The 57671-nt window shown below is 42.9% G+C and carries 49 protein-coding genes and 1 tRNA gene (2 of these 50 cut by a window edge); 38 read left to right on the top strand and 12 right to left on the bottom strand.

Features of this window, described 5'->3' with window-relative positions:
- A protein-coding gene (locus FQ608_RS14945) for a ligand-binding sensor domain-containing protein (RefSeq protein WP_158859035.1) crosses the window boundary here: on the bottom strand, positions 1-866 show its start. It extends 1285 nt beyond the left edge of the window; only the first 866 of its 2151 coding nucleotides appear in the window; its start codon is at positions 864-866; its stop codon lies beyond the left edge, outside the window.
- A 343-nt stretch (positions 867-1209) separates the two neighbouring features.
- Between FQ608_RS14945 and rimO the strand changes: the two genes are divergently transcribed.
- Together rimO and FQ608_RS14935 are read left to right on the top strand one after the other, a co-directional pair.
- Complete coding sequence (rimO, locus tag FQ608_RS14940) at positions 1210-2520, top strand: 30S ribosomal protein S12 methylthiotransferase RimO (RefSeq protein ID WP_158859034.1); 1311 nt, start codon at positions 1210-1212, stop codon at positions 2518-2520.
- Between the two features lie 209 nt (positions 2521-2729).
- Positions 2730-3893 (top strand): hypothetical protein, encoded by a 1164-nt coding sequence (locus tag FQ608_RS14935; protein ID WP_158859033.1) that lies wholly within the window; start codon positions 2730-2732, stop codon positions 3891-3893.
- A gap of 91 nt (positions 3894-3984) precedes the next feature.
- Here the strand turns inward: FQ608_RS14935 and FQ608_RS14930 are convergent, their stop codons facing one another.
- Both FQ608_RS14930 and galE read right to left on the bottom strand, forming a co-directional pair.
- Positions 3985-6279 carry a GH92 family glycosyl hydrolase gene (locus FQ608_RS14930; protein WP_158859032.1) on the bottom strand — a complete coding sequence of 765 codons (2295 nt, stop codon included), beginning with the start codon at positions 6277-6279 and terminating at the stop codon, positions 3985-3987.
- 36 nt (positions 6280-6315) lie between these two features.
- Positions 6316-7332 (bottom strand): UDP-glucose 4-epimerase GalE, encoded by a 1017-nt coding sequence (gene galE, locus FQ608_RS14925; RefSeq protein WP_158859031.1) that lies wholly within the window; start codon positions 7330-7332, stop codon positions 6316-6318.
- A gap of 178 nt (positions 7333-7510) precedes the next feature.
- Between galE and rpsU the strand changes: the two genes are divergently transcribed.
- Genes rpsU through hpf form a run of 3 tightly spaced genes read left to right on the top strand, consistent with a single transcriptional unit; the run spans position 7511 to position 8984 of the window.
- On the top strand, positions 7511-7705 hold the full coding sequence (rpsU, locus tag FQ608_RS14920; RefSeq protein ID WP_158859030.1) for a 30S ribosomal protein S21: 195 nt from the start codon (positions 7511-7513) through the stop codon (positions 7703-7705).
- Positions 7706-7762: 57 nt separating this feature from the next.
- Complete coding sequence (locus tag FQ608_RS14915) at positions 7763-8647, top strand: tyrosine-type recombinase/integrase (RefSeq protein WP_158859100.1); 885 nt, start codon at positions 7763-7765, stop codon at positions 8645-8647.
- A 31-nt stretch (positions 8648-8678) separates the two neighbouring features.
- Complete coding sequence (hpf, locus tag FQ608_RS14910; protein ID WP_158859029.1) at positions 8679-8984, top strand: ribosome hibernation-promoting factor, HPF/YfiA family; 306 nt, start codon at positions 8679-8681, stop codon at positions 8982-8984.
- Between the two features lie 41 nt (positions 8985-9025).
- On the opposite strand, the gene FQ608_RS14905 is transcribed toward hpf, so the two are convergent.
- Positions 9026-10699, bottom strand: coding sequence for an ArnT family glycosyltransferase (locus tag FQ608_RS14905; RefSeq protein WP_158859028.1), 1674 nt, complete (start codon positions 10697-10699; stop codon positions 9026-9028).
- Positions 10700-10896: 197 nt separating this feature from the next.
- On the opposite strand from FQ608_RS14905, the gene FQ608_RS14900 reads away from it, so the two are divergent.
- From FQ608_RS14900 to FQ608_RS14805, 20 genes are all read left to right on the top strand, one after another.
- On the top strand, positions 10897-12411 hold the full coding sequence (locus tag FQ608_RS14900; protein WP_158859027.1) for an ArnT family glycosyltransferase: 1515 nt from the start codon (positions 10897-10899) through the stop codon (positions 12409-12411).
- Between the two features lie 125 nt (positions 12412-12536).
- Positions 12537-12962 carry a type II 3-dehydroquinate dehydratase gene (gene aroQ / locus FQ608_RS14895; protein WP_158859026.1) on the top strand — a complete coding sequence of 142 codons (426 nt, stop codon included), beginning with the start codon at positions 12537-12539 and terminating at the stop codon, positions 12960-12962.
- A gap of 8 nt (positions 12963-12970) precedes the next feature.
- Positions 12971-14032, top strand: a complete 1062-nt coding sequence (locus FQ608_RS14890) for an aminotransferase class V-fold PLP-dependent enzyme (protein ID WP_158859025.1) — start codon at positions 12971-12973, stop codon at positions 14030-14032.
- An 89-nt stretch (positions 14033-14121) separates the two neighbouring features.
- Positions 14122-14697 (top strand): MarC family protein, encoded by a 576-nt coding sequence (locus FQ608_RS14885; protein WP_158859099.1) that lies wholly within the window; start codon positions 14122-14124, stop codon positions 14695-14697.
- Between the two features lie 64 nt (positions 14698-14761).
- Positions 14762-15232, top strand: a complete 471-nt coding sequence (gene rnhA, locus FQ608_RS14880) for a ribonuclease HI (protein WP_158859024.1) — start codon at positions 14762-14764, stop codon at positions 15230-15232.
- Between the two features lie 2 nt (positions 15233-15234).
- Positions 15235-15954 (top strand): tRNA1(Val) (adenine(37)-N6)-methyltransferase, encoded by a 720-nt coding sequence (locus tag FQ608_RS14875; RefSeq protein ID WP_158859023.1) that lies wholly within the window; start codon positions 15235-15237, stop codon positions 15952-15954.
- 126 nt (positions 15955-16080) lie between these two features.
- A complete protein-coding gene (locus FQ608_RS14870) occupies positions 16081-17022 on the top strand; it encodes a bestrophin family protein (protein ID WP_234364219.1) in 942 nt (313 codons plus the stop codon).
- Positions 17023-17183: 161 nt separating this feature from the next.
- Positions 17184-18056, top strand: a complete 873-nt coding sequence (locus FQ608_RS14865) for a geranylgeranylglycerol-phosphate geranylgeranyltransferase (protein ID WP_158859021.1) — start codon at positions 17184-17186, stop codon at positions 18054-18056.
- 110 nt (positions 18057-18166) lie between these two features.
- Positions 18167-18724: a phosphoribosylglycinamide formyltransferase gene (purN, locus tag FQ608_RS14860; protein ID WP_158859020.1), complete on the top strand. Its 558-nt coding sequence runs from the start codon at positions 18167-18169 to the stop codon at positions 18722-18724.
- A gap of 67 nt (positions 18725-18791) precedes the next feature.
- Positions 18792-20318, top strand: a complete 1527-nt coding sequence (gene purH / locus FQ608_RS14855) for a bifunctional phosphoribosylaminoimidazolecarboxamide formyltransferase/IMP cyclohydrolase (RefSeq protein ID WP_158859019.1) — start codon at positions 18792-18794, stop codon at positions 20316-20318.
- A 220-nt stretch (positions 20319-20538) separates the two neighbouring features.
- The gene (locus FQ608_RS14850; RefSeq protein WP_158859018.1) at positions 20539-21567 is read left to right on the top strand and encodes a rod shape-determining protein; all 1029 of its coding nucleotides are present in this window, start codon (positions 20539-20541) and stop codon (positions 21565-21567) included.
- A 7-nt stretch (positions 21568-21574) separates the two neighbouring features.
- Entirely contained in the window at positions 21575-22417 is an 843-nt protein-coding gene (gene mreC / locus FQ608_RS14845; RefSeq protein WP_158859017.1) for a rod shape-determining protein MreC, read from the top strand.
- A complete protein-coding gene (locus tag FQ608_RS14840) occupies positions 22404-22925 on the top strand; it encodes a rod shape-determining protein MreD (protein WP_158859016.1) in 522 nt (173 codons plus the stop codon). The genes mreC and FQ608_RS14840 overlap by 14 nt, the downstream gene beginning before the upstream one ends.
- Positions 22925-24727, top strand: a complete 1803-nt coding sequence (gene mrdA / locus FQ608_RS14835) for a penicillin-binding protein 2 (protein ID WP_158859015.1) — start codon at positions 22925-22927, stop codon at positions 24725-24727. Before FQ608_RS14840 ends, mrdA begins: the two co-directional genes overlap by 1 nt.
- A 1-nt stretch (position 24728) precedes the next feature.
- Positions 24729-26003 (top strand): rod shape-determining protein RodA, encoded by a 1275-nt coding sequence (gene rodA / locus FQ608_RS14830; RefSeq protein WP_158859014.1) that lies wholly within the window; start codon positions 24729-24731, stop codon positions 26001-26003.
- A gap of 82 nt (positions 26004-26085) precedes the next feature.
- Positions 26086-26886, top strand: coding sequence for a copper resistance protein NlpE N-terminal domain-containing protein (locus FQ608_RS14825; RefSeq protein WP_158859013.1), 801 nt, complete (start codon positions 26086-26088; stop codon positions 26884-26886).
- A 1166-nt stretch (positions 26887-28052) separates the two neighbouring features.
- The gene (locus FQ608_RS14820; protein WP_158859012.1) at positions 28053-29201 is read left to right on the top strand and encodes a DUF4221 family protein; all 1149 of its coding nucleotides are present in this window, start codon (positions 28053-28055) and stop codon (positions 29199-29201) included.
- 54 nt (positions 29202-29255) lie between these two features.
- The gene (locus FQ608_RS14815) at positions 29256-30413 is read left to right on the top strand and encodes a DUF4221 family protein (protein WP_158859011.1); all 1158 of its coding nucleotides are present in this window, start codon (positions 29256-29258) and stop codon (positions 30411-30413) included.
- Between the two features lie 52 nt (positions 30414-30465).
- Positions 30466-30747 (top strand): DUF4221 family protein, encoded by a 282-nt coding sequence (locus tag FQ608_RS14810; RefSeq protein ID WP_158859010.1) that lies wholly within the window; start codon positions 30466-30468, stop codon positions 30745-30747.
- Positions 30748-30996: 249 nt separating this feature from the next.
- Entirely contained in the window at positions 30997-31602 is a 606-nt protein-coding gene (locus tag FQ608_RS14805) for a hypothetical protein (protein WP_158859009.1), read from the top strand.
- A gap of 16 nt (positions 31603-31618) precedes the next feature.
- Here the strand turns inward: FQ608_RS14805 and FQ608_RS14800 are convergent, their stop codons facing one another.
- On the bottom strand, positions 31619-32845 hold the full coding sequence (locus FQ608_RS14800; RefSeq protein WP_158859008.1) for a 6-bladed beta-propeller: 1227 nt from the start codon (positions 32843-32845) through the stop codon (positions 31619-31621).
- Positions 32846-33258: 413 nt separating this feature from the next.
- On the opposite strand from FQ608_RS14800, the gene FQ608_RS14795 reads away from it, so the two are divergent.
- The 4 genes from FQ608_RS14795 (at position 33259) to FQ608_RS14780 (ending at position 35677) form a co-directional block, all read left to right on the top strand.
- Entirely contained in the window at positions 33259-33465 is a 207-nt protein-coding gene (locus tag FQ608_RS14795; protein WP_234364218.1) for a hypothetical protein, read from the top strand.
- Between the two features lie 271 nt (positions 33466-33736).
- Entirely contained in the window at positions 33737-33919 is a 183-nt protein-coding gene (locus tag FQ608_RS27250; protein WP_199856387.1) for a hypothetical protein, read from the top strand.
- A gap of 37 nt (positions 33920-33956) precedes the next feature.
- Complete coding sequence (gene rhuM / locus FQ608_RS28060; RefSeq protein WP_158859007.1) at positions 33957-34181, top strand: RhuM family protein; 225 nt, start codon at positions 33957-33959, stop codon at positions 34179-34181.
- Between the two features lie 302 nt (positions 34182-34483).
- Positions 34484-35677 carry a DUF4221 family protein gene (locus tag FQ608_RS14780; protein WP_158859006.1) on the top strand — a complete coding sequence of 398 codons (1194 nt, stop codon included), beginning with the start codon at positions 34484-34486 and terminating at the stop codon, positions 35675-35677.
- 95 nt (positions 35678-35772) lie between these two features.
- Here the strand turns inward: FQ608_RS14780 and FQ608_RS14775 are convergent, their stop codons facing one another.
- The gene (locus FQ608_RS14775; RefSeq protein ID WP_158859005.1) at positions 35773-38217 is read right to left on the bottom strand and encodes a carboxylesterase family protein; all 2445 of its coding nucleotides are present in this window, start codon (positions 38215-38217) and stop codon (positions 35773-35775) included.
- A gap of 304 nt (positions 38218-38521) precedes the next feature.
- Here FQ608_RS14775 and FQ608_RS14770 point away from each other — a divergent pair, with 304 nt between their 5' ends.
- Both FQ608_RS14770 and rhuM (FQ608_RS27510) read left to right on the top strand, forming a co-directional pair.
- The gene (locus tag FQ608_RS14770; protein ID WP_158859004.1) at positions 38522-40945 is read left to right on the top strand and encodes a beta-N-acetylhexosaminidase family protein; all 2424 of its coding nucleotides are present in this window, start codon (positions 38522-38524) and stop codon (positions 40943-40945) included.
- A 63-nt stretch (positions 40946-41008) separates the two neighbouring features.
- Positions 41009-41398: a RhuM family protein gene (gene rhuM, locus FQ608_RS27510; protein WP_158859097.1), complete on the top strand. Its 390-nt coding sequence runs from the start codon at positions 41009-41011 to the stop codon at positions 41396-41398.
- Between the two features lie 109 nt (positions 41399-41507).
- Here the strand turns inward: rhuM (FQ608_RS27510) and FQ608_RS14760 are convergent.
- The 3 genes from FQ608_RS14760 to FQ608_RS14750 all read right to left on the bottom strand — a co-directional run bounded on the left by FQ608_RS14760 (position 41508) and on the right by FQ608_RS14750 (position 46389).
- Positions 41508-41582: transfer RNA gene (locus tag FQ608_RS14760), tRNA-Pro, on the bottom strand.
- Between the two features lie 86 nt (positions 41583-41668).
- Positions 41669-43168, bottom strand: a complete 1500-nt coding sequence (locus tag FQ608_RS14755; RefSeq protein WP_158859003.1) for a DUF1501 domain-containing protein — start codon at positions 43166-43168, stop codon at positions 41669-41671.
- 5 nt (positions 43169-43173) lie between these two features.
- A complete protein-coding gene (locus FQ608_RS14750; RefSeq protein WP_158859002.1) occupies positions 43174-46389 on the bottom strand; it encodes a DUF1553 domain-containing protein in 3216 nt (1071 codons plus the stop codon).
- Positions 46390-46575: 186 nt separating this feature from the next.
- Here FQ608_RS14750 and FQ608_RS14745 point away from each other — a divergent pair, with 186 nt between their 5' ends.
- The 4 genes from FQ608_RS14745 to panB all read left to right on the top strand — a co-directional run bounded on the left by FQ608_RS14745 (position 46576) and on the right by panB (position 50157).
- A complete protein-coding gene (locus FQ608_RS14745; RefSeq protein ID WP_158859001.1) occupies positions 46576-47829 on the top strand; it encodes a 3-deoxy-D-manno-octulosonic acid transferase in 1254 nt (417 codons plus the stop codon).
- Positions 47826-48749: a ribosome small subunit-dependent GTPase A gene (gene rsgA, locus FQ608_RS14740; RefSeq protein WP_158859000.1), complete on the top strand. Its 924-nt coding sequence runs from the start codon at positions 47826-47828 to the stop codon at positions 48747-48749. The genes FQ608_RS14745 and rsgA overlap by 4 nt, the downstream gene beginning before the upstream one ends.
- Before the next feature lie 78 nt (positions 48750-48827).
- Complete coding sequence (locus FQ608_RS14735; RefSeq protein ID WP_158858999.1) at positions 48828-49331, top strand: phosphoribosyltransferase family protein; 504 nt, start codon at positions 48828-48830, stop codon at positions 49329-49331.
- Between the two features lie 4 nt (positions 49332-49335).
- Positions 49336-50157: a 3-methyl-2-oxobutanoate hydroxymethyltransferase gene (gene panB / locus FQ608_RS14730; protein WP_158858998.1), complete on the top strand. Its 822-nt coding sequence runs from the start codon at positions 49336-49338 to the stop codon at positions 50155-50157.
- Here the strand turns inward: panB and FQ608_RS14725 are convergent, their stop codons facing one another.
- Positions 50158-52809: a PVC-type heme-binding CxxCH protein gene (locus tag FQ608_RS14725; protein ID WP_234364216.1), complete on the bottom strand. Its 2652-nt coding sequence runs from the start codon at positions 52807-52809 to the stop codon at positions 50158-50160.
- 47 nt (positions 52810-52856) lie between these two features.
- Positions 52857-53774, bottom strand: coding sequence for a sugar phosphate isomerase/epimerase family protein (locus FQ608_RS14720; RefSeq protein WP_158858997.1), 918 nt, complete (start codon positions 53772-53774; stop codon positions 52857-52859).
- A gap of 79 nt (positions 53775-53853) precedes the next feature.
- On the opposite strand from FQ608_RS14720, the gene FQ608_RS14715 reads away from it, so the two are divergent.
- Positions 53854-54072 (top strand): hypothetical protein, encoded by a 219-nt coding sequence (locus FQ608_RS14715; protein WP_158858996.1) that lies wholly within the window; start codon positions 53854-53856, stop codon positions 54070-54072.
- Positions 54073-54217: 145 nt separating this feature from the next.
- Here FQ608_RS14715 and FQ608_RS14710 read toward each other — a convergent pair whose 3' ends face one another.
- A complete protein-coding gene (locus tag FQ608_RS14710; protein WP_158858995.1) occupies positions 54218-54760 on the bottom strand; it encodes a CAP domain-containing protein in 543 nt (180 codons plus the stop codon).
- 174 nt (positions 54761-54934) lie between these two features.
- Between FQ608_RS14710 and FQ608_RS14705 the strand changes: the two genes are divergently transcribed.
- Positions 54935-57169 (top strand): NADP-dependent isocitrate dehydrogenase, encoded by a 2235-nt coding sequence (locus tag FQ608_RS14705; protein ID WP_158858994.1) that lies wholly within the window; start codon positions 54935-54937, stop codon positions 57167-57169.
- Positions 57170-57556: 387 nt separating this feature from the next.
- On the top strand, positions 57557-57671 hold the 5' end (the start) of the coding sequence (locus tag FQ608_RS14700; protein WP_234364215.1) for a CIA30 family protein. 389 nt of this gene lie beyond the right edge of the window; only the first 115 of its 504 coding nucleotides appear in the window; the start codon lies at positions 57557-57559; its stop codon lies off the right edge, out of view.

Below are 57671 nucleotides of genomic sequence, written 5' to 3'. Positions count from 1 at the left end.
AATGGCAACAGGGCAGTTACTTTGTCGTCTGGCAGCCACCTTTTCCCAGCAAAGTAGTGCCATTTATTACTGTCAAAAAAGAGAACCCCTTTGTCCGTGCCCATCCACTTATTCGTTCCATTTATTTGGATTTCTGTCACCGGCCCAAACGGTAGTCCATCATTTCCCCTAGAAACCCAATGATCTCCGTTGTCAGCAATCCGGCCAACTGCCCATTGCGAGCTAAAATAAATGTCTTTTGCGTTATTCACGCTTTTTAAGGAATAATACTTTCCTTCATGGCCAACAGCCATTAGTTGGTCATCCAAACCAATCCACTGATCTCCCTCTTTAATCCAAAGCCCAGAGAGGGTAGCGAGCCAAAGTTTACCTTTGGCATCTAGAGCGATATCGTTGATTATTGCTTGGGACAGGATTTTTTCTTTTAACCACGTTCCTGTCCACGTATATAGTCCTTCGCTAGTTCCAATATGGAGGGTGTTTGCATCCTCCCAAAGCATGCATCGTACATAATCGTCATTGGATAGAGGAGGATTTGGAATTTTAATTCCCTTAGAGCTTTCTATCCCGGTGGCAGAAGCGATCCATATTTTATCATTCAAGTCCAAAGTACTACTGGTAATACCGGTTTTTAAAAGCTTTGTGCTCCATTGGTCTTTGTCATATCTAAAAACACCATTGGAAGTAATCACATCAATGGCATCACCGCTTGCCACTAGGTCAATAATATGATTTTCTGCCTGAGTTGGCAGCGTTATATCAATTTTAAGGGTCTGCAAAAATGCAGTCGGGGATGATTTGACTTGGCTTTTGGCGTTTTCAACTAATAGGAGAAGTGCCAATAGAATAATTAATTGGGATCGCATCTAGGCCGCTTTGTTTTGGAAGTTTTAACTTAATGAGTATACTTTTTTACTTCCATTAAGGCTAGTTAGATGCAAAATGAATTTTCTTTGGAATAAAAAAAGCGCCGATTCCCATCGGCGCTGCTTTAAAAATGATGCAAGGAGTATAAAAATGGTTGCTGTATTACTCCCTCAAAAGTACAATGATTTTTCACCATGAATATTCACTTTGCCATTAAGCTTAGTTTATTTAAAATGACCGTTTGAGGCCGATAGATAATATTCCAATAACATAGAGGAACTATTTCTGGCATCGATGCCTCTTCGCTTATTTTTTCGTACTTTTGCACCAAATTAGAAACTATTGAAAGCGAGAACGTTAAAAAAAGATAAAGTCAATATCATTACCATGGGGTGTTCCAAAAACCTTGTTGACTCCGAGGTGCTCCTGAGCCAACTTCGGGGAAACGGTATTGATGCCCAGCATGAGTCCAAAGGTAAAGACAACAATATCGTCATTATCAATACCTGCGGCTTTATTGACAATGCCAAGCAGGAATCGATCAATACAATCCTTGAATATGCCGACGCCAAGGACCGTGGACTGGTGGATAAGGTTTATGTGACCGGTTGCCTTTCCCAGCGCTACAAGGATGACCTCGAATCAGAGATCCCCCAAGTAGATGCCTTTTTCGGAACCCGGGAATTACCAGCTCTGCTCAAGAAATTCAAGGCAGATTACAAGCATGAACTGGTTGGTGAAAGGCTTTTGAGCCATTCGGCGCATTATGCCTACATGAAAATTTCCGAAGGGTGTGATAGACCCTGTTCCTTTTGTGCTATACCGCTAATGCGTGGAGGCCACCAATCCAGACCCATCGAAGAACTGGTCAAAGAAGCGCAGCACAAGGCATCCCAAGGCACAAAAGAACTTCTCCTGATAGCTCAAGACTCCACATATTATGGTTTGGACTTGTACAAGAAAAGACAGCTTCCGGATTTGTTACGTGCCCTTTCTGATGTACAGGGAATCGACTGGATACGGCTTCATTATGCATATCCCACTGGCTTCCCTATGGAAGTGATAGATGTGATGGCAGAGCGAAGCAATATCTGCAACTACTTGGATATTCCACTCCAACACGGGTCCTCGGAGGTACTTAAGATTATGCGAAGGGGTACAAGTAGGGAAAAACAGGAGGAACTGATTCTACGAATACGGGAAAAGATTCCGGAAATTGCCATCCGTACCACACTGATTGCCGGGCATCCCGGAGAAAATGAAGCGGAATTTCAGGAGATGATGGATTTTGTGGCACGTATGCGATTCGAGCGTATGGGTGTATTTACCTATTCCCATGAGGAAGATACGCACGCCCATCAACTGGAAGACCACGTCCCTGCCGAGGTGAAGCAGGATCGGGCAAATCAGTTGATGGAGCTCCAGGAACAGATTTCCTTTGAAATCAATCAGGAAAAAATCGGCAAAACTTTCAAGGTGCTGATAGATAAAAAAGAAAGTGGACATTTTGTCGGTCGTACGGAATTTGATTCCGTGGAGGTGGACAATGAGGTGTTGATTGATGCCAAGAAATTTTACTGTAGGGTAGGTGACTTTGTGCAGGTAAAAATCACAGATGCCACTGAGTTTGACCTCTATGGTGATGTAGTTTAAGCATTTTGATCTCCGATTCAGATTGGAGCAACTACCAAAAAGTCCAGGATTAACTTTCCTTGACTTTTTCTTTTAAAGGACTGAATGTACTTTTAGGCTTCCAAAGGTTAGAATTTTCTGAATGAAATCGAGCATGACGCAGGCGACGCACGGAGGGATGATTATAATTGCGAGATTCCATGTGGCAACTGAAAAACAATTATGAACACATGAAACTAATTGAAGTAACGACAGATGCACACCGCAAGGAATTCATGAATATGGCTGTGCGGCTTTACAGGGAAGAGAAAAACTGGATACGGCCATTGGATGCGGATATAGATGGAATTTTTGACCCAATCAAAAACAAACTCTATAAATCAGGAGGGAAGGCAATCCGATGGCTCCTTGTAGATGAGTCCGGAAAAACCATCGGACGAAATGCTGCATTTGTAAATCCCAAGTGGAAAGAAAAGCAACCCACCGGCGGCATGGGCTTTTTTGAATGCATCCAGGACAAATCTGCCGCCTTTATGCTAATTGACGCGGCCAAGGAATGGCTGCAAAAGCAAGGTATGGAGGCAATGGACGGCCCAGTCAACTTTGGGGAACGGGACAAATGGTGGGGTCTTCTTGTGGACGGATTTACACCGCCTAATTACAACATGTCTTGGAATTTCCCCTATTATCAGGAATTTTTTGAATCCTATGGCTTTCAGCTATACTTCAAGCAATATACCTATATGCGTCCGGTTCGGGGAACGGGTTTCGACCCCAAGATGATAGAACGCTCTAAAGCGATATTAGCGGATCCCGATTATGAATTCAGGTATTTGAAAGGGAAGGAACTTTGGGAGAAATTTCCTGACTATTTTATGACCGTATATAATAAGGCGTGGGCCAGGCATATGGGGAAAAGCATCACCGAGCGGGAGGCAAAGCTGATGTTAGCGAAAATGAAACCTGTCATCGATCCTCATTTAATCTATTTTGGGTTTTTCAAAGGAGAACCAATATCCTTCTTTATCAACATACCAGAGATCAATCAGATCTTTCAACATGTTGACGGGAAGCTTGATTTGTTGGGGAAAATAAAATTTCTTTGGAACAAGACCTTTAATCCGCCAAACAAGATGCTGGGTCTCGTATTTGGAGTTGTACCGGAATTTCAGGGAAAAGGAGTGGAGAGTGCGATAATCCTTTCTTACCGTGAGTTTCTGGATATCAAAAAGTTAAAATACCTCACCATAGAAATGAACTGGATCGGTGATTTCAATCCAAAAATGATGCGGGTATGCGAGCAGCTTTTGGCCACTATCTACAAAACCCACCATACGTACAGGTACTTATTTGATAGGGAAAAGCCATTTGAGCGACATCCGATTTTTGGTTAATGAATGCGTAGTGAAATTAAAAAATCCCTTCAGATTACAGTCTGAAGGGATTTTAAGAGTTGATATTTGAATCTTTATTCGATGTGGGATTTCATTTTTTAGGTTCTTGGCCCATTTTCAATTTCAAAATGCCTCCTTGGACAATATCTCCATGTCTGATGCCAAATCCCTGAATATCCTCGCCATTTAATTGTTGTTGCTGTATATAATAGGATTCAGGGCCGTTGTTTTCGGCTTCAATTGTAAAGGTACCCCCCGGATAGTATCCGGGATGCAGTTTGATGGTGGCTTTGTCAAAGGTGGGACTGCCCAGTTCATATTGAGGGTTTTCCTCCGTGCCAGCGTTCATTTGGAACAGGCCCAGTTTCATCAGTACGGATAAGGATCCCATTAATCCCTGATCTTCATCGCCGTTAAAGCCCAGTTGTGGAGTCAATGCACTGAATGCTCGGTTAACCACCTTTTTAGACCAATATTGGGTAAGGTCTGGTCTGTCCAGGTAATTAAAGATAAAGGCTGTCTGCATGGAGGGTTGGTTTCCATAGTTGATGGGAATTCTTCGGTATTCGGGATTGGTCTCTACAGCATGGGACGTTCCTGATGTGAATCCCAAAACTTCCGATTCCTCGAACTGTTGGTTCAACTTTTCAACTGCCCTTTCTTTTCCTCCCATCAGTTCTGCCAATCCAGGTAGGTCATGGGGAACAAACCAAGTAAATTGAGCTCCATTTGCTTCCACATATCCTTTTCCATAGTCATAAGGATCAAAGGGATTTAACCAATTTCCATCCACATCCTTCGGACGGATCCAAGTTGACTCTGGATCATAAAGGTTTTTATAGTGTGATGATCGAGAGAGAAAGTAGTCCGCATCCGCTGTTTTACCCAAGCTCGTGGCAAGCTGGGCAAGTGTCCAGTCCTGATAGCTGTATTCCAGAGTTTGCCCTGCCCCTTGCTCATGTCCGCCAAATCGCCCTCTCGGATTTGGATAAGGGACATATCCCAAGGAAATATAATCTTCCACATTGCCTCCCAAATCGGTATTGTGTTCGTATCCGGATTTGCTCATCATTCCTCCGGGCATATGATTCTTTTTCAGGCCCTCGTAGGCAAGGTCTATATCAAAACCTCTGATGCCTTTTTGATAAGCAGCCACAAAAAACGGGGTAGAGGAGGCTCCCGTCATAACATAAGTATAGTTTCCACCGGAAGGTCCACGAGGTATAAGGCCGCCATCTTTATAATATTGTACAAAGCTGTTTGCAAATTCTTCCATAATTTCTGGATAGACCAATCCCCAAAGGACGCTGATGGTCCATTGGGCTCCCCAGAAGGAATCCGAATTAAAATGTCGGAACTTTGGTTTGCCGGCGTCATCCAGAGGCAGCTGACCGATGCGGAACTCCCCGCCTGTATTGTCCGGATAGGCTCCATTGACATCAGAGATGGTCCTTCTGCCTTGTAGGGCTTTCCAAAGATCCGTATAGAATCGTCGCTGCTGTTCTTCAGTTCCTCCTTCTACCTTTATCCTTGCCAGGGATTCATTCCATACCGCCTGAGTTTCTGCAACCGCAGCATCAAAGTCCCACCCGGGCAATTCTTTTTCCATATTCAATGCCGCATTTTCAGGACTGGTGTAGGAAATGCTTACCTTCATCAAAACTGGTTTGTCCACTCCACTGCCAAAGGTCAAGATTTTGTTTGCTTCACCTTCTACCGCTATGAGAGATTGAATGTCACGGTCAACCTGCACTTGAAAATAGACAGTTATCGGTTTTGGTCTTCGGGAGGTAGGACTGTTGGTGACTTGACCCCGCAGCGTTCGGTCATTTATTTGGGTCAATTCACCATTAATGATTTCACTGGGACCCAACATGCCTGCCAGGTTGAAAAGGATCCCTGTTTCTTTATTTTCCGGAAAGGTATATCGGTGCATACCTACCCGATGGGTGGCTGTAAGTTCAACATCTACTCCAAACCGGGAAAGGTGTACCTGGTGATATCCAGGCTCCACGGTTTCGGCATCGTGACTGAAATGGGAAAAGTAATCCGATACGTAGGAAGAAGCGGAATCTTCAAAGGCTATGGGCATGACCGATACACCTGACATTTGCCAGGCATGGATATGGCTGAACCCCTTAATGGTGTCCGTATCGTACCGATATCCCGTCCCCCAGGCTCCGTCGATCTGATTGTCCGGACTCAGGTTGACCATTCCAAAAGGCCTGGTGGCAGAGCTGAAGAAAAACCACCTTGAATTTGCCGCATCCAATAGGGGGTAAACTAAATCAACTGGTCGGAACGTTTCTTCTATGGGTTCCTGAGGCTGTTGACATGATTGGAGGAAAATAAGGTAGCTAATAAGGCAAAACAGTCGGTTTTTCATTTTGCTGGCGATATTTTGGGATCCTTAGTGGAATGTTTATTTTTCGGACAATGTCAGTTGCCAGTTCCAGCTGTCCCGAAGGGCATCTTCTAAGCTGTATTGTGCTTTCCAACCTAACTTTTCTTCGATTTTTTGGGTATCGGCCCATACCTTTACCACATCTCCCGGTCTTCTTGGGCCAACCTGATAATTTAGAGGTCTGCCGCTTACCTTTTCGAATGTTTGAATGACTTCCAACACAGTGTTTCCGTTTCCGGTACCTACGTTAAAGAGATCATAGTAATTGTCCGGTTTATCCTGAAGGTATTCAATCGACTTCACATGGGCATCGGCAAGATCCATAACATGGATGTAATCCCGGACACAAGTTCCGTCTGGGGTATCATAGTCATTGCCATAAACGGTCAACTTTTCCCTCAGTCCTATTCCTGCCTGGGTTACGAATGGGACAAGATTGGCAGGTACGCCCAAGGGTAATTCACCAATTAACGAGCTTTTGTGGGCGCCAATAGGATTAAAATATCGGAGGGAGATAATTCGCATCTTGGCACCGCTTTTCACCACATCAACTAATATGTCCTCACAGATTTTTTTGGTATTGCCATAAGGGCTTTCCGCGTCTTTTCTAGGTGTAGTTTCTTTTACCGGCAATTCGTCCGGCTGGCCATAGACGGTACAAGAGGATGAAAACACGAGGTCCTTTACTCCAAATTCCGCCATTGTTTCCAACAAGACAACTAAGGAACCCACATTATTGCGATAATATTTCAGAGGTAAGGCGGTGCTTTCACCAACAGCTTTATTAGCAGCAAAGTGGATCACACCGCTAAGCTGATGCTCGCTAAAAATTTGCTGCATGAGCTTTTTATCATTGCAGTCGCCTTCATAATAGGGGATGTCTTTTCCAAGAATTTGCTTGAGTCCGGCCAATGCGGACTTATTGGAATTTGAAAAATCATCGATGATGATGGGTTGATAGCCTGCGCTGCTCAGAGCTATGGCAGTGTGGGAACCAATGTATCCGGCACCGCCTGTGATTAAAATTTTTTCCATAGCCAAATATACACCAATCGTAAACTTCCCATAGATAATTCCGTCGAAAAAATCGAGGACAAATACGTTTATTGATATTTCACGTCTTCACAAAGCCCGCTTGGTCGAAAAGAACTAGAATAAATTTTTCTTTTCCAAAGATTTACTTACTTTTGCAGGACGAAAGGGGGTGTACCATATGATTGTAGTAAACGTAAAAGAAAACGAATCCATTGAGAAAGCATTAAAACGCTTTAAGAAGAAGTTTGACAAAACTGGTGTGATCAGGGAACTGAGAAGAAGACAGGCGTTTGAAAAACCCTCTATTAGCCGCAGAACAGAGGTTATTAAAGCGGCTTATAAGCAAAGAATGCAAGAAGAGGAAAGTAATTAAGTTTATTTTTCTTTCATATAGAAAAAAATTAGCATATTGGTGATTCAATTCACCGATATGCTTTTTTCGTTTATTACCTATTTGGAACATGAGAAGCGGGCCAGCCCCCATACTGTCCTTGCCTACCAAAAAGACCTTGAGCAGTTTCAGGAATTCATAACTATCTCTTTTGGGTTGACCGATATGGTAGAGGCGGGACACGCCGAGATCAGAGCTTGGATGATAGATCTGATTGAGCAAAAGTTGACTCCCACTTCGGTAAACCGAAAGATGGCCACACTTCGATCATTTTATAAATTTTTACTCCGTTCGGGAGAAATTGTCAAAGATCCTACCTATAAATTACGCTCCCTAAAAAAGGGACGCTCACTTCCGGAATTTATTCAGGAAGATGCCATCGACAAAGTCCTTTCCGAAATGAACTTCACCCCAGACTTTTCAGGTCAACGGGATAGGATTGTTATGGAGTTTCTTTACCTGACTGGAGTTAGGCTTTCTGAACTTTTGTCCATTCGTTGGAAGGATATTAATCTGTATAGTGATGAAGTCACGGTACTAGGGAAGAGGAAAAAATACAGAATTATTCCATTAACAAAATCCTTAAAAACAAATATAATTTTTTATAAAAAAGTATTTGAAGAAACATTTTCAAATATAGAAGAAAGTGACTACTTTATCGTTAGAAACAGTAAGGAGCAAGCATATCCCATGATGATATACCGAATCGTAAGAGAGCATCTTGATCTTTTTGTACAGACTACTAAGAGAAGTCCACACCTTTTGAGGCATACTTTTGCGACTCACCTATTAAATAAGGGGGCCGACCTAAATGCGGTCAAAGATCTTTTGGGACACAGCAGTTTGGCAGCTACCCAAGTCTACACCCACAATTCTATCGAGAAACTTAAGGCTGTGTTTGAACAGGCACATCCTAAAGCTTAAATAAAAGTATAACTTTTAACCGTTTAGTATTATGAAATTACAAATGCATTCCATTCACTTTGACGCTGATCAAAAGCTCATCAACTTTATCCAAAAGAAAGCGGATAAACTGGACACGTATTATGATCAGATTATCGACGGAGAGGTTTTTATGCGGCTGGATAAAAACAACAAAAGTGAAAATAAGATCGTTGAGTTAAAGCTCAATGTCCCGGGCAAGCAACTTTTTGCCAAGAACCAAAGCGATTCCTTTGAGGCGGCAGCTGATGAAGCTGTAGAAGGATTGAGACGGCAAATCAAAAAACACAAGGAAAAAGTGGTTCTGGCCAAGCAGTAAATGTATATATATTTCAAAACCGCCGAAATGGCGGTTTTTTTTTAGCTTCGTTTTTTTGTCTCTACCAGATAGTATTTTTTACTCAGTTCATATTTTTGCAAAGCAGTATCTCCTTTCCAAATACTCCCCATAATCTCCAAAAAATATTTTGCATCCCAATTGATTGAAGCGATCTCTGATTGGGTCTTATTGAATCCGAATTTAACCATGGAATCCTCTTCGCATATTAGATATTCATATTCATTGATTTGATCTATTATTGCACCATCCAAATTGATCAATTCATAGTCAGTATCCATTCCAATTCGAATCTTACTGCTGTGATGCGGATTTCCTATAAATCCTACTTTGGTGCCAAAAGATATGTTTTTCTCTTCGAACAAATCATCGATCTGCACGCCCTGATGGGGGATTGATAGCGGATAGGAAATGAGGCAGCCATTGAAAAACACCAGCATGATTGCCAAGCTAAGGTGCTGAAATTGAAGCGTATTTCTTCGGAGTATAATGAAAAGAAAAATGAATAAGCCAGCTCCAATCGTCCAATGTATGGCTAAAATCAGCGGGCTTGCTAAACCGATATTCCAATATACCGCAACCATCAATAATAGTGCGTTAATTGCAATAATGGCTATTCCCCAACCGTTTAAGCTTTTTCTATTTTTAGTCTGTCCACGGATAATCATCCAAGCCACTCCCACAGTAACAAGTGGAGCAACAGGAAGTAGATATCTGTCATAAAATTTGGATACGAGGGAAGTCATTAAGATGATAGCCACAAGCCAGACCAACACGAATCCAAAAAACGCCTTATTTTCATCCTTGACCATCAGTAAAGAGGCAATTGGTTTTTTGCCGGTAAAGAATATCCAAGGAAGAAAAAGTGCTATCATTAACCCTGCTGCCATAAAAAAATACCTGATGATCAACGTAACTCGCTGGCCCACACGCATGCCTACCTGATCCTCAATAAATGAATTCAGGTATTCGGGGCCAAATTTGGCATACATGATAACAAACCAAAAAACGGAAATAACAAGCCCCGCAAGAACTGCTGGCCAGTAGAATAGTTTTTTCCAGCTAATTCGTTGATATGGATTCACAAGTAAATATCCAAGAGCAAGAAATCCCAATGCAGCCGCTGGAAGCCCCTTTACTTCGAACGCCAAACCAAATCCAAGAAAAATCATCCAAAGGTATTTTTTTGGGACATCATCACCGTACTTTAAGGCAGCAGTGACTCCCCATGCACTCAGGGTGACGAATAGGACCAAGAGAATATCGGGGATAGACCTGGAGCTGGAGAAAATCACGAGGGGTTGGGCAGCAATCATCCAGCCCGCTAGCGCTGCGATAGATTTATTTCCACTAGCCAGTTTGCCTATAGCATAAACTAATCCGATAAGTGCTCCTCCTGCGGCCAGAAATAATATGCGTGAAGAAAACGCTGAGATTCCAAAAATTTTAAACCCTGCCAAGACGGCCCAATAGGTTAAGATTGGCTTTTTGAACCTTAATTCTCCATTTCCCAAGTAAGTAGTAAAATAATCCCCATTTTTTATCATCTGGAGTGCAGCATCTGAGTAATACATTTCGTCTGGATAGTGGAAATGAAAATTCAGGGAAAATGGACCTATCAACAGGAGGAATACACCAAGTATAAACCAAGGAGAATTATTCCACGTGGTTGAAGCTGAAAGTTTTTTTATGAACATCAGGTGCAAATGTATATTAATACAAATTGTTTTTTGGGAGTTTTCTGAAAATCAATTTTCTAATTATAACTACTGTCGGCCGAGATCGAGAAGACTCGAAATAATTTAATCTAAGAATATCGCAAAATCAATGAGGGGGCTTTTAAATAATTTTCGTATTTTAGTCGGACGACAGTAATATTTAATATTATTTCGTCATGATCGATTTTTATTCAGAAAAGCGATGTAAATACCTGCTGATCCTTATTCTGGTCGTTGTTTCAGGTTTTAAACTTGCTTTCACTGTAATGAGTCCGGTTAGCCTGTTTTCGGAGGAGACCCAGTATTGGCTTTGGTCCAAGCATCTTGACTGGAATTATTACTCCAAACCCCTCATGATAGCAGTTTATAACAAAATAGGTACCATGTTTTTTGGCGACACTGAAATAGCTGTTCGATTCAGTGCATGGATTTTCACAGGTCTGGCAGCCGTTTTGGTATTTAAGCTATTTCTGTACATGTTTGGTAAACCTTTCTATGCGTTAATGGCTGCTGTTATGGTACTCGTAATGCCTTTTTTTCATCTGGCTTCAGTTTTTCATACTACCGATTCCTCCTTGGTGTTCTTCTGGGTTTTTACGATGTATCTGGCATGGAAAGCAATACAGGAGTCCAAGACAAGATACTGGATCTATGCCGGTTTGGCGACTTTTGGAGGAATTTTGTCAAAGAATGTCATGGTATTGATTTTGCCTTTGATCTTCCTGTATTTACTCATCACCCAGCCCAAACTTTTGCTTAAAAGGGACTTTTATCTTTTTAGTTTAGTTTCCTCCCTATCCATCATTCCTATAGTTATGTGGAATTTCAAGAACGATTTTGTGACCTTTAGGCATCTGGGAACCTTGGGAGGCATCATCGGGATCGGAGGATTTGACTGGACTGCTGCATTAAGATTCTCAGGAGAATATCTGGGCGGTCAGATGGCAGTGATTTCCCTATTTTTCCTCCCCTTATTAATTTTATCTTTTATAAGGTGGGCAGCATACTGGGAAAAGGAGCTGTTATTTTTATTAATGCCTGCTATACTCATTTGGTTGATGTTCATAGGTGTTTCCCTAGTGAAGCGGGTAGAAGTAAACTGGCCCGCCTTTTCCTATGTTACCCTTCCGATAGCGATGGCTTATGCTGTTTCTGTAAATGAGCGCTGGAAGCGATATACATATATGGCGATTGGCATATCCGGTCTTCTGTTGGCAGGAATTATGTATCCTGCTCCGCTAGACGCTATTGGGTTCAAAAAGGTACTGAAACCACAGAAAGACCCCTTTTTTAGAATGGCAGGATACAGGGAACTTGGAGAACGGGTAGACTTCCTTCTCGATTCACTCGAGATTGGAAATCACTTTGTGTTTAGCGATTCGTACCATATAGCGGCGGAGTTGGCTTTTTATATGCAGGGAAATCCACAGACATTCAATCCAAACCTCGGGCGCAGGAAAAACCAATTCGACCTTTGGCCTAGATTAGATCAGTTTGAAAATTTGGATTATGCAGGTGTCTTTGTAAAAAGGGGAAAAGAGGACAATGAATTGGTTAATGGTGCTTTTCAGAATCTCCTTTATGAGGAATTGAACTACGGAATTTTGCGTGGGGAGAAGGTACTAACATTTAAAATCCAATTTTTTGAAGCATTCAAACGGTTGGAAGAGCTTAAAAGTGATGCATATTGAGGCAGGTGGTATGTCAGTAAAAATCGTAGGTGGGGTAAGAAAAAAGAACTTCATAATTCCTTGACTTCTTTTTCTTATCCGTAACTTTGAGGAAAATATTATTCCATTTATAAAGCACCTAACCATTGAAAATAATCATTATCAACGGACCAAACCTTAATCTTCTAGGTAAAAGAGAGCCTGAGATTTACGGAAGTCTTTCTTTTGAGGAATTTTTTGAAACGCTGGTTAAAAAATACCCGTCACATACACTTGAATATTATCAAAACAACGTGGAGGGAGAGTTGGTTAACAAAATCCACGAAGTAGGATTTTCCTATGACGGTATTTTGTTGAATGCCGGTGCGTATACCCACACGTCTGTTGCGGTTTCAGATGCCATCGCGGGTGTTAATACACCTGTGATCGAGGTTCATATATCTAATATCTACAAGCGAGAGGAATTTCGTCACAAAAGTATCATCTCCAAGGAATGTATCGGAATGATTGCGGGTTTAGGTCTGGACGGCTACGATTTGGGCATTCAATATTTCATATCAAAAAACAAATAGAAATTTTCATGGCAAAGATCACATTTGCTCCCGGCCCATCTAAAGTATTTGATAGCCTTCCCGAATATTTTAACGATGCTTATCAACAGGGTATCCTAAGTGCTAATCACAGAAGTGGGGTATTTATGGACATGTACCGGGAGACGGAGCGGTTGTTTAAGGAGAAGCTTTCAGTCCCTGAAGATTACCGACTCCTCTTTACGTCCAGCGCTACCGAAAATTGGGAAATAATCACCCAATCTATAGTGCAGCATTCTTCCTTTCACATTTACTCCGGTTCGTTTGGGAAAAAGTGGTTTGGGTTTGCCCAGCATATTATTCCAGAAACCAAGGGGTACGTATTGGATAAAAACCAAGAAATAGATCTGAAAAATCTGGAAATTCCAGCGGAGGTGGACCTGATTGCTATTACCCAAAACGAAACCTCGAATGCTACTCAGGTGAAAAATAGTTTTCTGAAAGCACTAGGTGCCGCCTATCCGGAAAAGATGCTGGCCGTAGATACGACTTCTTCCATGGCAGGGATTTACCTTGACTTTTCACTTGCGGATATTTGGTATGCATCTGTTCAGAAATGTTTCGGATTGCCTGCAGGATTGGGGGTTTTAGTGCTTTCTCCAAAGGCGATAAAAAAAGTAGCGGCCAAAGGAGAGCAGGGGAGGTACAACAGTCTGAGTTTTATGCTTGAAAATGCCGCTAACTTTCAGACCCATTATACCCCCAATGTATTGGGAATATATCTGTTGATGAGGATTTTGGAGGATATGCCGGCTATCGAACTGGTCCAAGAAAAAACTGAGCAGCGCATGAAGCAACTTGAGGAAGTGGTTGCCGCCTCGGAGTCATTGGACTTCTTGGTAACCAATCCGGCATGCCGCAGCAGGACCGTTTTGGGAGTTTCTGGAGAAGAGGGGTTTATTAAGGAAATAAAAAGAGCCGCCGAGGAAAAAGGGATGACATTGGGTGGTGGATATGGACCACTCAAGCCTACTAGTTTTCGGATCGCCAATTTCCCGGCCATTACGGATGGGGAGTTTGAGCGCTTGTTGGAGTTTCTAAAGGCGTATTAATATAAGGAACGCTGAGTGTTAAATCTGCCATCTTTTATATTCTCAGCTTTTCGAACTATTCTAGTTAATTATGTGACATCATGCTAGAAATGTTTAATCTTAAGGAGATTCTATCCGTTACACTCATCCTGTTTTCGGTGATCGATATTTTGGGTTCTATACCCATAATAATAAATCTACGAAAGAAAGTTGGGCATATCCAATCTGAGAAGGCAACCATCGCTGCGGGGATACTGATGGTGCTTTTCTTACTTTTGGGAAAATCAATACTGAATTTATTCGGCATTGGTGTGGAGGATTTTGCCATTGCGGGTGCCCTCATTATTTTCGCTTTAGGTGCAGAGATGATACTGGGCATAGAGATCTTCAAGCCGGATCCAGCTGCGAGTTCAACCAGTACCTCCATTGTGCCGATAGCATTTCCTCTAATTGCCGGCGCGGGTACGCTCACCACGATTTTGACATTGAAGTCGGAATATTCCCAACTGAATATAGGTGTTGGTATCGTGTTGAATCTCATCATTATTTATATTGTATTGAAAAGCACCAACTGGCTGGAAAGGAAATTGGGACAAACAGGGTTGGATGTGCTCAGACGAATTTTTGGAATTATCCTTTTATCTATTGCCATAAAAATTTTCAAATCCAATGTTTTTGTTGGGTAAGCACCGGTAGTATCTATACGTCCAAATTAGAAATGATTTGCTTGTTTTTCTTTACTTTTGACACATGATTACTATTTATACAGATGGAGCTGCCAAGGGAAATCCAGGTAATGGGGGATACGGGACTGTTTTGTTGTTTAGGGACTTGAGAAAGGAACTGTCGGAAGGATTTCGACTGACGACCAATAACCGGATGGAACTTTTGGCGGTAATTAAAGGCTTGGAGGCGTTGAAAGCAGAAGGGATTCCAGTGACTATCGTTTCAGATAGTAAGTACGTAGTCGATGCAGTTCAGAAAGGGTGGATTTGGAATTGGCAAAAGAAAGGTTTTAAAGACAAAAAAAATGTGGACCTGTGGAAGCGTTATATACCCCTTCACTTGAAATATAAACCCACTTTTCGTTGGGTAAAAGGACATGCCGGCAACAGGGAAAACGAACGCTGTGATCAACTTGCCGTGGCAGCCGCCGAGAGTTCTTCCCTCCCCGCTGATGTGGGCTATGAACAAGCACAGTCTAATAACCGAATGTTCTGAACATGGGTAATTCTTATTTTCAGTTCAAACAGTTTAGGATCGAGCAGGGAAACAGTGCGATGAAAGTCAGTACGGATGCGGTGGTGCTTGGGGCATCCTCTGGATCTATGGCTCATAATACTATTTTGGACATTGGTACCGGAACGGGAGTGATTGCGCTCATGCTGGCTCAGCGGTATCCGGAGGCGGAAATTTTCGCGTTGGAAATAGATAGAAAAGCCTGTGTTCAAGCTGCTGAAAATATACGGAATTCTCCCTGGGTAAATCAGGTCACCGTTATCGATTCGTCTTTACAGGAGTATCAAAATCGTGGAGTCCGGTTCGATCTTATCGTCAGCAATCCTCCGTACTATCCCAATCATCTCCTTTCGGAAGACTTCCGCAGAAACCAAGCCTTGCATCAGGGGACGTTGACTTTTCTTGAACTTCTTGTCGGTGTGGACAAACTTTTAGAAGAAGACGGGGAGTTATGGGTGATTTTACCTGAAAGGCAAATGTGTGAATTTGAGTTGATCGCCAAAAATGAGGGTTTCGTGGTTTTTAAGAGAATAACAATCAAAGATTCCCGGCAAAAGCCTGTATTGCGTGTTATTCAGGCCTTTGGGAAAAGTAAGCGCACAGAAAAAACTTTCGAGGCCAACGAACTTGTGATAAAAGACAATGATGGTGAGTTTTCAGCTGCTTATCGGAACCTATTGAAAGATTACATGCTACATTTTTGAGTAAGTGAGAAAGGGATTTTAAATGGCTCCGATTTTGCGAATAGATTTACGTTATAGTTTTTAGAAAAAGAGCCTTACATTTAAGCGAATAAGTTAATATCTATGATCGTCAGAAGAAATTTAAAAATGAGTTTACTACTCCACTATATGTGGAAGCAGTTGTTGTATTATGTAATATTGTCAACCCTTATTTTTTTATTACATGATATATATGATATTGTTTATTTTGCCATCCCCTCCTATACTATAGCGGCGTTGGGAACAGCTTTGGCCATTTTTTTGGGGTTCAAGAATACGCACGCCTATGAAAGGTGGTGGGAGGCCAGGAAAATATGGGGACTAATGGTCAATTACAGTAGGGCTTGGACACGGCAAGTAACTACGATGATTATTCCCCCTGACGGGGAGAATCCGGGTGAGGTAGAGAAGCTGCAGGAGGCCATGGTTTACAGACACCTGGCATTTGTCAATTCATTACGGGTTTTCCTACGGAGAAAACTGGCTTACAATGAAACGGCCGTTACAGAATTGTATGAAGATGAGAATACCTACAAGGACACCAAATCATTTTTATCTATAGAAGAATATCAGGAAATGGTCATTAAAGACAACCCGCCGAATTACCTTTTGCAAAAACAAGGTGAAGATCTGAAAATGGCCTTTCAGAAAGGCTGGCTATCGGATTACCGATTTGTAAAAATGGAGGAGACACTAGTAGATTTTAATGATATCCAAGGCATGAGTGAGCGGATTAAAAATACCCCTTTGCCCAGGCAGTACACTTATCTTTCTCGGGTTTTTGTTTTAATTCATTGCACCTTACTTCCCATGGTTTTTATTTCGGATTTGGGATGGAAGACAATACCGGTGTCGTTAGTGGTTTCATTTGTGTTTTCGGCGTTAGACCTGATCGGTGAACGAACGGAGGATCCGTTTGAAAACCGACTTGAAGATACACCGATGACATCCCTGAGTCTTACCATAGAGACCAATCTCAGGGAACAGCTTAAGGAAACCAAAAGAAATTTTCCCGCTAAATATAAAGTAGAAGATGGAATCGTGTTTTAAATGTAACCGATTAAACATTTCATATCATCATTTTACCAAATTGTGGTTTTAAAATAGTCGATTATTAGTTGATTGTCAAAAAGTTAAGAGAAAAGAGCCTTATTTTTAAAATAACTTAGAATTCCCCCATTTCATAGACGACTTTGTTGTAGTTTTGTTTAATGAACCAACCGGAGTCCTCACCGATATTTACTTTTCAGGCGTTTGTGAAGATCATCCGACTGAATAATTTACTCATGGTGGCATTTGTTCAATTGCTGACGGCCTATTTTTTGATAGAGACCTCGAGAGAAGGTATTCCCGTATTACAAGACTGGAACCTCTATTTATTAATAATCTCTACAGTAATCCTCACGGCGTCAGGGTATATGATAAATGATTATTATGATGTTAAGATTGACTATGTCAATAGGCCCAATGAAGTTGTTATTGGAAGGGGAATGAAGCGGAGAATGGTGATGATTTTACATACATTTCTGAACGTAGTTGGAATAGCTTTAGGGTACCTAATACATCCACGAATAGGAGTGATTAATTTCCTTGCCGCATTTCTTTTATGGCTTTACAGCAACTCCTTAAAGCGTCTCCCTTTTATTGGGAACCTGACTGTTGCGGGTCTTACTGGTCTGTCGATTTGGATTGTGGGGTATTATTATCAAGACGCACAGATGCTCATACTGACCTATTCCATTTTTGCATTTTTCATTAATCTCATCCGTGAGATCATCAAAGATATAGAAGATCGGCCTGGGGATAGGAAACATGGCTGCAGGACGCTTCCGATAGTCGTGGGGTTTAGAAATACCAAGAAAATTATTTTTAGTGTTGCTGCGTTGTTCGTGTTGTCCATCCTAGTGGTGACGGTAAAAATCAATGACCCCGCCCTATTTATATATTTTGGCCTGCTAGGTGTGCTTTTTGTCTTCTTTCTTTATAGGTTATATATCGCTGATAGAAAAACGCAATTTACCCGATTGAGCCGTATGGCAAAAATAATAATGCTTACCGGTGCAGTAAGTATGGCATTTGTTTGAAATTCGGCAACCCGACTCAACCAACCGGAAGTGAATATTTCAAAAAACAGCGTTTCAGCCCGGTTTTTTTAACATTTTGTTTAATTTTACAATCTAACTCTAAATTGAAGGTGAAAAAAATAGCGATCCTAGCCTCCGGCAACGGAACCAATGCGGAAGCCATAATACTACATTTTAAAATGGTAACGAAAGCCAAAATTGCCTTGGTAGGATCAAACAATCCTCAAGCCTATGTGTTGGAACGGGCTGAAAATCATGGAATTGCCCATTTTACTTTTGATAAGAAAGAGTTTGAAAATGGTTCGGTAAATGCTTTTCTTTTGCTCAAAGGGATTGACATGATCATCTTGGCGGGATTTTTACTTAGGGTACCTGAAAGTATCATTCAGGGATTCCCCAATGCTATTGTGAATATTCACCCGGCTTTGTTACCCAAATTCGGGGGTAAAGGGATGTATGGCAACCGCGTCCATCAGGCTGTAAAGGATGCTGGTGAGAAGGTGACGGGGATTACCATTCACTGGGTAAATGAAAATTACGACGAGGGAAAAATTATATTTCAACAGGAAGTTCCCATAGATGAATCGGATACACCGGAACAGATTGCAGAAAAAGTTCATGTATTGGAGCATAAATACTATCCAAAAGTCATTGAAAGCCTGATTTAATGGGCTGGTTTTCCTACCTTTGCGCTTCTAAAAAAAAAGTTGCTAAAAACAATCCTAGACTAGCATTATGAGTGTAAAGAAGATAAAATCTGCCCTAATTTCTGTATTTTATAAAGATAACCTTGAACCGATAATTTCTTTGTTGAAAGCGCAGGGGGTTCAAATCTATTCTACAGGGGGGACACAGGCCTTTATCGAGCGGCAAGGGGCTTCAGTAATTCCAGTGGAGGAACTTACAGGCTACCCTTCGATATTTGGAGGGCGGGTCAAAACGCTACATCCCAAAGTATTCGGGGGAATCCTATATAGAAGGGACCTCGCTGGTGATGTAGATCAAGCAACAACCTATGAAATCCCGGCCATCGATTTGGTAATCGTTGATTTGTATCCCTTTGAAGAGACTGTCGCTTCTGGAGCTTCAGAAGGGGAAGTGATAGAGAAAATAGATATTGGAGGTATTTCGCTGATTCGGGCAGCGGCTAAAAATTTTAAAGATGTCGTTATCGTAGCCTCAAAGGACCAATATGCTGACCTGCAAACGAGGTTGGAAACGAATGATGGGGGCACCACGCTGGACGACAGGAGGTATTTTGCCGCACAGGCGTTTAAAGTTTCCTCTCACTATGACTCCCATATTTTTAACTATTTTAATGAAACGGAGCAAATCCCGGCATTAAAAATCAGCGAAACACAGGCTAAGACGCTTCGTTATGGAGAAAACCCCCACCAACAGGCGGCGTTCTTCGGAGATTTAACTGAAATCTTTGATCAATTAAATGGGAAGGAGCTTTCTTACAACAACTTAGTAGATGTAGATGCTGCGGTATCTCTCATTGCAGAGTTTGACGGGCAAACGGCCTTTGCCATTCTTAAGCATACGAATGCTTGTGGGGTGGCGGTAGCCGATTCAGTCGCAGCGGCTTATGAAAAAGCATTTGCGGCGGATACCATTTCAGCATTCGGAGGAGTTTTGATTACCAATAAGCCTGTTGGTTTATCTGCCGCAGAGGCTATGAAAGGGTTGTTCTTTGAAGTTTTGATTGCGCCGGAATTTACTGAGGATGCATTGGAGATGCTGAAATCAAAGAAAAACAGAATTCTATTAAAGCAAAAAAGAAAAATTTCGGCCACACGGCAAATCAAGACCCTTTTAAATGGATTCGTTTCCCAAGATTTTGATTTGAAAACTGAAACCAAGGATCAGTTTACAGTGGCCACCAAAAAGTCCCCAACCTCGGATGAAATGGTAGCTTTGGAATTTGCGTTGAAGGTGTGCAAACACACGAAGTCCAACACCATCGTACTAAGCAATAGAGACCAACTGTTTTCAAGTGGCGTTGGGCAGACTTCCCGCGTGGACGCACTCATGCAGGCTATTGAAAAAGCTCAGGCCTTTGGATTCGACTTAAAGGGGGCCGTTATGGCGTCCGATGCGTTTTTTCCTTTTCCTGATTGTGTGGAAATAGCAGGCAAGGCGGGGATAAGTGCTGTAGTTCAGCCGGGAGGGTCAATTAAGGATCAAGACAGCATAGACTATTGTGATGCAAACGGTATGAGTATGGTGATGACGGGCGTCCGACATTTCAAACATTAGAATTTAGAATAAGGGGTATACTTAATAGGTTGCCTCATCCGTTCAATAGGGGATATAAAGCGAGGGTGTTTTTGGGCCCTTTCCTTTTTTCAGTCAAAAATATAGTGATCACTAAAATAAATCCAAATTTAGGATATAATTTTGGCTACGCTTAGGAATATTGGCGCTGATTAATGCTAACTTTAGTGATCATTACTAACCTTATTAAGAAATTTAGAACATGGGATTATTTGATTTTTTCTCCAGTGATATAGCCATAGATTTAGGTACAGCTAATACGCTGATTATCCACAAAGAGAAAATTGTAGTGGACGAACCGTCCATCATAGCGATAGACAAAACTACCAATAGGGTGCTGGCTGTAGGTACAGAAGCCATGAACATGCACGAAAAAACCCATGAAAATATAAAAACAATCCGGCCGCTAAAGGACGGGGTGATTGCGGATTTCTATGCCGCTGAGCAGATGATCCGGGGAATGATCAAAATGATCCCTGGCCACAGGAAAGGCCTTTTTCCCCAATCCCACCGCATGGTAATCTGCATACCTTCGGGCATAACGGAGGTGGAAAAGCGTGCGGTACGTGACTCAGCAGAACACGCGGGTGCCAAAGAGGTGTATATGATTTTCGAACCCATAGCTGCCGCTATTGGTATTGACATCGACATTGAAAAGCCGATGGGGTCAATGATTGTGGATATTGGGGGAGGTACTACTGAAATTGCCCTGATTGCACTTTCCGGAATTGTAGCGGATCAGTCTATCCGCGTGGCAGGGGATACCTTTACCAAGGATATACTTGACTATATGCGTAGGCAGCACAATCTGTTGATTGGAGAGCGGTCTGCCGAAAAGGTGAAGATTGCGATAGGCTCCGCACTGACAGAGTTGGACGATGCGCCAGATGATTATGAAATCAGAGGAAGGGATTTGATGACTGGCATTCCCAAGGTCATTAAGGTGTCTTACTCTGAAATTGCTTTTGCTCTTGACAAGTCTGTTTCTAAGATTGAAGAGGCTGTGTTGAAGGCATTGGAAATCGCTCCTCCGGAGCTGTCTGCAGATATTTATGACAATGGCATTCACCTGACAGGTGGAGGGGCTCTTTTAAAAGGATTGGATAAAAGGCTCCATCAGAAAACCAAATTGCCTATCCACATCGCAGAAGATCCACTGAGAGCAGTTGTGAGGGGTACTGGGAAGGCACTGAAAAACCTCAACACTTACCGAACCGTTTTGATGTCTTAAAGATTGAATGCAACGGATATTTCTCTTCTTATACAGCATACGTGCGTTTATCCTATTTGTGGTATTGGAATTGATAGCCGCTTGGATGATCCTGAACTACAATTCCCGGCAAGGGGCCGTTTTCTTAAACAGTTCCGGTCAGTTGACCGGCAGTATACTTCATACTAAGAGAAATTTCCTGGAATATTTTTACATGGGAAGTATCAATGAAGCTCTGTCGGAAAAGAACGCCATGCTTCTAAAACGGTTGGAAAATCTGTCCCCATCGGGAGACACTACCTATTTCGAATTAGACTCAGTGTTTGCCCATACCTATGATTTCTGGTCGGCAAAGGTGATCAATAACTCTCTCCACCTCCATCAAAACTACCTGACGATAAACAAAGGCCGAAAGCAAGGAATCAGGCAGGGAATGGGGGTATTCAATGAACAGGGAGTGATTGGAAGGGTAACAGGTGTATCCAATAATTTTGCGACCGTAATATCTTTGTTGCACACGGATTTATTGATTTCTTCAAAGATCAAGCGTGGCGGAGTTATCGCCTCGACCCGGTGGGATGGAGTTGATTCCAAAAAGGCAAAACTCCTATATGTTCCCCGCCATGTAGAAATTGAAGTCGGTGATACGGTTGTCTCCTCAGGATTCAATGCCACCTTCCCTGAAGGAATCAACATAGGGGTCATTCACGAAGTCAACGAGGGGGAAGAGACCAATTATTTGGATATAACGTTGGAATTTACCACTGATTTTTCCAAACTATCCTATGTGTATTTGGTGGAAAACAGCATGCGTATTGAACTGGATTCATTGAATAGCGAAACTAATATTCTTCCGAATGACGGGCAATAATATATTAAAATTGGGTATTGCCTATATCATGTATTTTATCATACAGGTTCTTATACTGAAAGATTTAGTACTGTTTGGTGATGCCTTTTGCTTTTTATATGTCTATGCCATTCTGCTTTTGCCTCTGGAGATTAAGCCCATTCCGCTGATGCTCCTTGGTTTTTTTATGGGATTGGCTGTGGATATGTTTTATGACACCCCAGGTATGCATGTGGCCAGTACGGTTTTACTTGCCTTTTTGAGGAATCCATGGATAAAAGTTAACACTCCGCGCGGGGGCTATGATGAAAATGTACCCCCTACTTTATTAAATATGGGGCTGGCGTGGTCTACTGGGTATACCTTTCCATTGATACTAATTCACCATGTTTGTTTTTTTTATCTTGATTTTCTGGGAACATCCTTTTCCCCTTCCATTGTTATACGTATGTTGAGCAGTGTACTATTTACCTTTGTCCTTGCGGCCATTGTTCAATTATTGTTTTACAACAAAAAGAAAGGAATTTAATGGAATCAAACCGTCCCCTAATCATTAGTTTTGTCATCATCCTGCTGGGAGCGGTATTGTTGGTCAAGTTGTTCTTGATACAGGTGACTGACGATTCTTATTTGCGAAAGGCAGAAAAAAATGCCATTCAACGAATTGTTGACCATCCTTATAGAGGGCTAGTTTATGATCGTAATGGCAAGCTGTTGGTGTACAACAACCCTGTTTTTGATTTGATGGTCATTCCTCGTGAGTTTAGTGTGAAGGATACGGCAAGCTTTTGTAAATTTTTTAACATTAAAAAGGAAGCGTTAATCGAAAATTTTAATGCAGCCAAAAAATACTCTTGGGTGAAGCCTTCGCCTTTAATTAAACAAATCTCTAACGAAGACTTTGCTCGGATACAGGATTATCTGATAGATTATCGGGGTATTTTTGTAATGACCCGGTCAGTTCGCTCATATCCCCAGCCAAGTGCGGCGAATGCCTTGGGTTATATTGGTGAAATCAGCGGAAACCAGCTTACAAGGGATGAATCGAAATACTACAGGCAGGGAGATTATGTAGGGCTTAGCGGCGTCGAAGCATATTACGAGCCGGATCTAAGAGGTAGAAAGGGGGTGAATTATCGCATGGTCAATGTACGGGGAATTGATAAGGGGAAATTCAAAAATGGAGATTTGGATACCATTTCTATAGCCGGAAAAAATATCCAGTCTACCTTGGATTTGGAGTTGCAGCAATACGGGGAAAGACTTCTGGCCGGGAAGCGCGGATCTGTCGTAGCTATTGAACCCAAAACCGGCGAGATACTTTCTTTTATATCCGCACCGACCTATGATCCCAACCAACTTACGGGGTCCAAGTTTGGTCAGAATTTTACACTGCTGAACCACGATGGAAACAAACCACTTTTTAACCGTCCTGTCATGGCCATGTATCCTCCTGGATCAATATTTAAAGTTGTGCAGTCGCTCGTGGGCTTGCAAGAGGGAATCCTCACCCCAAATACTACCCTTTCCTGTAATCGTTCCTTGGTTGCCTGTCATAATCACCCCAATCCTGTCAACTTGTTTGGAGCCATTAGAAACTCCTGCAATCCCTATTACCATCAGGCATTTCGGATGATGATCAATCAGGAGGTTTCCTCCAATACATACAGGGATACCCAAATAGGTTTGGACAAGTGGCGGGAATCTGTCATGAGGTTTGGACTGGGAGGTAAGCTTGGCGTCGATATGTATGGCGAAAAAGGTGGCTCCATCCCCTCTAGCGCACTATATGACAAAATATATGGCAATGGCCGCTGGAAATATTCTACCATTTATTCGTTGTCCATAGGGCAAGGGGAAATGCTGGTAACCCCACTACAAATGGCAAATTTGGCGGCAATTTTTGCAAATAAGGGCCATTATTATGTGCCCCATATGATTAAAGCCATAGACGGAGATCCTAACCTCATCCCGGAAAAATTTAAAACTAAAAACCATACGGGTGTGGATCCGGCTTATTTTGATTTAGTTCAGGAGGCGATGGTCGAGGCCCTTTCAGGTACAGCCGCCCGGGCTATTATCAAGGATATTGCCATTGCTGGCAAAACAGGTACTGCCCAAAACCCCAGTGGTGAAGACCATTCTGTTTTTATTGCTTTTGCCCCAAAAGAGGATCCGCAGATTGCCATAGCGGTGTACGTGGAAAATGCAGGGTGGGGTGGTAGAGCTGCCGCAAGTACGGCAAGCCTAATGATTGAAAAATATCTTAGAGGGAATATTACTCGGCCAGCTTTGGAAACCTATGTGTTAGAAGGAAATTTTATCTATTGACGTGAGAGACAGCGATTTTTATTTTCGAAAAATTGACTGGGTCAGCATAGGGCTGTATTTTCTCCTTGTGTTCTTTGGGTGGATAAATATCTATGCCGCAGTCTACGACGAACAAAACGCAAAAAGCATCTTCGACCTTTCGATCAATTCAGGGTCACAAATGGTATGGATAGCCACAGCGGTATTGCTGATTATTCTAATTCTGGTCGCAGATTACCGCCTTTTTGAGAATTTGAGTTTGGTCCTGTATGCATTTTTTATAATACTTCTTATTTTGACTCCCATAATAGGTAAGGAAATTAACGGTCAGAGAGCGTGGTTTGAAATCGGAGCCTTCCGACTTCAGCCTGCGGAGTTTGCGAAGTTTGCTACTGCCTTGGCCCTTGCCAAAATAATGGAGGCCAATACCTTCGATTTGTCAAAAGTGAAGTATCAATTGAGAGCGCTGGGAATCATAGGTTTACCGGCATTGTTTATTTTATTCCAGCCGGATTTTGGTTCGGCAATGGTCTACAGTGCCTTCTTTATTTTGTTGTTCAGGGAGGGTATGCCCAACCGGTATTATGTGCTGGCAATCACGCTGATACTTCTTGCTATTTTGGCTATACTTATTGAAAACAACTTTATCGTTGTTGGAGTGATTGGGGTATGTTTGGTCATTGTTTTTTTCATCGGAAAGAAGAATTGGCAGAAAGTGGTTACCCTAGCGTTTTTGGGGGTATTTATGATCGGCTATGTTTATAGTATTGATTTTGTCGTGAGTAAGCTTCCTCCCCACCATCAAAATCGAATCATGGTACTGTTTGATCCTGATATTGACCCGTTGGGAGTCGGCTGGAATGTGACCCAATCCAAAATAGCAATTGGTTCTGGAGGCCTCACGGGTAAGGGGTATTTGGAAGGCACCCAGACCAAATTTGATTTTGTTCCGGAGCAACATACCGATTTTATTTTCTGCACCCTCGGAGAAGAGTTTGGCTGGATTGGTAGTCTGGTGGTGATTGCTTTGTTTATCACCCTCTTACTTAGGCTCGTGTTTTTGGCCGAAAGGCAAAAGACACGGTTTTCCCGTGTCTATGGCTATGGCGTCATTTCCATCTTGTTTTTTCATTTTTTTATCAATATCTCCATGACCGTAGGAATGTTTCCGGTAGTGGGTATCCCCCTGCCCTTCTTTAGTTATGGTGGGTCATCCCTTTGGGCTTTTACGATTTTGCTGTTTATTTTTATCAAATTAGATTCTCACCGTATACAGATTTTGGGAAGAATGTCTTAAATTTTCTTAAACAGAAATGTAAACTCAACCTTTCTGATATAAATCAGTATAGGAAACTATGAGAGAATTCTAATTGATTATTATGAAACGGACTATATTTACCCCCCTGTTTGGTGGCCTTGCACTGCTTTTGGCCTTAGGATGTCAGAAAAATATCACATCATCACCAGCACTGCCCACGGGAGATACCAGCGAGCTATCATTGGATTGGGCGGGAAGCTATACCGGCATAGTGCCCTGTGCTGATTGTGAAGGAATCGCCACGACAATTCAGTTGGCCCAAGATAGAACGTATCGCATGTCCACAATCTACCAAGGTAAAAGTGAGGAACCATTTGTCCAAGAAGGAACCTTTTCCTGGAACGCACAGGGAAATAAAATCACACTAAATGGTATCGAAAATGGTGCTGACCAGTATCTTGTCGGGGAAAATATACTTTTTCAATTAGACTTGGAAGGTAACCGGATTACGGGAAATCTGGCTGAAAACTACCAACTAAGGAAAACGGAGCAGGTATCCGACAATCCATTGGCAGGTAAAAAGTGGGTTTTGAAGGAAATGATGGGGAGAGAATTGCCTGAGGAAGTACGTGCTATTTATTTGGAGTTTGACGAAGACGGTACCCATGTTACCGGATTTGGTGGATGCAATAATTTTTTTGGAGAATGTGAGGTAAAGGCGGGAAACCGAATCAACTTGGACAAAATGGGCCGTACCCAGAAATTCTGTCAGGATACCAGTGAAATTGAGGATGCACTCTTCAAGGCGTTTGAGGCCATAGATAATTATACAGTAGGGGATGATGGAACGCTAAGTCTAAACCGGGCCCGTATGGCACCGTTGCTGAGATTTAAATTGGAAGAACCGAAAGTTGATTTATGATTTCGGATTTATGATTTCAGATTTCACCTCCTAAATCATAACTCCATCACTCGCAGATAACTGCGGATAAGAACCATCTATTTAATTTTACCCATACCGAGTTTTTTGTCGAAAAGATAGATTTGAATGTGTTTAAATCTGAGGATAAGACGATGGTTAATTACCCTTTTCGACTATCATAAACGAGAGAATTATAGACAATCGACGGTCAAAAAATCCCGGAGGGATGGCCGATTTAGTAGCCCTGGGTTTCAACCCAGGTATTAAAGACAACACAAAGTGTCCACATTTTGGCCGGGCTATGTACATTCTGTACACCCTTTACCGCCAAAACCCAAATATGGTTGGGCTACCGTCTTTTCCTCGAATCTATGGCATATTTAGAAAAAGAAAAAGCAGAGTCTGGCAGAATTGCGTTTTGGCGGAAAAGGAATGGCACAACCATTTAACCTGCCAAATCGAAACCTAACTATTAAATCATTTCCTGGGGCTCCGCTACCGATACACCCAAAGCTATGATATTTCGCACTTACAGGGCTGACCGAATTTTAGTAAATGTCTAAATCATAAATCTGAAATCCCAAATCTTTGTCAGTTGGATTTAGAGTCTTTAATCGGATAATGGGCTACAAACCAGTCTATATATCCCGGTAGTTTTGAGCCCAGGAAATAGGGTAAGTTCATCAAGTATAATTGTTTGCTAGATAGCGTATTTACCTCTTCTACGTGAAAATGATTAGCTAATAATCTAATGGCATACGGGTGTTCGGATTGTTCCATAAATTGAAGTAAGGAACGTAGCTTTCCTTTTTGTAATAAATACAGGGTAAAATATTACAAAATTTGTAATAAATATTGGGTAAATAAACTAATTTTAGCAGCCTAGGTGCCACAAGAAGATACTTTATGATGGATTTAATAAAAGAAAATATAAATCGCCAAGTCCCCAAATATTAAAACATAGGTTATGATTGGATCAATTATTTTTCCGCTTCAATCCTAAATCAAAAATCTGAAATCAAAAATCTGAAATCAAAAATCTGAAATCATAAATCTTTACCTATCCATTTCTCTGATACTAGTTTATTTACAAACTTTTAACAATTATTTTTTTTTATTTACATATAATATTCCTAATTTTTTAGTCTCAATAAATTTTATGCTATATGAAACAGTTAATTTTCGCATTGCTTTGCGGGTTTTTGTTTGCTTGTGGGGGAAATGATGGAGGGGAAAACGGTAATCAGGTACGCTTAAACTACACATTGGACACCGTAATGGTCCATCCTGGACAGGAGATTCTCTTTCTACAATCAAGTTTATCCCAGGCCCAGCTTAGTCCGAATAAAAAATACCTGTACAATTTTAACTATACAGAGTTTTCCATTGAAAAAGTCAATCTAGATGAGTTGGCCTTCGAAGATAAAATTATGATCTCGAAGGAGGGGCCGGATGGAGTTGGTCAGTATTTTATGGGTTTGCTACTTAGGCAAGACAATACCCTTTTATTTAGATCTTATAATCAGGACAATATTTTGGATCTTAATGGAAAGAAAAAGTATCAGTTTGACTTTAAGAAAGTAGGAAGTGAGCCTGATAAACTTTCCGATTCAGAGAGTCTGCTTTCTGCGGTGGAGGTACCTGAGAAACCGGAGGTTTATTATGGTTTGGTTTCCAGCTGGCAAGAAGGTAATACGGCAGTGGCCAGATTAGATCTGGAGGAAGATAAAATTCAAAGGATTGATGTTCCGATTTTTGAAAAAGCAAAGAAAACTGAGATAGAAATTGCTGATGGCGGGAGATTTACTATGAATAGGTATATTTTACATGCGGGCGGCAAACTGATTGTAGGCATAGAAGGAACTAGCGAATTATATGTGTTGGACCATGAGACTGGCATACCGCACCATCATGAATATATCAGCGAACTTACGGCTTCGGAAAAGATGGGAAATTATCCACCAAAAGTGGGAGGGATTGATGAGTTTGCCGGTATCTATAGACGAATTTTGGAGGAGGTAGGGTTTTTAGCACCTGTATGGGATGAAGTCAATGAGGTATTTTACAGATTTTCGTTTATCACGGAGTTTGACGATAATGCGGAAAAACCTGAGAATAGCCCATTTCTGGAGCCATCTGGTGCTAAGGTGTTTTTGACCATCTTTGACAAAGATTTAAATATGGTAGCCGAATCAGCCATTCCCCAAATGAACAAGCGACCATTTTTTCATTTTGCTAAAGACGGGAAACTGTGGGTGTTTGAAAATATTGAAGATGAGATGGGCTTTGTGAGATTGTCGATTTCAGATTTATGATTTCGGATTTGTCCAATCTTAAATCTAAAATCATAAATTCTAACCCTAACTAAAATGGATATAGCTATTAATTTGAGCAAGATTATTTTTTTGTCGTTATGCTGCTCTTTTATCGGCTGTGCTAAAAAAACGGATATCGTAGACCTTTCACTCACTTCTCTAAATTATTCGTTGGATACAGTAATGATTGATCCGGGGAATGAACTGCTGCACTTAAATGCCGGGCTTCGGATGGCTGCGCTGGATGCGGAAAGGGATTACCTCTATAATTTCAACCCTTCCGATCATACCATTGAGAAAATCAATTTAAACAGTAGGAGGCTTGAAGATAAACTGAAATTCGAAAAGGAGGGACCTGACGGAGTTGGTGATATGGTGTTTAGAATGGATCTGATTTCAGGTGAATTAGTTGCCTTTATGGGGTACATAAAAGCCGGTATTTTTGACTTAAAAGGCAGGAAAGTGGTCGAATTCCCCATTGCGGATGTGAATTTTGAGGGGGATCCGTTGATAAAGGGGGAACGTTTTGAATTTCTGAACACCTACATGTTTGACTCGCAGAAGATGGTGGGCTTGATCAGAAATGCCTCGGAAAAAAGCTTTGCCCTGGGCATGTTAGATTCCAATTTCAGGCATTTAAAGAAGGTTCCGATTCCACTGGATGCACTGGAGAACTTCCGATTTGTGCTAAGTAGCCCTTCTCGGGTACAAATGTCTTTTCCCTCAGCCAATATTTCGGAGCACAATGGCAGTTACCTCATCACCAATGAAGTAAACAATACAATCCTGCTTTATGATTCCGAATTAGATTCTTTAAAAGAGATCAACTATCAGCCCATGCTTACGGAAGATAGGAAAACGGGCAAATACACTCAGGTAACAGAAACCGAAGAGGAATTTAAACAGGAAACCCAAAACGTACTGAAAGAAATCAGTTTTATGGCTCCCATTTGGGATGAAAAAAACCATCGATTTTACCGGTTTTCCCATAAAGCTGTCAACATTGGAAGCAATTCAATTAAAGAGGAAGAGTATAAATCATCTGTATACCTGACGGTATTTGATGCTGACTTTAACGTGATCGCAGAATCCCTTGTTGAAAATCTAACAAAACCGCCCGGCTTCCACTTTGTAAAGGACGGAAAAATCTGGATGTATGAGAATGTGGAGGATGAGCTGGGCTTTGTGCGGTTGTCGATTTCAGATTTATGATGTTGAATATTGACTTGTCCTATTTGAAATCATATATCTTAATTAAAAGTACGTGAAAAACATCTCGGCCATTTTAATTCTCTTTACCCTATTTATAAGTGCCTGCGAAACAGCAAGTACTAAAACCAGTGGACCTTCCGAATCTAGTTTGGTAATCGATACGGTATTGATCGACCCCGGGGACCAGCTTGTTTTTCCCTATTTAATAGCAGAAAGAAGTTTTTTTACAGAGAATAGCCGCTATCTGTTTAACTTCAATGATTTCGACCATACCCTTGAAAAAATTGATCTGGATAAACTCGAATTGACAGAAAAACACCCTTTTGACAAATGAAATGCCAATACCGCAGCTCAAGTATACGCCATATTTCTCTTTTGCCAAAGACGGAAAAATCTGGATTTTTGAGAACATGCAGGATGAGATGGGGTTTGCGAGATTGTCGATTTCACCTGATGGTTGATAGGTCGATAGAGTCGGTCACTACGCTTAGATGCGACAGCAGGGTTCCAAACTCTTTTTATCTGGGTCCGGCATTGCAAATGCCGAATAGCGGGTTTTGCCCATGCTGGAGGGAATTCCGATATGGAGAAGTTTTTGAATATTGGAATTTGGATGAGGGACATTCCTGCCACCTTTGAGCCTCGTCAGGAAAAAGTCTTTTATGTTAAAAGGGTGCTTTCAGAAAGTTTTGACGGGATTGTTTTTATAGACAGTAAATCCAGTTCTACTCCATTCCCAAGTGATTCCCAACCGTTTTTAAATTTGTCCAAGTTCACAAATGCCAAACTGCATCGGGGAAAAACCTTTACGATTCAAGCAGATGCATCTGTCACCGGACCAATAGCATGCGAGGTTTGGATACATATCACCAACCGCCACAATGTTCCCGTATATAGAAAAAAAATAAACGTAGAAAAAACAAAAAATCAGATAGTCATTGAAGATAATGTGCCGGATGAAGCCATGCTTATATCCTATGGACTAACGGCTAGAGGTAGTGGAGAAGTAAGCTTAAACGGTCTTAAATTGCTTTTAAATCAGGAAGTAATTGATAAGGAAGAAAGTGGGTTTGAAAAGCGAGAATCCGATGGATATCCCCGAGGTTGGCGTGTAAACTGTAGAGAGTGTTGTTTCCAATGGCCCGAAGATATCAGGGAGGATTTATTGAAAATTAGACTAGGAGATTGATCCCTAGTCCAAAAAGTTATTTTACCAAGGTATAAACAATCAGGATAGGATTTTCTGACTCCCGTGATGCAGTCGCTATTTCCGCAAATTTTTTACCATTGGTGGAAATCCAATTTTCATATTCTGCTGGGCGCATGCTTTCTTTTTTCTCCATAAGTGTTTCATAAAGGGTTCTGCCCGGAACTTTTAGGCCTACCTTTCCCGGTTCGAAACTATAATTGATCATAGAGGGATCGAATCCTCCATCAATATCGTTTATAATCCTGTCAATTAATACATGAGTTAGTTGTTGTTCTCGATCATAGAATACATTAAATCCTTTTTTATCATAAGCTAGAACAGTATAAAGCTGTTTCTCTGAAATGAAGTATTGGCTTCTAAAATAAAGCTTTGCGGAGTTGTTGAGAAAGTTCACTCTGTCAATTGGGTGCTCTAGTCTTCTCAATTCTTCGAGATCTTGCGCATATTTTCCAAAGTTAAATACGAGTTTTGGTATAAAATTCCCGTTGTCAATCTGATAGATCGTATCCAAATACGTCATTCCATAGTAGAGGTTTTCATAACTTTTCTGAAAAAAATTCCTTCCGGAATGTTCCCCATATAGCTTTTCAGGATCGTAGGGGAAACTCCTAGTGGTATCCTGAAATGATTTATTGAAGCTTTTGACAAAGTAGTCCCCCGGATCCCGGGTGGCTGTATAGAGGTAAAATCTTTGGTCAAATTCTGAAAATACGCCCGGTCCAATCCTATCTTGAAAGAAAAGTTCTCGTAAGAATTCACCATCCAAATCAAACCACATTATTTTTCGGGGAAATACTCCGAGGAGGACTAGCTCTCCGTCAATAAAGGCGGCGGCATCAAAGTCCAAGTATTGACCCGGCCCTTCTCCATAAGCCATTATCCTTGTCAAATACTTTCCAGATTTATCGAAAATTTGAATACACTTACATCCATAAATATCCAGCGTATAAATCCTATTTTGATAAAAATGTATTTGATGTAAACCAACATACAGATGCGCCTCCTCCGAATCATCCCCCAGCCAGATGTATTCAATATTGGGTTCGAAAAACTCGGATAACTTCCCGCTTCGGGCCTGGGAAAGATCTACGGATATAATTTCCAGACCGGATTTAGATTTAGTTTCCTGCTTACAGCCTGCGGTTAGGAAAAGAAAAAGCAGCCCAATAGGCCAACAATGTTTTAGTTTCACTGTCAATGAAAGGAATCGTCGGATTGTCATTGGCGTATTTCGATTTATAGATAATGAATCTGACATAGTATGGAATAAAAATGGTTCACCCGAAGCAAGTTAATTAATTTTTTCGTTTTCAGAAATAGCTGGATAATAATGTTGTGCCCAGAGCGCGAGTATCTGATTTGTCTATCGGAAGGTGAGATTGATGTTGTTTACAGCAACGTTGGCCCGGAACTACACTCCAGGCCGAAATTTTCAAATTTTGATGACTTTTAAAATTGGCATAATAATCAGGTATATTATAAAAAAAAATGACTCTCCGACTCGGTATAGCATCTACCACACCATACCTCCATTGAGTTGTCAATCCTTTCCATTTGTAATGGTTTGCTTCTGGACTTTTCATCAAACAAAAATTCCCAACTTTAACCACCGTAGGGACACTTTTGACAAAAGAGTTGTTATATTCGAGTATGAAATCGGTAAAACTAAAAGCGTATCTAAATCAAATAGCCGACAGGCTGACTGAGGATTCGACCTTGGAAGACGTATATGAACAACTGTCTTTATTGGCTGATATTGATGAGTCTGAAGAACAGGTTGAGAAGGGAGAAATATTAACTCAAAAAGAGGTAGAAGAACGATCTAAAGAATGGCTCAGATAGGAAATAAGGTTTTTTTCATTGGGCAGTCAAAACTTATATAGCCATATTGTATTTGCATTAAATTATGAATGAATTCAATCCGACTTTCTGGAACCAATGTAGTATAGCTTCAACTATGGCTTGATTCTTTAAAACGCCAATCTTTGATTCCGATTAATCGGATAATCGGATTTTGAATAAGATAATTAAGTGGAATTTCTTAAATTTAACTCAATCAATACGGAGATTTTGAAAATGGTGAATTTGATAAGCGCATAGTCAGTAAACTAAAATGAGTGGCCAGGATGATAATACGAAAGGCTTTATCCCCTCCCATGGAGGTTACCGCAATCTGTTCAGTTATCAGAAAGCAGAAATCATCTATGACGGAACCGTATTATCTCTAATTTCTTTTGAAGTCTTGATGAAATCATTTTATATCGCCCCAATGAACTTGCTGAGCATATTGAAGTAAAGTTGGATGATGATACCGAGTGGCTTTCCCAAAACAGATGTCTACACTTTTTAATCAAACCAAACAGAATGTAAGTTTACATATAAACAATTGCTTTAAAGAGGGAGAACTTGAAAAAGGGGCAACTGTCAAGGAATCCTTGACAGTTCAGAAAGAAGGAAACAGAACTGTTAAACGTAAAGTTGAATTCTATAACCTAGATGTAATTATATCAGTTGGCTATCGTGTGAAATCCAAACTAGGCACCCAATTCCGCATTTAGGCAAACCGGGTTTTGAAAGATTATTTGATAAAAGGCTACGCCATCAATAACCGTATAAACCGATTGGAAGACAATCTTGAAAGCCTGAAAAACAAGTCTTCAAACACGGCTAGAAAATCTTAACATCAGTAGAATCTGAAACCGACTTGGATGATTTGATTGGAATAAAATAATTTTTTCAGGAGGTTCGGATGATTGGGATAGGTGAAGCAACGCAGGGTACGGGTGATTTTTTTAAATTAAAAGATTAATAGGATTCTACTTTTTAAATTTTAACTTTATAGTTTAAAATTTTTGATGGTATGATTAAATATAGTTTCATAATTCTACTTGTTGCAGGTCAGCTGGCGTGTTCAAGTGGAGATAGCTTGGACAGTATCGGCGGAAGCACTTCGCTGGATTATTCTTTGGATACTGTAATGGTAGATCCCGGTGATGAAATATTGTTCGTGTCGGGGCGGCTATACCAATCTGACCTTTCTCCGGATCATAAATTCCTGTACAACTTCAATCAACATGATCATTCGTTTGAACAGATTGATCTGGATGAATTGAAACTGGTCAGGAAATACCCCTTTGAGAAGGAAGGGCCAAATGGAATAGGAGAGTTTTTCCGGTCTTTTTTCCTCTTGGACAACGACCATTTGATGGTACTCAGTTTCCCAAATCCTGGCATTTTTGACTTAAGTGGTAAGAAACTGCATGAACTGGATTTTAAGAATTTTGGCAATGATGAAGATGGGATACAGGATGGGGAAAATTTTGTGGTTTCAATAGACCATCCCACTGAAGAGAACCAGTATCTGGGGTTTGTACGAAACTTCGAGAAAAAATCCACCGAGCTTATGCGGGTTGACCTTAATGAAGGTATAGCCAAGAGAATTTCAGTTCCCCAATATAAAAACCTAAGAAAATTCGATTTGCAATTTTCAGACGGTAAAAGCTTTATGATATATGGCCCGCAATCGTATCTAGTCGAGGAGGGCAGTAAAATACTGCTTGGGAGCAACTTCTCAAACGAAATTTACCAGTACCTTCCCGAATCCGACAGTCTGTTGGTGAAATCATATCAAAGCCAGCTTACTGAGAACGAAAAAACTGAACCAAGTGGGAATGAATTTGATACCCAAGAAGCCTTTAGGGAAGCAGTCAGGCAGGTACAGGAGCAAATCAGTTTTTCACCACCTGTCTGGGACGATCTATATCGGGTATATTATCGGTTTTCCCATAAAGAGGTGTTTGAAGATGCCTCCACAGAAGCCTTTCAATTCCCTACCGCTACCGAAGCGGAGGTTTACCTGACCATCTTTGACGAAAACCTGAGCATGCTTGCAGAAACTGAGATATCCAGCATCTCGATGCCGCCGCAGAAGCATTTTGTAAAGGACGGCAAAATTTGGATGTTTGTGAACATGGAGGACGAGATAGGCTTTGTCAGATTGGCTATAGACCTTGGAATAGAGCCATTACCCTCCGATGGAATACAGCGAAATTAATGCTTCATAGAATACACAATCAGCCCGGGGTTTTCTGATTCCCGTGCTGCTGTCGCTATAGCTGCGAAATTTTTACCATTGGTGTTGATACAGTTTTATTTTTCAGAAGGTAGACTCCAGTCATTTTGATAGAACCCGGTAGCTTTAATTGCATCAACTCCTTTTATCGGCAGATCAGCAGTAAAGATTATATAATCAGGAAAGCCGCTCCCTCCGGCAAAATATTGGTTGGCATTTGCGGTATGCAGCCCTTTCAGGCCGGTACCGCTGACAACGGCAATGGAATGGGTGGCATTGTCCTTACGGGGAACCATAAAATAGGCACCCAAATCATCCTGATTCAACACTTCGCTTCCTATTGTGACTGCACTGCGGCTTACTTGAATAGGGCTATGGTCGAGCAGGGGTTTCCAAGCCCGGTTGGTGTCGGCATTGCCATAGATTATAATTCCACGATCAGCGTATTTATCCAAATCGAACTCCCTGTCCGAAACGATATCAACGGCCCCATTTCCCCGGTAATACCACATTTCCGCATCAAAACGGGCTTTGTTGAAAGCCCATTCGTTTTCGGCTTTATTACCTGAGGTCCCATAAACAAATATCATCCGATTATTAAATGGCTCCTTAAAGGTTCCATTTCGTAACGCACCTTTGTGCGAAGCGTCCGGTTTGCCGCCTACTGCCCAATTGTTGCCTTTGCGGTGGAGATAGATCATTTCGGTAGCATCCTTTCTCCAGCTTAGCGTTTGCCCATCCACTTCCAATGATAACGTATCCCCAGGTTGGAAATCCCTTGTTTGGATGCCTAGTATCGAAATATTCTCAGTAGTACCGTTCACATGTTTTGTTTCCAAATCCCGTTTGATGTGAATACGGCTATATTCAAGCGGGTTTTCCTGCTGTAATATATGAATCCACTTATTGAAAGAGGAGACGGCTGTATTGGCAGTGGAAAAGTCGATGGTATGTGTGGATTTTTCATCCAGTAAGGTATGCCATTTAAAATAGTCAAACAGTGGAGCCCAGTCTACACTTTCATCTCCAAACCAATGGCTGCCTCCGGGATATTCATAGTAGCTAAAGTCTGGATGAAATTCGGCCAAAATGCCCCGCATTTGTCGTGCATAATCCACGGATACCACGCGGTCGCTATCTCCGTGATGAATATAAACTCCCGCTGCTTTGTAGTTTTTGGCCAATTGGATGGCGTTGCTCGGATTGCTGGCACGGAGTAAGGTTTTTTCGACAAGATCATCGGAATCTTCCGGAATTTTTCCGTCCGCAGAGCCATATCCCATTAATGTAGGGTATCCAGCGCAGGGGGCAATAGCAGCCCACTGTCCGGCAAAAGTTGCTCCCAGATACCAGGTGCCGTGGCCGCCCATGGAATGTCCGGTCAAATAAATTCGGGCAGGGTCCGGTTTGAATTTTTGCTTGGCCAGCTCCAATACCTCCATGGCATCCATTCGGCCCCAGTCTTCCCAGTTAAATCCTCTCGGTCGACGGTTAGTTGGGGCTACCAAAGTACCCCAGTCTTTGGGTTTATAGGCACGGGCCTGTCCTATGGCTTCTACCCCTGCACCATGCACTGATAAAAACAACGCTGATCCAGGTGTTCCCCCACCTATTTGGGGAGCTACACCATAGTATTGCACGCTGCCGTCGATCTCACTGATAAAGGTTTGTTTATAATGTTCCGTGTTTTCCCTGCCAAATAGCGTGATTTCTTGGCTATCGGCAGCTTTATTTCCAACCTGTAGATTAAGCGTTGCCGTATATTCTCCTTTCTCTGATATGTCTTTAGCGTTGATGCGAAACCCCACTTTTCGAATGGTCATGGCAGGTATGGTGGGTAGATCTGTAAGGGTGGAGCTGCCACTCAGCCTTAATTCCATTTTTGCGTTGGTGATGGCTTTGGTAGTAGAATTTACTACCACGACTGCCCCCATGAGTTCCTCATTATCCTGTCCCAATACGATATCCGGTAGGGTGGCATCTTCAATTTTAAGCAATACAGGTTTTTGGTCCAAATGTAACTCTGCGGATACCCCAGACCATAGTCCGGTAAACCTGGCGAGTATTTTATTCGTGCCTTTTTCCAATGTGACAGGAAGGTACAACCAGCCGTCTCCGTAGATATCACCTGCCCGAGGAACTCCATTGAAATACAGCATACTGCTTCCACTTACCCTCAAGAGGGCAGATTGCTTTTTGTCAGATTCGTAGGTGAGGTATAAGTATCCAGCCCTTACCCGACCTCTGAATTTGCCTGTTTCATCCGCTTCCAGCGTTTGCCAAAAATCCTCCGTATCAGGCTTAACCGGAAGCCCGTCCTTAGGTTCCTGAAAAGTCCCCGCGGCAAGTTGGTATGCCAAATGGTCTGTGAAAATTACCTCACGCCCATAACGGTGTTGGTTTTGGATCACCAACCCCTTGGTAAACGTGTGGGTTGTTTGGGCGATGACAGGTGATAATATAAAAAATAATTGGCAGAGAAATAAAGTTACGGCAAGTGATAACGCTTTTATTTGGGGCATGGAAGTTATTGGTTAGGACAATATTTAAAGCTATTGCCTCCAAAAATAGCCAATATGTTTTAGAAAATAACTTCCTGATAGTGTCTAATTCAATAAAAAATTTTAATAACAGTTTAAACTAGCGTTATTTTTTTAGAACTCATGTGATCATTTAATTAGTTACCGAGACCGATAAAAGGTGAAAATTTGATCTCAAATAAAAATTTTCATGCCTTTAAAGGCAAATAGATGCCGCGATGGGTTTCTAAAATAGTCTAAATCCCGATCAGGAAGTATAACAGAAGAATAATTAGTCAATCAACTTATGAGTCGTCTTTCATTGTTACTTTCAGGAATTCTATTCTTTAACATAACCTTTCTTTCCGCTCAAAACTTTGATTTTAGCAGGGCGATTGTTTTTTCAAACCATGTAGAGGTAGGGCGAATCGGTTTTTTGACGGAAGTGTTTCGTGATGAGGTTAAAAAGCGGACGGGAATCCTTATGCCAATTCAATCCACTCCCGCAGACCGTGGCCAGCCTGCAATAGTTCTTGGCATTCGTGATAAAGTAGAAAACTTGCCAACTGTTTACCGGACAGGAATAAACGCTTTACCTATGCTTTCTGAGGAAGGATATAGTGTGCATTTAGATGAAAGTTCGCAGACATTGTTTATTCTCGGTGAAGAGGAAAGGGGATTACTTTATGGAATCGGAAGAGTATTGCGAAAAATGGAAGCAGTACCCGGAAAACTTATGATTCCGTTGTCAGTTTCACATCAAACCTCACCCAAGTATCCCATCCGCGGCCATCAATTGGGATACAGACCGAAAACTAATTCCTATGATGCGTTTACGGTGGAAATGTTCGAACAGTATATCCGTGAGCTGGCATTGTTTGGGGCAAACAGCATTGAAATTGTTCCCCCAAGAACGGATGATGATTTTACCAGCAGGCATATGAAGCTGCCAGCGATTGAGATGATCGGGGAGCAGTCCAGAATTGCGGACCAATATGACATGGATGTTTGGATGTGGTATCCAAATATGGGTTCAGATTACGATCACCCAGATTCTCTGAAATTCGAAATTGCGGAGCGGGAAGAGGTATTTGCCGCCGTTCCCCGCTTGGACCATCTGTTTATTCCAGGTGGAGATCCCGGTGAATTGGAACCTGACGAATTATTTACGTGGTTGGAGATATCCGCAGAAGTGCTTCATCGCTACCATCCCAATGCCAAAATCTGGGTTTCTCCACAGGTGTTTCGTCCGACTCAGGAATGGTTTGACCGATTTTTCTTCCATATCAACCAGGAGTACGAGTGGTTGGGCGGTGTGGTTTTTGGACCTTGGGTAAAAATCCCATTACCAGAACTGCGTCAGCTAGTGAATCCCGGAATACCCATTCGGAGATATCCTGATATTACACACAGCCTCAGTTCACAATATCCGATTCCTAACTGGGACCTAGCCATGTCCATGACATTGGGCAGGGAATGCATCAACCCCAGACCGGAAGATCAGAAAGCCATTCACAACGCCCTCGCGCATTTGGCTGATGGTAGCCTTAGTTATTCCGAAGGCACCAACGATGACGTCAACAAGTTTGTTTGGACCGATCAGGACTGGGATCCCGATACACCTGTTATCGAGACGTTGAGGGATTATGCCCGGTTTTTCTTCGGTCCTGAATGGGTGGAGGGCATTGCCCAAGGCCTATTCGCGCAGGAGGAAAATCTCAGAGGCCCCTTGCTTACCAATATGCAGGTGCCAGTCACTTTGCAATTATGGCAGGAAATGGAATCTAAGGCTGATGAAAAACTTATGGGAAATTTTAGGTTTCAAATGGGATTGATAAGAGCGTACTTTGATGCCTATGTGCAGCGTAAATTAGCCTTACAAACAGCCGGAGAACATCAAGCGAAGGATTTAATGCGTCAGTCCCTTGTAGAAAAAAGTAAAGAACCGTTGAAAGAGGCCTTGGCTGTTTTGAATGAATCCATATCAAAGGAGGCCGCTGCGCAGTGGAGAGAAAGGTGCTTGGAGTTGGCGGATGATTTGTACGAAAGCATAGGAGCTCAGCTAACCATAGAACCCCACGGCGCTGCATCGGGTAGGGGGAATTTTATCGACAACTTGGACGCTGTGCTTAATGACGCACCTTGGCTGATAGATAATATTAACACAATTCTTGCAATGGAATCCGGTGACAACTGGGGGGAGAAGCTGGGCGAAGTGATCAACCGTACCAACCCCGGTCCCGGAGGTTTTTATGATAATTTTGGACATCCCAAGAGCTGGAAACAGGTGGTCTTCGATTCTTCCTGGGAGAAAGATCCGGGAAGTTTGTATAATCCTAGGATTAGTTTTGGGGTAGGGTTAATCGGTGTGGAATGGGTTCATGAGGTGAAGGCAGTGGGGTTTGAAGGAACTTCCGCACCGCAGGCCTGGATGATGCAGGTGAATACGTTGTATGATACGCCGTTGAAGATCAGGTACGATAAACTCAACCCGGAATTGGAGTATACGCTGAAAGTGGCCTATACGGGTAGGTTCCGTTCTAGGATGAGGTTGGAGGTGGATGGAGGAATCGAAGTCCATGATTTTATACAGACAGGCCAGCAGCCGATCTATGAATTTGACCTTCCAAAGGAGGCATATCAGGATGGGGAGATCACCTTTAGTTGGACCTGTGGAGAAGGGGAGCGGGGTGCGCAGGTGGCGGAACTTTGGTTGATGGTGAGGGAGTAGGTGTTATTGTGAAGAAGAATGAATCCCAAATTGATAACGTGCAGAAAGGTATACTGAGGATTAATCATAAATGAACACATCCAGACTATTTATAGAACTAAGGACCTGGATCACGAGCCAACTATCCGGAATTTCCGGATAGTTCAATTAGAAGGCAATAGAAACATTACTAGAAACATCGATCACTATAATCTTGATATGATTATTTCTGTCGGTTACCGGGTAAACTCAAAGCAAGGTATTCAATTCGTCATAAACAACGGCTTCATAGTCGGCAATAAAAGGATTGCCGCAGCATGTTTTTTATTGTTTCTGGAGAAAAACCAGATATTGTATAATGGTGACGGCGAAGCCATAATCAGTAATAACACGTTAGCAGTTCTTACGCTTTTTGTTGCGGCCATAAAGCCCGAGAGCCTGTCTAGGCGAATGTCGGGAAAATGGATACAGTGAAGAAATTGGTCATCAGGGTTCTGAATAGAAACATGTTATTATTGCTCAGAGATCGTGAAAAAAATAATACAACAAAAAAGCCAGCTCTTTTCAGAACTGGCTTTTAATGTCGGGGTGGCAAGATTCGAACTTGCGACCTCCTCGTCCCAAACGAGGCGCGATGACCGGGCTACGCTACACCCCGTTGCTTATTGTTTCCGTTAAGCGATTGCAAAGGTAAACATCATTTCTTAAAATCAAAATCGACGTGCCCTAATTTTTAGAATATTTTTAGGTGAACAACTCCGGTACCACATGTCCATGTACATCGGTAAGTCGGTATCGACGGCCTTGATGCTTGAAAATCAGCTGTTCATGGTCAATGCCGAACAGGTGCATTAAGGTAGCGTGAAAGTCGTGAATGTGGACAGGATCTTTTACTACATTGTATCCAAAATCATCGGTCTCCCCATAGGTGAAGCCGGGCTTTACCCCAGCACCGGCCATCCACATGGTAAAACAGCGTGGATGGTGGTCTCTGCCGTAGTTGTCGGCTGTCAGCGTCCCTTGGCTATATACCGTTCGACCAAACTCTCCACCCCAAACAACCAACGTGTCTTCCAAAAGTCCACGCTGCTTCAAGTCTTTGATCAAAGCGGCGGTGGCTTGGTCCGTTTTTTTACACTGGTTTCGGATGCTACCGGGAAGGTTACCGTGTTGATCCCAGCCCTGATGGTAGAGCTGTACAAATTTCACGTCTTTTTCTATTAGCCTTCTTGCCATCAGGCAATTGGCAGCATAAGTGCCCGGATCGCGGCTTTCTTCTCCGTATAATTCGAAAATATGATCGGGTTCGTCGGACAAATCGCTAATCTCCGGAACAGAGGTCTGCATGCGGAATGCCATCTCGTACTGGGAGATTCTAGCGCTGATCTCCGGATCCCCATACATGTCGAACTGAACTTCATTCAATGCTTTCAGATGGTCCATCATTTCCCGGCGGTCATGACCGTCATAGTTTTCAGGATTGCTCAGGTAAAGGACAGGATCCTTTCCGGACCGGAACTGCACACCCTGATGCTGAGAGGGCAGGAAACCATTTCCCCAGAGGCGGGCATATAAGGGCTGATCCAACACGGCATTCTTTGACACCATCACGACAAAAGCAGGTAGATTTTGATTGTCGGAACCCAGACCATAGGAAAGCCAAGCACCCATGGATGGCCTACCAGCCAATTGGTGACCGGATTGCATAAAGGTGATAGCCGGGTCGTGGTTGATTTGTTCCGTCACCATGGATTTGATAAAACAAAGTTCATCCACCACTTCGGCGGTGTGGGGCATCAGTTCACTGACCCAAGTCCGGCTTTCTCCGTATTGCTTAAAGGAGAAAGCGGAATCGGTAACCGGGAAAATGCTTTGGTTGGCACTCATGCCTGTCAAGCGCTGTTCTCCCCGTATCGAAGCGGGTAGATCTTTGCCGTGCATGTCCGAGAGTCTGGGCTTGTAGTCGTATAGGTCCAATTGGGAAGGCCCCCCGGCTTGAAACAAATAGATGATACGTTTAGCCCTCGGTGCATGGTGGGGAAGACCGGGAATGCCTCCGTTAGCCATCATGACTTGTTCGGGGGATGAGGCCAGTAGTTTGTCTGAGAAAAAAAGCGACCCCAACGCCAGGGATCCCATCCCCATAGCTGTCTTAGTCAGAAAATGCCTGCGGTCAATTTTCTTTTCAAGTTCATGAAGATCCTGATGCTGGGTAAATTTTGGAAGTGGATGATGATTACACATGGGATTTATCGTTTAGTAATCGCTGCGTCTGAGTTGATAATGGCACTGGCCACCACGGCATGGGAGGCTATGCGGGGGAATTCAACGGGATTAGTCAGTGCATACGCACCGGCTTCTATCCAGCCCTTAGCCTTTTCAGGAGCTTCGCTAAATTTCCGGTATTCTTGTTCCTGAAGGTTTTTCAGGATTTCCAATTCTTTTTCAGAAGGATGCCTTCCGGTGAGTTTTCTAAATGCCACGGTAATGCCAGCTTTACTTTCTGGGTGGTTGGCAATTTGAGCCCCGATTACTTTGGAAGCTTCAACGAAAGTTGGGTCGTTTAGCAAGACTAAGGCCTGCAAGGGTGTGTTGGTTTCCTGTCTAATTGCCATGGACTCACTCCGGTCGGGGGCGTCAAAGATATGTGTGGTAGGGTGGGGTACTGATCTTTTCCAGAAGGTATACATACTCCTTCGATACAGGTTTTCTCCCGAATCCTCGAGGTAGGTCCCCCCATTTACCCGCCATAGCCCCTCCGGTTGATATGGTTTGACACTTTTTCCACCGATTTTTTTGCTCAAAAGTCCACTGGCCTGTAGTGCATTGTCACGGATCATTTCCCCAGAAAGTCTGCCCGAAGGACCCCTAGCTAGGAGAATATTTTCCGGATCGGTTTCCCTCAGTTCCTCCGAGGTGTGCGAGGATTGTCTGAAAGTTGCGGACATTAGCATCATTTTTTGAAGTGCTTTAACATCCCAGCCCGATTCCATAAAGGACGTCGAAAGCCAATCCAGCAATTCGGGGTGAGAGGGCATTTCGCCCTGATTGCCAAAATCCCCGGCAGAGGCTACCAGCCCACGGCCAAAAAAGTAGAGCCACAGCCTGTTGACTGCTACCCTAGAAGTCAACGGGTTTTTTTTGTCAGTCAGCCACTTGGCCAGCCCAAGTCTGTTTTTTTCCATTCCCTCAGGCATTTCTAATACACTGCCAGGGGTATTGGGGAAGACTTCCTCTCCATGGGCACTATATTCGCCTCTGATTAGGAGATAGGTGGGCCTTCTGGGTTCCATATCCTGCATGACCATTACTTCCTGTATAGGTTCAACTTCCTCGGCGTGCTTCTTCCTGGCCGTGGTGAGTACCGCAAGTTGTTCTAGGTATTCTTTGGCATCGTTGCCAAGGAAATAGGCCTTTAACTGTTCCTTTTCCTTAGCTGACAAAACATTGGCCGGTTTCTCCAATACAGCTTTAAATGCATCTGGCTGGGCTATTTGTAGGGCTTCCAAAGCAGACAACTCTTTGTTAAAAACCATCAGGTCATCAACGAGTGCTCCCTTTAGTCCTCTGCCCCGCCATACTGCGCCAATTTGGATGGCAGGTTGACCTGCACCTCTGAAGAGGATGTCCTTGTACAAGTTGTCCCTTTCGGTGGTTGTTTCCATCACATCCCCATTGAGGTAAATCTGAAGCCCTTTAGCTTTGGAGGCCCCGTCATAGGTTAACAGAAGATTTATCCATTCATTTCTAGGCACCCCGCTTACCGTTTCTTTGATAATGGCATTGTAAGGAGCGGTATGTGCAAGAACCAATTCCAGCTTATTGTCTTTGAGATAAAGGTGGTATCCCCTTCTATTGTAAAGCACCGCCCCAGTACCTGTATGAAAGATGGTACCGTTTTTTAGATCCTCAGGGATGTTTATCCAGATACTGATGCTAAAGGGGTCACTTTTTGAGAAAACTCCAGATTTCTCCATGCGAATCCAAAAGTCTCCATTCAATTTAGCGGCCTTTTCACGGAAGCCATCAACTAGTTCTGGGGACTGGTTTTTTACTTCGCTGCTTTCCATCGTTCCCTTTTCGGAGGGATTAAGTTGGTTTTTGAGGGGAAGGGAGTTGAAGTCGACGTGGGCGGTTAAATTGCTCGGAAGTTTTCTGTTTAAATCTTTTTGATAGGATTCGGATGACAGCCACGCTGAAAACTTAGTAAGAGACGCATCTTCGATTGATTTCAACTTTTTTTCCTGCGTGGAAACTTCCTCCTGCATCATCGCCAAAAGCTTGTCTTTTTCCTCATCTGTCCACAGCAAGGTGGGAACGGGCATGGCATCATCCCAAGATATCTGCCCGGCTTCGTCAACCTGATTGAAAAAGCTGCTTAACTCAAAGTAATTTTTTTGTGAAATGGGATCATACTTGTGGTCGTGACAGCGGGCACACTCTAAGGTAAGTGCCATAAAGGCTTTGCCCAAGGTGTTTGTCCGGTCAGCTACGTATTCTACCCGAAACTCTTCCTGAACAATCCCCCCCTCCATATTCTGGGGGTGTATTCGGTTGAATGCCGTTGCTAAAAGCTGCTCTTTCGTTGGATTAGGCAGCTGGTCCCCGGCGAGTTGTTCGGTAATAAAGGCATCATAGGGCATGTTTTTGTTAAACGCATTAATCACCCAATCCCTGTACAAAGACATGTCCCGGTATCGGTCTACTGTATACCCATGCGTATCCGCATATCGGGCTACATCCAGCCAATGCATGGCCATCTTTTCACCGTAGTGAGGTGAAGCCATTAGTCTATCTATTTGCTTTTCATAGGCATCGGAAGATTTGTCTGCCAAAAAACTATCGATTTCCTCCGTGGTGGGAGGTAATCCGGTAAGGTCCAGGCTTATTCTTCTCAGTAAGGTCTCTTTTTCCGCTTCCGGACTTGGGGAAAGTCCATTGGCTTCAAGCATGGAAAGCACAAAAGCATCTATAGGGTTGGCACCCCAATCTTTTGTTTTGGTCTTAGGGACTGATACAGCTTGAAGAGGAATGAAAGACCAGTGTTCTTTATAGGCCGCACCCTCCTCTATCCATTGGATGAGGATTGCTTTTTCCCTAGTGGATAAGGTCAGGTGTGATTCAGGCGACGGCATCATGTAGTCTGGATCCGTTGAAAGAATCCGTTTGACCAATTCGCTTTGGGAAGGTTTTTTGGGTTTAATGGCCACCTTTCCCGGGTTTTCTGGTAGCGAAGCAAAAGCAGCCTCAGCTTCATCCAAGCGAAGGTCGGCATGCCGGCTTGCGGCGTCGGGTCCATGACAGGCGAAGCACTTGTCCGACAAGATGGGTTTTACGTGGATGTTGTAGTCCAATGCTTCCGGCAGATCATCCATGGCCTCCCTGACATCCGTAGGAATATCAGTACTACAGGAATAAATTACCGACAGCAACAACAGGTATATGGGGAGGAGACGCAAATTCATATAATTCGGATGATAATATTTCACTTAAAATTACCATTGTATTTTGCCATTTCCCAGTAAGAACGATACAAATTATTTGAGCGGTGACTTTAATCCATATGAAAGAGGGACTTTAGGTTCAATAACCCAATTGTCCGATTTAATTAACCACTCGTTAATCCAGAAAAGTTCTTAATTTTGTACCCTATGCGGTTAATATATAACCTTGGCATCCGTGCTATGACATTGGGAATTCAGCTGGGAAGCTTAAAATCAGCTAAGCTTGCCCAGATGGTTCGGGGGAGGAATAATCTTTTGCTGGAACTTTCCCGGTTTCGCAAGGATGCTGATGGGCCGCTTGTGTGGATACATGTGGCTTCCCTTGGAGAATATGAGCAGGCCAAACCTGTGATCAAGGCATTTAAAAAATCAAGGCCGGATTGGTTGGTTTGTGTTTCTTTTTTTAGCCCCTCCGGCTATGAGAATGTGATCAATAAACCCCAACCGTTTGTGGATTTTATTACCTACCTGCCCTTTGACTCCCAGCTAAAAGCTGAAGAGTTTGTGGAAACACTAAAGCCAAAAGCAGTTTTTTTTGTCAAATATGACTTATGGTATCATCACTTGGCTGCGGTTAAAAGGCGGAACATACCACTCTTCCTCATTGCCGCCGCACTTCGAACCGATCAGGTTTACTTCGCATGGTATGGCAGTTTCTTTTCCCAGATGCTGCTAACTTTTGACCATATTTTTACCCAAAATCAAGAAACGGCAGACCTGTTGGACAAAATCGGTTACTCCGAGTGGACGGTAGCCGGAGATCCCCGCTATGACAATGTGGAGGCTATTCGCCTTTCCCCAAAATCCTTTCCAGAAATAAATGATGGTATTCAAAAAAGAGTATTTGTAGCGGGGTCGGTCTGGCAGGAAGATATGGATCTTCTGATTCCATATATCAATAGCCACTCAGACTATCAATACGTAATAGCTCCACACGATATCCGGTCTCCAGATATCGAAGTCTGGGAAAAAGCCATAAACAAACCAGTAATCAGACATTCCCAACTTACAGAAAATACCCATTCCCAAGCCTGGGAGGTGATGATCATTGACAATATAGGCATGCTCTCCTCTCTGTATCAATATGCCCGAATTGCCTATGTGGGAGGGGCTTTTGGCAAAGGTCTTCACAATATATTGGAAGGACTTGCTTTCCGGATTCCGGTTATTTTTGGGTGGTTGAAAAATAAAAGCAAATTCCCTGAATGGGAGATCAGCCAGAGCTATGGTTGCGGGTTTGCGGTTAGAGATGCCCATTCATTCTCGGAAATAATGGATACAATGGAAGACGAAACTGCCTATAAGCAAGCTTGTGAAAGTGCGGAAAGATTACTACAAGACAACCTAGGTAGCGCAAAGAAAATCATGGATAAAGTAGATACATTCATAACAACCTTATGAAGGGCAGGGTAATCAAATCTACGGGTTCTTGGTATATGGTTCAGACCGAAGCAGGCTTGGTGAAATCCCGGCTTAGGGGTAAATTCAAACAGGATGACCTGAAACTCACCAACCCGATTGCAGTAGGTGATTGGGTTGCACTGGAATTGGAGGAGAATCAGGAAACAGGTGTGATTCATGATATTGTGTTGCGGGAAAACTACATCATCCGAAAGTCTACACGCAAGCAGCACTTCTCCCATATCCTGGCCTCCAACCTGGATCAGGCATTTCTGATCATCACCATTCGGGATCCACGCACTTCGCTGGGGTTTATAGACCGTTTTTTGGTGAGTACAGAGAGCTTTCGCATTCCTGCCTTTATTATCGTCAACAAAATGGATGCGATCAAAAAGGAAAAGGATTTTGAATACCTGGAAACAATCCGGGAAATATATGAACCCTTGGGCTATCCGGTAATAGAGATATCAGCGCTTTCTCAATCAGATGTAACCGAAAAGCTGTCTCCTTACCTGTCAGGAAAGACTACCTTGTTGGCAGGACATTCAGGTGTGGGAAAATCAACCTTACTCAATCAGCTTGTGCCTTCGGCCAATCAGGCTACACGTCCTGTTTCCGGCTTTACCGCCAAAGGGGTGCATACCACCACTTTTGCAGAAATGTTTCCAATTGGCGATAGTGGATACCTGATCGATACCCCAGGAATCAAGGAATTTGGCATTTTGGATATTGAGAATCAGGAGCTTTCCCATTATTTTGTGGAGTTACGGGGATATTTGGGGCAATGCAAGTACAATAACTGCCAACATGTCAATGAACCCGGCTGTAAGGTATTGGAGGTGTTGGAGAAAGGATATATCCACCCATACCGGTATGAAAGCTACTTGAAGATTCTATATGAGGAAGATGGCTACCGCTAATAGGTAAAAAGTCTCCAATCCTTTGAAACTAGTTTCTTTTGAATTAATTTTCATTTTTATTTTAATCCAAGCCATCCCATGAGTGAAAATAAAACTCTCGTCCTAAACCATAAGCAGATCCAACAAAAAATCGTAAGGATAGCCTATGAAATATATGAACGCAATTTGCGGGCGGAAGAGCTGGTTCTTGCGGGTCTCACAGGGATGGGCTATTCATTGGCGGAATTGATTGCCGATAAGGTACGGCAAATATCCCCGATTAAAGTGAAGTTGATAGCAGTGACGCTCGACAAGACGAATCCAAAAGTTGGCGAGGTGACGATCTCTGAAGAGGGACCTTTCTCCGGCCAATGTATCCTCATTGTAGACGATGTACTAAATACCGGCAAAACGCTTGCCTATGCCATGGCTCCGTTTTTGGAGGATAATGTCAAGCAAATTGAAGTCGCTGTCCTGGTAAACAGGAGCCACAAGCTGTTTCCCGTGACACCGGATTATACGGGGTTTGAATTGGCCACTACCCTGAGTGAACACATTACAGTAAAGCTTACACCGGAAGATTCGTCTGTTCATCTACACTAACCCTATGTCTGTACACCAATCCTCCCAACTCAAACGGATTACAACCCACATCCTTCAGGAAATGAAGCAGCGGGGTGAAAAAATATCCATGCTAACCGCATATGATTTTTCCATGGCGGGAATTGTGGATGCCGCCGGCATCGACATGATCTTGGTTGGAGACTCCGCTTCCAACGTCATGGCAGGCCATGAAACAACACTGCCCATTACCCTAGATCAGATGATTTATCACGCCACTTCGGTGGTTAGGGCAGTCAGTCGTGCCTTGGTGGTGGTGGACATTCCTTTTGGTTCTTATCAGGGAAATAGTTCGGAAGCACTTCGCTCTGCAATTCGAATTATGAAGGAATCAGGTGCCCATGCCGTAAAGGTGGAGGGTGGTGCCGAAATCAAGGAGTCTGTTGTACGTATATTGAGTGCAGGTGTTCCGGTAATGGGTCATTTGGGATTGACACCACAGTCCATTTATAAATTTGGCACTTATACAGTCCGGGCAAAGGAGGAAGATGAGGCCAATAAGCTCTTGTCAGATGCCAAAGTGTTGGAGGAATGTGGATGCTTTGCGCTTGTACTGGAAAAGATTCCGGCAAAATTGGCTAAGAAAGTGGCTGAAACGGTGGAGATCCCAGTTATCGGTATCGGTGCGGGACCGCATGTAGATGGTCAGGTACTGGTCCTTCACGACATGCTGGGGATTACCCAGGAGTTTCAACCCCGATTTTTAAGGCAGTATGCCGATCTGAGGGGCACGATGCTGCAGGCTGTTGGCAATTACATCCAGGACGTGAAATCCCGTGATTTCCCCAATGACAAGGAAAGCTACTGATTACTCCCTTTCCAAAAAGGCCAACAAATCCATCAAATCCTGATTGGTCAATCGTCGGTGCAGTCCCTCAGGCATTAAGGAGGTGCTTGACATGCCGTAGTCCGCAATATCAGACTTGTCAACCTCGATAAATCCCTCCGCTTGGGTATAAAGTTTGATATCGTAGGTACCCACATCGATCTGTCGGCCATCGTATCGGGTGCCGTCCTTCATTTCAATAAACCAGCCTTGCCATTCCGGGCTCATTTCTTCCGAAGGGCGGAGAATGGAGCTAATCAATCCCTGTCTGTTTTTGGATTTACCAACTTGGCTAAGGTCAGGACCTAGATCCCCTCCGCGGCCATCTACTACGTGGCAGGAAGAACACAGGGACGCACTGGAAAAAAACACCCTTCTTCCCCGATCTTTGTCTGCGGGACCATTTAGCAAGGATGCCCATTGGTCTATTTCCTGAGGACCGGGACGTTCTCCGATGTCCTGATGCAAGCTTAGCATCAGCTCCTGCCTCAGGACCTCACTGTCACAGCCACTTCCATCGGTAAGGACACTTTCCATGGCTTTTCTTACTTCTTCATCCGTGCTTCTATTTTGCAAGTACTTTGCGGCGGCAATGGCCAAATTTTCATCGGATACATAGAGCAAGGGAATTGCCTCTTGCCAGTTTTCAAGGGGTTGATTGGAAAGGATAGATAAAGCCTCTGCCCGAATCAAAACAGATTTTTCGTTGGACAGCGCCACATTAAGCAAGGCTTCTGCTACTTCGTCGTCAGGAACCTTCGCCATGGTTCGGATAATCTCCATTTGTATGTCCTCATCTTTCTCATTGGCTAAAAATCCCAGTAAAAGATCTTTTTCCTCAGCGGGGTTTTCCAGATACCGAAGGGCAAAGCCTCTCATTTTAGCAGAGTGGGAGGGGTTACTTACCAGATCGGTAATAAAATTGTCCGGTAATTTTAATGGGATTTTTCTCGATATGGGCTCTGCTTTAGCACTAAAAGGTTTTCTAAAGTCAGGTTCCAGCAATTTTACTGTTTCCAAATAGGTTTCGAACAGGGGGGTGGTAAAATCCCCTTTTTCAAGTGAAGTTTCCAACTCCTCCCGCAGCGAAACTAACCCATGTTTTCCTATCCAAATCATAGCCATGTTCCGTATCTCAGGATCCGGGTCTTTCAAAAACTGTCCGGCTAGCGACGCCTCTTGTGCGTGTTTGGATTGCTCGAGTGCCAATAAGACACCAAGGCGAATAGCTGGCGATTCGTCATTAATTTCTGCTTTCAATTTGTCCAGGTTACCCTCACTGCTCAGTGCCATAATAGCGGCATGTTTCATAAAGGGGTCATTCGATTTCAGGTTTTCCCAGTGCTCATCCAAATCTGCCCTTTCCGAAAGTAACTTATTAAGCGTTTCAACAGAGTTGTTGTGTTTTGGTTGATCATATATGCCTCTGCGCTCCAAGGGAGTGATGTTGTCTTTTGCGGAAAGTTTCCAGATTTTCCCCTGTCCGTGATTGGGGTAAACCCGTTCTACCCAGTCAGTGAAAAAGATGTTCCCCTTACTGTCAGTGGCAAAGGCTACTGGCCTGAAATCCTTTCCCCCCTGTAGCATTATTTCGGTTGTGCCCGTAATCGAAAGGCCTTTGGGTTCCATGGCAATCCGGACTATGCTGCTCTCCTCCCAGATCGTGCAAAGCATTTGGTCATTGTAATCTTCGGGTAACCTAGCCAAATTGGCATTTAGAAGGCCTGAGGGAGACTCTCCCAGGGCAACGGCGTAGGGTAAGGTACCCGGAAGCTCGCCATTCCATGCGAGGTAAGGGTGAATACCACTGCCCCCGAATAAGGATTGGTACCCAAAATCCGAGCCTTTTACAGCATGCAAAAGCCGGTTGGGACCACGGCTATCAGGGTCGTTATCTGCGACGAGTAGACGACCGTAGTTGTCAAACTTTAGATCAAATGGATTCCAGTATCCGGTAGAGAAAATTTCCACTTCGCTTCCGTCTGTTCTGGCCCGCATGATATTGCCACCATCTCCATAGCCTTCCACTTCGCTGCCATCAGATCCCTGGAATATCCAGTGAGCCGCTCCGGTATTTCCCCGTCCAATATACATCCAACCGTCATTGTCAAACGCAATGCTTAATATGGCTGCATGGGCGTACACCTGTTTCGGTTCGGTAAAAGCCATCAGCTTTTGGCTTCGTTCACTGACTCCATCCCCATCTTCATCATAAAACTTCCAGACCTCCTTGGAAGTAACCGCGTATAAATATCCATCGGGAGAAAAAGCAATATTCAGTCCCTCAAAAAGTCCCTCGGCAAAAACCGATTCCTTATCCCAGTTCCCATCTCCGTTGCTGTCTTCATAGACTTTTATAATGTCGTGCTTCGGGCCGGAATAGTCTTTTGGCGGAAGGTGGGTGTGGGATTCCAACACATAGACCCTATCCTGACTGTCCACGGCAATTCCTATGGGCGTAACAATATCGGGGTCTTGTTTCATGATCGTCAGTTCCAATCGGCCGTCCAACACAGTAACGCCGTCTACTACTATAGGTGAATCGCTTTTATTGTTGGTTTTACAAGAAATAAATGTGGTTAGTATAAATAGTAAAGTGGGAGATTTGAAGGAGAAGAAAGATGAAAATTTCATGCGGGTATTATTAATTGTGGGTTTAATTGAGCACGCTTGTTTAGTGGCTACCGCTGATATTTTTCAAACAAACGATAAGCCCTAGTCAGATCTTCGACTAGTGTTGCTTCATTTCTTGGCGGAGCCATTTCTATCAAAAGATACCCTTCATATCCATTTTCCAGCATTTTCTGGATTACCCCATCATTGTCCGTCACACCTTCACCAAAGTTTACTACCTTATGAACTCCAAATTTCTCCGTATCCTTGATGTCTATATGAAGGATTTTTTCGTGAAATTTATCAACCACTTCCATCAAGTTCACATTGGAGCCGTTAAAGTGTGCATTGTCCATGCACATCCCCACATGGCTGGAGTCGATGACTTCAAAAATGCGTTCATAGTCTTCAATAAATTCCAGGTTATTGTTGGCGTGGTTTTCCACCAATATCAAAACATCCATTTCCTCGGCGGCAGGAGTAATTTCCTTTAACACGTCGATGACCGCATGCAGCCCACCGGACTTATCCCTTCCGGACCCGGTGAATTTTACCCTGCGGCAGCCAAGCTGTTTGGCAGCCTGCATATTCCAAAGTTTGTGGGTAACGTCTTTGATGATGTTTCCATCAGCTCCGAATGAACTTCCCTGAACACAAATTGGAGTAAGTCCATGTTGATAGCAGCGCTGCTGAATGCTGTGTATGCCGGATGGGGTAAGGTTTCTCGCATACCAGCAGTTAAATTCCACGTTTTTGAAAGGGAGCTGGGGGATAATTTCAAAGGCCTTTTCAAAGTTTCTGTCTCCAAATCCATCACAGGTAATGGTGGCGATAGCGAGTTCTACCTTTCCGGAATTAGGTGTTATGTTGACGGATTTACCAAGTAGTGGTGCATTCAAAGCTGAAAGACCCAAAAGTCCCAGACCTGATTTTTTGAGAAAATTTCTTCTTTCGTTATCCTTGGCAGTTTGGTTTTGGGTTTTCATCGGCGATTAGTTGAAGCTACCAATTTACTTAAATTTTGTTTTCGGAAAAGTAATTGGAGTGATTAGTTCCTCATTAACGATGATCGGAGTGTCTTATACTGCTTTTTATTATACTGATAAAGGCGATTTTGAAGAAGGGGAGTTGAGGGAAATGTTGGAAAGTTTCCGTTCTGATCTTCAAAGGAAAGATTTTAATGATTTTTTTGAGTTAGAAGAATTTGTAGATGAATATTTGAGAAAATTGAGATTAATGTGGGTATCGGAAAATCAGAAAAAGTTGGAGCAAGCAAAGGTGTAGGATATTGTGTGCAGTTGACACAAAGTTTATTCCTCTCTTCGATTTCCGAGGGTGAATTTATTAGATCGCAAATACCCTTTTATTGGGGCGGTTACAGGAAAGGATCTTTAATAAAGATTAAAATAAAATGGAAATCAGGATCACTCTACCCCTCCATCTCCCCGAACCAAACCACGGCATACCCCTGATAAATCCCCACTCCCATAGCCTTCCATTCCGCGTCTTTAAAAACCCCCAGATTGGCGATGACGGCGTGGTGGCCTGGGCTTTTTTTCCATACATCTAATGTAATACCCGGCTGCGCTGCGGCGGAATGCCAATAGGCAATCTCATACCCGGGGCTGTTGTACCCGGCGATCTCCATCGGTTTATCCCACATACATTCGGGGTTTTTGTGATTGTCCCGGTAGCAGCAACTTTTCCATGGGCCCTTGTTAGACCAGGAATGCATATTGCAGCGTCCACCCTGTGTGTAATTTTCCATCAAGTCCTTGGCATGAACCTGGGCCACCTGTGTAAGAGCGGAAGAAAAGGGCACTGCGGAAAGTCCCCGACTTTCCCGGTAAGAGTTGATTAGATTGAAAAGCTCCTGTTCATCAGGCGAAAGGGTTGTTTCCATTGTGGAAAGACTAGCGGGCAGAAAAACGCTTCCCAAGAAAAACAATAGGTATATTAGATTCGCAATCATCTGTGAATTAGATTTAAGTTGTTCCTATAACGTAGAATGTACCCATTTAGTCCCCATGGTTAAAATCCATCTATTACACGGTTATACCTTTGAAAACGCATTTTTTTCCGTATTTTAGCCACAAATTAGTATCACTGCGATATTTTTATCAGCTATTATAAAAACAGGTTATTTATGAGTGACAAAACCCCAAAAATACTTTATACTTTAACAGATGAGGCGCCGGCTTTGGCAACCTATTCGTTGCTGCCCATTATCAAAGCCTTTACCGACTCCGCCGGCGTTGTGGTGGAGACTCGAGATATTTCCCTTTCGGGGAGAATTATCTCCACCTTTCCGGAATTTTTGAAAGAAGAACAGCGGATAGGGGATGCCCTTGCTGAACTGGGCGAGATCGCGAAAACGCCCGAGGCCAATATAGTAAAGCTTCCCAATATCAGCGCCTCTTTACCCCAGCTGAAAGCTGCAATTAAGGAACTGCAGGAGCAGGGATATGCGCTACCTGACTATCCGGATGATCCAAAAACAGAACAGGAAAGAAATGTTCAGACCAAATACGATAAGGTCAAAGGATCCGCAGTCAACCCGGTTTTACGGGAAGGAAACTCGGACCGAAGAGCGCCGCTTGCGGTCAAGCAGTTTGCCAAAAACAATCCACATAGCATGGGTAAATGGAGCAAGGACTCCAAAACCCACGTTTCCAGCATGACGGAAGGGGATTTTTACGGAAGTGAAAAATCGTTGACGATATCAGCACCTACCAAGGTTCAGATCATCCTTGAAAAATCAGACGGCACGAAAAAAGTACTTAAAGATGGATTGGGCTTACTTGCAGGGGAAGTGATTGATTCCTCGGTAATGAATGTGGCCGCACTTAAGAAATTTTTGCAGGAGCAAAAGGAAGAAGCCAAAAAACAGGGAGTGTTGTTTTCCCTGCACATGAAGGCTACGATGATGAAGGTGTCGGATCCGATTATTTTCGGTCATGCCGTTACTGTGTTTTTTGCCCCGGTATTTAAAAAACACGCAAGTGTATTTGCTGAAATCGGGGTGGATACCAAGAACGGTTTCGGGGATGTGGTAGCCTCATTGGGAAAGTTGCCCGCGGATAAGAGAACTGAAATAGAAGCGGATATTGCGGCATGTTATGCCGACAGTCCGGATTTGGCCATGGTCAATTCCGACAAGGGAATTACCAACCTGCATGTCCCTTCGGACGTGATTATCGATGCCTCCATGCCAGCGATGATCCGTGAGTCGGGTAAGATGTGGAATAAAAACAATCAAACGCAGGATACCAAGGCGGTTATTCCGGATAGATCTTATGCGGGAGTTTATCAGGCGACAATTGATTTTTGCCGTGAAAACGGGGCTTTTGATCCTAGTACCATGGGATCGGTACCCAACGTGGGTCTAATGGCCCAAAAGGCGGAAGAATACGGGTCGCATGACAAAACGTTTGAAGTATCCGCCGAAGGAACTGTAAAAGTCGTAGATACTGACGGCAACGTGCTGATGACCCAAGAGGTAAGCGAGGGTGATATTTGGAGAATGTGTCAGGTGAAAGACGCACCTATTCAGGATTGGGTAAAATTGGCCGTAAACCGTGCGAAAGCTACCGGAAACCCTACCATATTTTGGCTGGATAAAAACAGGGCTCATGATGCACAATTGATCACTAAAGTAGAGAAATACCTGAAGGATCACGATACCTCAGGGTTGGATATACAGATCATGTCTCCCGTGGAGGCTACCCAGTTTTCATTGGAAAGAATGAAAGCAGGCAAGGACACCATCTCCGTGACTGGAAACGTCCTTCGGGATTACCTGACTGATCTATTTCCTATATTGGAATTGGGCACCAGTGCCAAAATGCTTTCCATAGTACCGTTGATGAATGGAGGTGGTCTATTTGAAACCGGTGCTGGCGGTTCCGCTCCAAAACATGTGCAGCAGTTTGTGAAGGAAGGACACTTGCGATGGGATTCCCTAGGTGAATTCCTGGCATTGGCCGTTTCTCTAGACCACCTTGGCAATACGTTTAATAACGACCGGGCAAAAGTGCTTGGAGAAACTCTGGATGTGGCAACAGGAAAATTCCTCGAAATAGGAAAATCCCCATCCAGAAAGGTAAATGAGATTGACAACCGGGGCAGCCATTTCTATCTGGCTTTGTACTGGGCGGAAGCCTTGGCAGCTCAGGAGAAAGATGCGGCTTTGAAAGAAATCTTTGGACCTGTTGCAAAAGAGATGACTGAAAAAGAGAGCGCCATTATGGCTGAGCTTAACGGAGCCCAAGGCAGTCCTGTAGATATCGGAGGATACTACAGACCTGACGAGGAAAAAACATCGAAAGCAATGCGGCCAAGTGCGACCTTAAATGATATTCTGGGACGCATTAAAGCATAAAAATAGACTCCGTATTAAGTAGTTAAAAAGCTGACCTGAATGGTCAGCTTTTTTTGTTTTAAATTTCCTCTGCGCCCATAGCGCACTCTTTGGGTTCTTTGCGGTTAAAAAGGGGTGACCACTAAGGACACGGAGGTTCACGGAGGGCACAAAGAGATTTTTAAGTTTTTGCCGCTCATTCGTTTTTCGTTGTCATTTAGACAATAATTATCGCTTCCGAATGAACGTGTTTATCCCAGTAAATTCTTAGAAATTGTATATCCCTGTAGGTGAAAAAGGGGTGGGTTTTTTTTAGATTTCAAACAATAGTGAGGTTTATTCTCTTTTCAAACTATGTGGAATCTCATGATGTTCTTGTATCTTTTGTTTTATGTAAATCCGCTCGTAATGAAAGAGTCATTGCTATTTGATTTTGGTGTTGATAAAGATTTTGGAAGATGGTCCATCGTCAACGATGGTGTCATGGGCGGACTCTCTCAGTCCGAGGCAATTTTGGATGCGG

This window comes from Lunatibacter salilacus, assembly GCF_009797935.1.
Classification (GTDB): Bacteria; Bacteroidota; Bacteroidia; order Cytophagales; family Cyclobacteriaceae; genus Lunatibacter; species Lunatibacter salilacus.
This window is presented reverse-complemented; position numbering and strand designations above follow the sequence as displayed.

What these genes read in the sequence shown, in the direction of transcription:
- FQ608_RS14935 (WP_158859033.1), top strand. Translation starts at nt 2,730, where the DNA reads ATGAAACTAATTGAAGTAACGACAGATGCACACCGCAAGGAATTCATG.
- FQ608_RS14930 (WP_158859032.1), bottom strand. Translation starts at nt 6,279, where the DNA reads ATGAAAAACCGACTGTTTTGCCTTATTAGCTACCTTATTTTCCTCCAA.
- galE (WP_158859031.1), bottom strand. Translation starts at nt 7,332, where the DNA reads ATGGAAAAAATTTTAATCACAGGCGGTGCCGGATACATTGGTTCCCAC.
- rpsU (WP_158859030.1), top strand. Translation starts at nt 7,511, where the DNA reads ATGATTGTAGTAAACGTAAAAGAAAACGAATCCATTGAGAAAGCATTA.
- FQ608_RS14915 (WP_158859100.1), top strand. Translation starts at nt 7,763, where the DNA reads ATGCTTTTTTCGTTTATTACCTATTTGGAACATGAGAAGCGGGCCAGC.
- hpf (WP_158859029.1), top strand. Translation starts at nt 8,679, where the DNA reads ATGAAATTACAAATGCATTCCATTCACTTTGACGCTGATCAAAAGCTC.
- FQ608_RS14905 (WP_158859028.1), bottom strand. Translation starts at nt 10,699, where the DNA reads ATGTTCATAAAAAAACTTTCAGCTTCAACCACGTGGAATAATTCTCCT.
- FQ608_RS14900 (WP_158859027.1), top strand. Translation starts at nt 10,897, where the DNA reads ATGATCGATTTTTATTCAGAAAAGCGATGTAAATACCTGCTGATCCTT.
- FQ608_RS14890 (WP_158859025.1), top strand. Translation starts at nt 12,971, where the DNA reads ATGGCAAAGATCACATTTGCTCCCGGCCCATCTAAAGTATTTGATAGC.
- FQ608_RS14885 (WP_158859099.1), top strand. Translation starts at nt 14,122, where the DNA reads ATGTTTAATCTTAAGGAGATTCTATCCGTTACACTCATCCTGTTTTCG.
- rnhA (WP_158859024.1), top strand. Translation starts at nt 14,762, where the DNA reads ATGATTACTATTTATACAGATGGAGCTGCCAAGGGAAATCCAGGTAAT.
- FQ608_RS14875 (WP_158859023.1), top strand. Translation starts at nt 15,235, where the DNA reads ATGGGTAATTCTTATTTTCAGTTCAAACAGTTTAGGATCGAGCAGGGA.
- FQ608_RS14870 (WP_234364219.1), top strand. Translation starts at nt 16,081, where the DNA reads ATGAGTTTACTACTCCACTATATGTGGAAGCAGTTGTTGTATTATGTA.
- FQ608_RS14865 (WP_158859021.1), top strand. Translation starts at nt 17,184, where the DNA reads ATGAACCAACCGGAGTCCTCACCGATATTTACTTTTCAGGCGTTTGTG.
- purH (WP_158859019.1), top strand. Translation starts at nt 18,792, where the DNA reads ATGAGTGTAAAGAAGATAAAATCTGCCCTAATTTCTGTATTTTATAAA.
- FQ608_RS14850 (WP_158859018.1), top strand. Translation starts at nt 20,539, where the DNA reads ATGGGATTATTTGATTTTTTCTCCAGTGATATAGCCATAGATTTAGGT.
- mreC (WP_158859017.1), top strand. Translation starts at nt 21,575, where the DNA reads ATGCAACGGATATTTCTCTTCTTATACAGCATACGTGCGTTTATCCTA.
- FQ608_RS14840 (WP_158859016.1), top strand. Translation starts at nt 22,404, where the DNA reads ATGACGGGCAATAATATATTAAAATTGGGTATTGCCTATATCATGTAT.
- mrdA (WP_158859015.1), top strand. Translation starts at nt 22,925, where the DNA reads ATGGAATCAAACCGTCCCCTAATCATTAGTTTTGTCATCATCCTGCTG.
- FQ608_RS14825 (WP_158859013.1), top strand. Translation starts at nt 26,086, where the DNA reads ATGAAACGGACTATATTTACCCCCCTGTTTGGTGGCCTTGCACTGCTT.
- FQ608_RS14820 (WP_158859012.1), top strand. Translation starts at nt 28,053, where the DNA reads ATGAAACAGTTAATTTTCGCATTGCTTTGCGGGTTTTTGTTTGCTTGT.
- FQ608_RS14815 (WP_158859011.1), top strand. Translation starts at nt 29,256, where the DNA reads ATGGATATAGCTATTAATTTGAGCAAGATTATTTTTTTGTCGTTATGC.
- FQ608_RS14805 (WP_158859009.1), top strand. Translation starts at nt 30,997, where the DNA reads ATGGAGAAGTTTTTGAATATTGGAATTTGGATGAGGGACATTCCTGCC.
- FQ608_RS14800 (WP_158859008.1), bottom strand. Translation starts at nt 32,845, where the DNA reads ATGACAATCCGACGATTCCTTTCATTGACAGTGAAACTAAAACATTGT.
- FQ608_RS27250 (WP_199856387.1), top strand. Translation starts at nt 33,737, where the DNA reads ATGAGTGGCCAGGATGATAATACGAAAGGCTTTATCCCCTCCCATGGA.
- rhuM (WP_158859007.1), top strand. Translation starts at nt 33,957, where the DNA reads ATGTCTACACTTTTTAATCAAACCAAACAGAATGTAAGTTTACATATA.
- FQ608_RS14780 (WP_158859006.1), top strand. Translation starts at nt 34,484, where the DNA reads ATGATTAAATATAGTTTCATAATTCTACTTGTTGCAGGTCAGCTGGCG.
- FQ608_RS14775 (WP_158859005.1), bottom strand. Translation starts at nt 38,217, where the DNA reads ATGCCCCAAATAAAAGCGTTATCACTTGCCGTAACTTTATTTCTCTGC.
- FQ608_RS14770 (WP_158859004.1), top strand. Translation starts at nt 38,522, where the DNA reads ATGAGTCGTCTTTCATTGTTACTTTCAGGAATTCTATTCTTTAACATA.
- FQ608_RS14755 (WP_158859003.1), bottom strand. Translation starts at nt 43,168, where the DNA reads ATGTGTAATCATCATCCACTTCCAAAATTTACCCAGCATCAGGATCTT.
- FQ608_RS14750 (WP_158859002.1), bottom strand. Translation starts at nt 46,389, where the DNA reads ATGAATTTGCGTCTCCTCCCCATATACCTGTTGTTGCTGTCGGTAATT.
- FQ608_RS14745 (WP_158859001.1), top strand. Translation starts at nt 46,576, where the DNA reads ATGCGGTTAATATATAACCTTGGCATCCGTGCTATGACATTGGGAATT.
- rsgA (WP_158859000.1), top strand. Translation starts at nt 47,826, where the DNA reads ATGAAGGGCAGGGTAATCAAATCTACGGGTTCTTGGTATATGGTTCAG.
- FQ608_RS14735 (WP_158858999.1), top strand. Translation starts at nt 48,828, where the DNA reads ATGAGTGAAAATAAAACTCTCGTCCTAAACCATAAGCAGATCCAACAA.
- panB (WP_158858998.1), top strand. Translation starts at nt 49,336, where the DNA reads ATGTCTGTACACCAATCCTCCCAACTCAAACGGATTACAACCCACATC.
- FQ608_RS14725 (WP_234364216.1), bottom strand. Translation starts at nt 52,809, where the DNA reads ATGAAATTTTCATCTTTCTTCTCCTTCAAATCTCCCACTTTACTATTT.
- FQ608_RS14720 (WP_158858997.1), bottom strand. Translation starts at nt 53,774, where the DNA reads ATGAAAACCCAAAACCAAACTGCCAAGGATAACGAAAGAAGAAATTTT.
- FQ608_RS14715 (WP_158858996.1), top strand. Translation starts at nt 53,854, where the DNA reads ATGATCGGAGTGTCTTATACTGCTTTTTATTATACTGATAAAGGCGAT.
- FQ608_RS14710 (WP_158858995.1), bottom strand. Translation starts at nt 54,760, where the DNA reads ATGATTGCGAATCTAATATACCTATTGTTTTTCTTGGGAAGCGTTTTT.
- FQ608_RS14705 (WP_158858994.1), top strand. Translation starts at nt 54,935, where the DNA reads ATGAGTGACAAAACCCCAAAAATACTTTATACTTTAACAGATGAGGCG.